Source organism: Nocardiopsis kunsanensis DSM 44524, from assembly GCF_000340965.1.
Taxonomy (GTDB): Bacteria; Actinomycetota; Actinomycetes; order Streptosporangiales; family Streptosporangiaceae; genus Nocardiopsis; species Nocardiopsis kunsanensis.
In genome coordinates this window covers 57,672-114,626 of sequence record NZ_ANAY01000016.1, presented here as the reverse complement: position 1 = coordinate 114,626, position 56,955 = coordinate 57,672, and the positions used below count along the sequence as shown (strand labels likewise).

Sequence of the window (56,955 nt, the reverse complement as noted above, 5' to 3'; positions counted from 1 at the left end):
CGCGCTCGCGGACCTGTGCAGCATCTTCGGCCACGTGTGCGGTGAGGGCCTGATCGACGAGCTCGGCAACGGCAGGTTCGCCCGTTCCCTGTTCGAGAAGGCCTGTTCACACCGGGACCTGAGGGTGTCGCAGGAGATCGGGGAGTCGGCCACCGCCGCCGACCTGACCCGCCTGACCAGTGAGGACGTCCGTCTGGCCTATGGTGAGGCCACACAAGGGGCCTGATAGGTGTTACCGGCGGTAATCCCATCGAGGAGCCGGTATGACGTGCGTGCTATGGTCCTCCCCTTGACTCCTCCCCACGCCTGAAGGCGGAGGATTCCAACCACCTACCGGTGGTTCGGGGCTTGCGCCCCGTCACGGGTCGCCCCGTGGCCTTCCTGCTTTGTCGCCGACCGCCCCGTCCGGGAGGGCTCCCGTTGAGGTCTCACACCGGCTCCACAGGCAGATGCCGCCAGCCCGGCGGCCCGGATGTTGATCGCCGCGTTCACGTCGCGGTCATGGGTAACGCCACAGGAACAGGTCCACTCGCGCACGTCCAGCGCCAGCGTCTCCTGAAGGGTCCCGCAGGCCGAGCACAGCTTGGAGAAGGGGAAGAACCGGTCGATGGTGACCAGCTCCCGCCCGTACCAGGCCGCCTTGTACTCCAGCATCGACCGGAACTGGGTCCAGGCCGCATCCGAGATGGCGCGGGCGAGTTTCCTGTTCTTGACCATGGTGCGCACGGTCAGGTCCTCGATCACGACCACTTGGTTCTCGCGGACGAGTCGGGTCGAGAGCTCGTGCAGGAAGTCCTTCCTGCGGTCGGCGATGCGGGCGTACACGCGGGCGGCTTTGGTACGGGCCTTGTCCCGGTTCGCGCTGCCCTTGGCCTTGCGGGAGAGCTCCCGTTGGGCCTTGGCCAGCTTGGCCCGGTCACGCCGCTCATGCTTCGGGTTGGCGACCTTCTCCCCGGTGGACAGGGTCACCAGCGAGGTCAAGCCCGTATCCACCCCCACCGCCTGGTCCGAGGCCGGAAGGCGGGTAATGGTGTCCTCGCACAGGATCGACACGTGCCATCGGTCCGCACGGTCCCGGGACACCGTCACCGTCGACGGTTGGGCTCCTTCGGGCAGGGGCCGCGACCACACGATGTCCAACGGCTCGGCCATCTTCGCCAGAGTGATCTGCCCGTCGCTGTAGGCGAACCCCGACCGGGAGTACTCCGCCGAGGCCTTCGACTTCTTCCGGGACTTGAACCGCGGGTACTCGGCCCGCTGGTCGAAGAAGTTGCGGAACGCCGTCTGCAGGTGCCGCAACCCTTGCTGGAGCGGAACGCTGGAGACCTCGTTGAGGAACGCGGGATCGGGGTCCTTCTTCCACGCGGTGAGCGCGGCCGAAGCCTCGTTGTAGTTGATCCGCCGCTGTTCGGTGAACCATGCCGCCGTGCGGTGGGCCAGAGCCCTGTTGTAGACCAGGCGCACACACCCGAAGGTGCGCGACAGCTCCGCTGCCTGCGCATCCGTGGGGTAGAAGCGGTACTTGAACGCCCGCTTCGCCGTCGACCTGGCCATGCTCACGTTCTATCCGACGTTCTTGTCAGCCCTAACCAGGAAGGAGAGGGGCGTTTCCTTCCCCGCCTGAAGGCGGGGGACTCCACGCCCAGCAATCAGATGACGAGCGCTACATCCCCGAACCCCCAGACACCGGTCACCCAGGCGTTGATCCTTGCCGGGGGCCAGGCGACCCGCTTGCGTCCCTACACCGACACCCGCCCCAAGGCCATGGTCGAGGTGGCCGGGCGCCCGATCATCGACTACCAGCTCGAGTGGCTCGCCGACCACGGTGTGGAGCAGGTCGTGGTCTCCTGCGGTTACAAGGCCGAGGTGCTGCGCGAACACCTGTCGGCCCGTACCGGCGGACCCGAGATCTCCCTCCTGGTCGAGGACGAGCCGCTGGGAAGGGGCGGGGCCCTGCGCTACGCGGCCACCGGCCTGAGAGACCAGAACGCCCCCTACTTCGCTCTCAACGGCGACGTGCTCACCTGGTTCCCCCTCTCGGAGCTGACCGAGCACCACCGGGCCAAGGGCGGCCTGGCCACCCTGGCCCTGGCCCGGTTCCGCACCACGTGGGGCATCGTCGACGTCGACGCCGACGACCGCATCGAGGGGTTCACCCAGAGTCCGCTGCTACCGGTGTGGATCAACGCCGGCGTGTACCTGTTCGAGCCCGGCATCACACCGCTGCTGCCGACCAAGGGCGACCACGAGTCCTCGACCTTCCCGGACCTGGCGGAGAAGGGCGAGCTCACCGCTTACCGTATCGACGGTTTCTGGCGGGGCGTGGACACCGCCAAGGACGTCAAGGAGGCGGGCGGGGAGATCTCCGCCCTCCGTGAGCAGGGATGATCCCGGCAGCGTTCCGTTCCCCCGTGACCCGGTGACGGGGGACGGATATGGTCTTGCCCGTGAACAGAGACGGTTTCCTCCTCCCCAGCGCCCCGAACTTCCGAGACCTCGGCGGTCACCGGACCGAGAGCGGGCGCACCGTCCGCCCGGGACTGCTGTTCCGCTCCGACGCCCTGCACTCGATCTCTGCTGAGGACCTGTCCACCTTCAACGGGCTGGGCATCCGCCAGTTGCTCGACCTGCGCACCTCCCACGAACGCGAGAACCTGCCCGACATCGTGCCCGAGGGCGCCGAGTACGCAGTCGTGAGCGTCCAGGACCCGGAGAAGGCCGGAGCCAACTTCTCCCGGACCCTCACCGACCCGGAGGCCGCACAGGCCATGTTCGGCAACGGGGGCGCCACACGGTTCATGGACGAGGTCTACCGTGACCTCGTCAACGACACCGAGGCCCTGGACGGCTACCGCGACCTGGTCGAGCGCGCGGCCAAGGGTCCCACGTCACTGGTCTTCCACTGCAGCGCCGGCAAGGACCGCACCGGGTGGGGCGCGGCACTGCTGCTCACGCTGCTGGGTGTGGAACGCCGGGCCGTCATCGGTGACTACATGGAGAGCAACACCCGCCAGGCCAACACCGAGAAGTGGATGCGGCTGCTGTCGGACCACAGCGGGCTGGAATGGGAGGACGTCGTTCCCATGACACGGGTGCGTGCCGAGTACCTGAACATCGCCTTCGAACAGGTCGATGCTGCTTACGGTTCCTTCGACGCCTACGTGACCGAGGGGCTGCGTGTGAGCGGGACGACCCTGGAGGCCCTGCGCGAGCGCATGCTGGTGTGAGACCCCGGCCACGCTGCCGGTCAGAGGGAGTCCAGCCTGCGCCGTAGCTCGCTCTCGCTCGTGGCCGCCCCGAGTACTTCGTCCAACTCCCGGAGCACGGTGGTACGGGCCAGCCCCCGGTCGAGCAGGCGGCGGGCGGCCGCCCACAGGTTGGGAGGCCGCCCGTGCCAGAGCCGCACCGCCAACCGTTCGAGCCGGTCCAGCTCGCGCTCGCGGACGGGATCGTGTCCGGTCACCGGCCGGTACCAATGGTCCCGCCCGCTGGAATGGCGGCCGTTGTGCGGGGTCGTGGCGTCGTACTCGCCGAAGTGGTCCAGCCGCAACAGGGCGCGGCGTCCCTGCGAGGTGTCGAGGTCGAACTCATCCGGGGCCCAGGCCACGATCTCGCTGGCCATGAGCGGGAACGCGAACATGCGCCGGGCCAGCGCCGCGAAGTCGCCGTCGGGCAGCAGCCGGCGCACCGCTTCCTGACGCAGGCCCAACGGCCGGGCCGGGTCCCGGTAGGTGCGGGCGAAAGCGGCGGTGGAGTCCCACACCGCGTCGAGGGTCGCGGCGACCGCGACCTCCGGCAGCCCGTCGCGCGAGCCGGCCCACCGCACCCACGCGGCCAGTACGTGCGGCATGGCCTCCTGTTCCTCGGGCAGAAGTACCACCCGTCCGGGCAGCCAGTGCAACAGGAAGGACTCGACCTTGCGCGGGCTCACCCGGAGGGGCCGTCCGCTGTCGATGTCGCACCCGTGGGTGATGATGTGGTCGGTGCAGCGGCTCGCGGCGTAGGAGTCGGACAGCTCGGCCGCCTCGTCGGAGGCCAGGAACCTGGCAGCCAGCATGGCGCGCCGGTCGCGCCGCCAGACCGGAACGGGCGGAGGCGCCTCCCGGGAGGGCTCGGGCAGGTGTCGCACCCGTGAGTTGGCCAGGGCGAAGTGGGTGGCCAGCGAGCCCCCGGTCAGGTCCGAGGCGGTCAACCCCACGGCCTGGGGGACCGGGGCTTCCGAACGGTCGGCACCGGAGACCACCTGCTCGGTGCGGCGCAGGGCCCGCTCCAACACGGCGCGGGCGGCGGCCGGATCAAGGTCCTCGAACCGGGCGAAGCCGTCGGACCGGGCACGCTCGCGGCACTTCTCGAGCAGGGTCTCGACCTTCGTGGTGATCCAGGCGTCCCGCAGCACTCCACCACCGTTGTGGTCCTGGACCAGGATCAGCGCGTGCTCGGCCTCGGAGGAGGCGCTGCCCGGCCCGCTCTCCCGGCCGAAGACCAGGACCACCTCGTCGATGTCGCCGAACCGGTCACCGTTGACGTGGGCCGACAGCGGCCTCACCCATCCCAGCTGGGTGGCCCACCGGGGCACGGTCAGACCCCGGTCGCGCAGTGCGATGACCCCCTGTTCGGCCAGGGCGCGCTGGGTCCCGCTGGTGCCCAGCGCACTCACCGCAGCGAGGATCCCCAGTCCGGCGGGGTGGGCGGAGGCGGTGGCACGTGTGATGAGGCCCTCGCCGAGAAGGCGTTCGACGTCCACGCCGGGTAGACGCTCGCCCCACCAGCTGCCGAGCATCTCGCTGAAAGCGATCTCGGCGTCCAGCGGGTGGCGTACGGCCAACAGGGTTCTGGCCGCACGCAGCATTTCGTCGAAGACGGCGGTGGGGACGGGGTCGGGGCCTGCGGGTGAGGGAGGCGTTGGGGAGGGCACCACCAGAGGGTATGCCAGAGATTACGATGTGGTGTCGCCGCTGGCCGGAACTGTGGACGGCCGCGGGCGGTGACCCGTCCCGGCACAGGTCGAGGGCACGCAGACCGAGGTGGATCGGCGTGCCCTTCGTGTCCGGTGTCGTCTCAGTGCGGCCCCGGGACCGTGTGGGGGCCGGTGAGCAGGGTGTCGGCCGACGGTGCGTCCCGGTCCGGCTGCGAGGGGGTCACCATGGCTTCCAGGTGCTCGCGCGCCACTCGTTCCACCAGGTGCGGGGTGACCGCGATCCCCAGGTGTTCGGCGCATTTCCAGGCGTCGCTGACGCAGCGCTCCACCCGTCGGTGGGGCAGCGCGCTGTACTCGTCGTGGAGCCGTGCTGAGATCCGGCTCAGATCCTGGACCGGGAAGGTCTGGAGCATTCTCGCTCACACCCCTAGCTGAAGATGGTCTGGACGGTGACCTTCACCCATTTCACTTGTTCTCGAACGACTGTCAACCCCCGATGCCGCTCGTGCCTGATAAAACCTCGGACACCGGAGGTTTACCCGGTGCTCCCCGTCCTCGCAGGTCAGCGATGCAGAATGGGCAATTCGGGCATATAACGGATCAGTTTCGGAGTGTTCGTCACAAAGTCCGACGGAGTGTGGGGAGCGGGAAAGCGCAGGAGAACACACGGTCCCGGAACGAGCCCGTCACCACCATCAGACCGTTCGGTGGTTTACCCTTTACGTTCCGCCTTCGTGGTCCTGTCGGGGCGGCGACGGCCGTTGCGTGAGGATCCGTGTGTCTTATGCTTGTGCCGTGACAGCGGCCGAGAGGAGTCATGGAGCGTGACTCCCGAAGGTCGTGGAACCCCCCGAGCGCACTTCGGTTCCGCGCCTTCCACGACATCGGTCGTGGACGCCCCCAGACCGACAGGGGCCACGCGGTCCAGACAGAAACCCCCACGAAACACCGTTGGGGAATCCAAGGGTTCCGGAGGTGTCGAGTAAGTGAGCGCCGAGACATCGATTCCGCCACCGCGGATCGACCAGGCGGAACTTCCCGATGCGGTGACGTCCCTGTTGACGGATTCCCCCATCGGTTTCGCGCTCCTCGGCCCGGACGACATGTTCGGCACCATCAACAAGCGCATGGCCGGACTGCTGGGGCGCACGCCTGCCCAGTGCCTGGGCCGGGAGCCCGGCACCCTGCTCGAGGAGGACGGGGAAACCGGCCGCGCCGCTGCCTACCGTGAGTCCCTGGCCTCGGTACGCGAGAGCGGCCAGGCGGTGCGCGATCGCCACCACACCGGTGAGGACCAGGTGTGGGAACTGACCTGGTTCCCCGTCACCGACCCCGCCTCCGGCGACCACCACGTCGCCCTCCTCGCGGCACGCAACCACGACGGTGTCGGCCGCGAGGAGCAGCGCCTGCGTGCCTTGCTCGAAGCCGGTAACCAGATCGTGTGGACCGCAGGCCCGGGAGGGGAGTTCCGTGAGGACTGCCCCAAGTGGCGGGCCATCACCGGCCAGGCACCCGAGGCCTTCATGGGGCACGGCTGGCTCGACGCCCTCCACCCCGACGACCGCTCACGGGTCGAACGCGCATGGGGCGACGCCGTCCTCGACGTGACCCCGTTCGACGCCATGTTCCGCCTGCGTACCCGCTCGGGCGGCTACGACCACTTCCGGGCCCGGGCCCACCCGATCATGGACGGCCCCGAGACCGCCGAATGGGTCGGAACCCTCGTCGACATCACCACCGAGCGCGAGGCCCTCGAACTGCGCCAACGCCTCAACCAGCAGTTGAGCGAGGCCGCGATGCGTACGGCCCGTCTGCAGAAGGCCACCTCCGACCTGGCCGAGGCACTGACCGCCGACGAGGTCGTACACGCCATGAGCGACATCGGCCGTTCCGGTGTGGGCGCACACCACACCTCCGTGGTCCTGCTGGACCGCGACCACTCCGGTCTGCGGGTCATGGCCGCCGGACAGGGCCACGACCTGCCCCGGCGCACGTTCCCCCTCCACCACCCCGACGTGGCCGCCCACGCGGTCGCCCGGGGGCACGCGGTACTGGTGGACTGCCCGGCCGACCTGCGTGCGCTCCTGGGGGAGGCCCCCGAGGTGGAGGAACTGGTCGGCTCCACCCCCGAACGCGCCTGGGCCGCCCTGCCGATGATGGTCGGCGGGCGCGCCATCGGTGCCCTGCGTTTCGCCTTCACCGACCCGCGGGAGATCGGTGAGGAGGAACGTGTCTTCCTGGAGGCCCTGGCCGGCCAGTGCGCCCTCGCGATCGGCCGGGCCATGCTCTACGAACGCGAGCACGGGACCGCCGAGGAGCTCCAACGCAGCCTGCTGCCCGAGGAGCTCCCCGAGGTGGAGGGCGTCAACCTGACCGCCTTCTACCGGTCCGGTTCCCAACACGTGCAGGTGGGCGGTGACTGGTACGACGCCTTCCCCCTGCCGGACGGACGTGTCGCCGGGGTCCTCGGCGACGTCATGGGCAAGGGCATCCCGGCGGCCGCCGGGATGAGCCGGATCCGCAACGCCCTGCGCGCCCTGGCCTTCTCCATGCCCGAACCAGCGGACGTGCTGACCGGGTTGGACCGCATGTTCGAGGCCACAGAGGGAATGGACCAGGTGACAACACTGGTCTACTTCGTGCTCGACCCGGTGACGGGTCAGCTCGACCTCAGCAACGCCGGCCACCTGCCGCCGTTGCTGGTCGGCAATGCGGGCCCTTCTTTGCTGGAGACCGTTCCCGACACACCGCTGGGGATCAGCTCGGAGCGAGGCCACCACAAATTCTTCGTGCAACCCGGTAACACCGTGGCCCTGTACTCCGATGGACTGGTCGAGAACCGCAAACGCTCCGCCGATGCCGGGTTGGACGAGCTCGTCCACGTGGCCTCGGAGGCGCCGCCGGAGGTCGTGGGCGACCCACAGCAGATGCTGGAGTACCTTGTGGAGAGCATGCTCGAAGGGTATGAGCAGGACGACGACGTCACGCTGCTCGCTGTTCAGCTTCCGGTGATCGATTCGGCGCCGGAGCGGTAGACCGTACGAACAAGTCCAATGTCTTGCTTACAGTGAAGAGGCCGTTCCATCCCGCGACGCGGGGATGAAGCTCGGCTTCCCCGCCCCGTGGGGGATCCCAGGCCGCAGGTGGGAGAGGGTGACGCGCCCGGTTCCGGCCAGGCGGGCCACCGGGTCCGAAGTCTCGCCACACGTCCGTTCGAGAGGTGTTTGTGTCATCTGCCAGTTCGACTCGCTCGAAGCAGTCCGAGTCACTGCAAGAGCCCGTCATTCAGCAGCTGATCGAGCGTGGGCGGTCCCAGGGCTTCCTTGAGCCCGAGGACGTGCGCCGTGCCTTCGAAGAGGCCGAAATCCCCATGTCCCAGGCGCAGTCCGTGCTCCGCAGCCTCGCCAAGGAGGGCGTGACGGTCCTCGTTCCCGAGTCGGCTTCTTCGCGGCGCAAGTCCTCCTCGCGGCGCAAGTCCTCCTCCGGGACGCGCTCGGCCGCCAAGCCCGCCGCGGCCAAGCCTGCTGCCGCCAAGCCCGCACGTGCGGCTGCTGCGCAGGAGCAGCCCGAGACGGTCACGGCTGTGGTGGACTCGTCCGACAAGGACCAGGCCGAGGAGAAGCAGGCCCCCGCCAAGAAGGCGGAAGCCAAGAAGCCCGCGGCCAAGAAGACGGCGGCGGCCAAGACCACCGCCAAGTCGACCTCCAAGAAGACCTCGGCGAAGAAGAGCACTGCGGCCGACACCGCCAAGAAGTCGGGCAAGAAGGACCTCGAACTCGCCCCTGCCGGAGAGTTCGCCGACGACGAGATGGACGACCTCGAGCACACCGGCGCCGAGCTGGAGCTGGTCGAGGACCCGGCCGAGACCGAGAAGAAACCGGCCAAGCCCGAGGCCGTGGGTGCGCCGACCAAACCCACCAGCGAGGACGATTCCTTCGTCCTCTACGAGGACGACGACGACGCCCCCGCCGCCCAGGTGGTCGCGGCCGGTGCGACCGCAGACCCGGTCAAGGACTACCTGAAGCAGATCGGTAAAGTGCCGCTGCTCAACGCGGAGCAGGAGGTCGAGCTCGCCAAGCGCATCGAGGCCGGCCTGTTCGCGGAGGAGAAGCTCTCCGAGGAGAACGACGCCCTCACCTTCGAACTGCGCGACGAGCTGGACTGGATCGCCGAGGACGGCGGACGTGCCAAGAGGCACCTGCTCGAGGCCAACCTGCGCCTGGTCGTCTCGCTGGCCAAGCGTTACACCGGCCGCGGCATGCTGTTCCTGGACCTCATCCAGGAGGGCAACCTCGGGCTGATCCGCGCGGTGGAGAAGTTCGACTACACCAAGGGTTTCAAGTTCTCCACCTACGCCACGTGGTGGATCCGCCAGGCCATCACCCGCGCCATGGCCGACCAGGCCCGCACCATCCGTATCCCGGTGCACATGGTCGAGGTCATCAACAAGCTTGCGCGTGTGCAACGCCAGATGCTCCAGGACCTGGGCCGTGAGCCCACCCCGGAGGAGCTGGCCAAGGAACTCGACATGACCCCGGAGAAGGTCGTCGAGGTGCAGAAGTACGGTCGCGAGCCGATCTCCCTGCACACTCCGCTGGGCGAGGACGGAGACAGCGAGTTCGGTGACCTCATCGAGGACTCCGAGGCGATTCAGCCGGGTGAGGCGGTCAGCTTCACCCTGTTGCAGGAGCAGCTCCACTCTGTGCTCGACACCCTCTCCGAGCGTGAGGCCGGCGTCGTTTCGATGCGCTTCGGTCTCACCGACGGCCAACCCAAGACTTTAGACGAGATCGGCAAGGTCTACGGGGTCACCCGCGAGCGTATCCGGCAGATCGAGAGCAAGACGATGTCGAAGCTCCGTCACCCGTCGCGTTCGCAGGTGCTCCGTGACTACCTGGACTAGGTCGCGTCCCAGGTAGCGAGTCAGACCGAAGAGACCGGGTCCGATGCGCCGCCCCGACCCCTCGGGGCGGCGCATCTTCGCGTCGAGTGCGGTCCCGTCCGTGCGCGGGTGTGGCGATCAGTCAGCGTTGATCTCCGCGATCTGTGTACGGCACCCGTGTTCACCAAGGCGTGTTCCATCCGACGGGATCATGCTGCCGTAGGTGCTGTAGGTGTGGCATAAAGTTGCGATACTGGGCCGTATCGTGACAGAGGGTGAAGACACGTGTGCGCTTCCGGGGGAAGTGCTTGAAGTGTTCCGCGTGGCGCATGCACCATGGGGTCATGATCGTTGCGTTCTCCGTAGCCCCGGAAGGTAGTACCGAGTCTCTTGCGCCTGCTGTGGCCCGAGCGGTCCGGGTGGTGCGCGAGAGCGGCCTTCCCAATGAGACCTCGGCCATGTTCACCACCGTCGAGGGCGAGTGGGACGAGGTCATGGACGTGGTCAGGCGTGCCACCGAGGCCGCAGGCCGGGATTCCTCCCGGATCTCGCTCACCATCAAGGCCGACATCCGCGAGGGTGTCAGCGACGCCCTGAACGGCAAGGTCGACGCGGTCGAGCGGGAGCTCGGCAACAAGTAACCCGCACGTCCCGAACGCCGGGAGCTCAGTCGCGCACGACGACGTCGAGCCGTCCCTGGCCGAGCTCCACTGTGTGCCCCAGATCGCGCAGCGCGTCGGCGAGCTCTTCCGGGGTGCGCGCCTCCACCCCCTCCAACAGGAGTGAGCGGGTGATGTCGCCACGGGTGGCCTTGGCCATGTGGCTGACCACCGACCGTTCGGCCTGTCCGTCCACCACACGTTCGCGCAGGACCCGCACCGGCAGCGCCGCCTCGTTCTTGTAGGCGGACGCGTAGGCCGAGGAACGGCAGTCCACCAGCAGGTGCCCCTCGGTGAACTCGTCCAGGTCCTTCTTGGCGGCCCGGCGCCAGTAAGCACCCAGCCCGCCCAGCGGCGGCAGTTTGCTCCCGATGGACAGCCGGTAGGGCGGCAGCTGGTCGGCCGGGCCCACCGCACCCCACAGGCCGGAGAAGATGAGCAGTCGGTCGGTGCGGGGCAGGCCGGCCGGGGCCAGGCGGTCGTAGAGGACCCCGGTGTAGAGCTGATCGGCCCGCAGAGTCGGCGCCGTCTCCAGTGACAGGTTGCGTTTGAGCGCGTCCGTCTGCGCGGGGGAGAGCCCCAGGACCCGTCGGGCTTCCTCCTCGGCCCCCGAACACACCTCCGTCAGAGCCGCCATGACCTCCTGGCGTGCGGCGGTCAGGCCGGGAAGGGTCAACGAGGCCAGGTCGAGCGGGGGACCGTCGCCGTCGGCGGCCTTGCCCTCCGAGGGCGGTAGGAGGACGAGCATGCGGGACTCCAGACGAGGGCGGGGTGGAAGAACGCACCCATGGTAAGCCCCGGTACCATCGCGGCTTCCCGAAGGTGAGGAGACCGGCATGCACGAGTGGGCGCGGCGGGTGGCCGCCGACTGGCCCGCGCTGGAGGCGGTCGAACGCGGCGGATGGCGGCTGGGGCGGAGCGACGGTGTCACCAAACGGGCCAACTGCGCACTCGTCCTGGAGCCCGGGGCCGATGTCGACGTGGTCACCGACTTCTATCGCGGATGCCTGCTCACCCCCTGCGTTCAGGTCTGGCCGGGGGAGGAGGAGACCGACGCACGGCTGGAGCGGGCCGGGTACCGGATGGTCGAGCCCACTCTCGTGCTCGGGCGCGGTCTCGCGGAACGCCCCGCAGGGCCCGGTACCACGGGGATCGGGACCCGCCCCGCTGCGCAGTGGTCTGCCCTGACCGCCGGTTCCGAGCATCAGGTCCGTGGGATCGAACGCGTCCTGGGGCGGGTCGCGGCCGGGTACGGGGTCGCCCCGGACGGAGAAGGGCGTGGCTGTGTGGTGGTGGACGGGGAATCCGCGGCGATATGTGCCATGGTCACCGCTGCCGGGTCCCGAGGCCGGGGTGTGGGGCGTGGAGTGCTCGAGGACCTGCTCGCCTGGGCCCACGACAGAGGCGCCCGCAGCGCTTACCTGTGTGTGGTCGAGGGCAACGGCCCGGCGATCGGGCTGTACGAGGGTTTCGGGTTCGTGCCGGTGAGCCGTTACCACAACCGTGTCCTGGGCTGAGAGGTGTTCCCGGACCGCGTGGAGACGGTGTGGAGGCCCCCGGAACAGTCGTAGGCGGCGGCCCCGGGGGACCGCCGCCTACGCAAGCTTGTTCTGTTGTGCCGTACCGGCCGCGGGGAAGGCCCCGCGACCGTGCCGTGGCTAACGCTCGTCCGTGGCGTTGTTGCTCTCGTGGAGCTTGTCCGTCTCGTCCTGGATGTCCGAGGCGATCTTTCGGATCGAGTCGTCGTGCTTGCGCATGTGGTGAGCGCAGAACAACAGCTCGCCGCCGGAGTTCAGCAGTACCCGGACATACGCCTGTGCACCACAGCGGTCGCAACGGTCAGCAGCCGTCAGCGGCTGGGTGGGGGCAAGGGTTCCAGTCACTTCGCCATCCTCAATACTCGGCGTTAGTCACCTCTGACAACATCTAACCCGGCGCGGACGTTCCCAACCGGATCCCCTGTACGCCGACAGCGGAATCAGTCGGGATGATTCCGTTCCGTCCTCTTCCGGGGCAATGTCACCGCGCGTCGACGCTTGCCAACGGTGTACCCCTTGTGGTGGTCACGCATCCTTGTGGCGGTTCCGCATACTCCGGGCAACGGGGGTCTCCCGCTCACTGCCACCGATTGCATGCACGAGGAGGTGGTAGTCTCGCGCGAGGTAGGACCCGCCGACCGCGCGGAACACTCGATACCGCCGCGCACCCAGCGGTGGACGCACACCGCCGGCCACTTCCGTCCCCTCCCGTCCGACGACCGTGTGAGGGATCACCAGCCCTCGGCGCGGCCCACCCCCCGTTCAGTCAGTGCGGCGCGGTACAAAGGGCACGCACCGCTACTGGAGCCCGATGGCCCTCAAGACGCAGGAGATGTCCGAGTGACTGCCTTGACCGCAGCCGTCCATGACCCCGAGGACTATTCCGCCCGGCACCTGTCGGTCCTCGAAGGTCTTGAAGCGGTGCGCAAACGGCCGGGCATGTACATCGGATCCACCGACAGCCGCGGCCTCACCCACTGCATGTGGGAGATCATCGACAACTCCGTCGACGAGGCCCTGGGCAACTACTGTTCCCGCGTCGATGTCGTCCTCCACGCCGACGGTTCCGTCTCCGTGGCCGACGACGGACGCGGGATCCCGGTGGACGTCGAACCCAAGTCCGGCCTCTCCGGTGTCGAGCTCGTCATGACCAAGCTCCACGCGGGTGGCAAGTTCGGCTCCGGTTCCTACAACGCCTCCGGCGGGCTCCACGGTGTCGGCGCCTCCGTGGTCAACGCCCTCTCGTCCCGCCTCGACGTCGAGGTCGACCGTCAGGGCCGCACCCACGCGCTCAGCTTCCGCCGAGGCATCGCCGGCCGTTTCGCCGGAGAGGGGCCCGACGCCGAGTTCACCCCGGACTCCGGGCTGGAGCAGGTACGCAAGGTCTCCCAGAAGACCACCGGTACCCGCATCCGTTTCTGGCCCGACAACCAGATCTTCCTCAAGGAAGCCGACATCGCGCGCGAGTCCCTGATGGACCGCGCACGGCAGACCGCTTTCCTCATCCCCGGACTCACCATCGCCGTGCGCGACGAGCGCACCGAGGGCGAGCCCCACTACGAGGAGGAGTTCCGCTTCGACGGCGGGATCAGCGAGTTCTGCACCTACCTGGCGACCGACGAGGCCGTCAGCGACGTGCTGCGGGTCCAGGGCAGCGGCACCTTCAACGAGACCGTGCCGGTGCTGGACGAGGAAGGGCACATGGTGCCCACCGACGTCGAACGCCGACTCGACGTCGACATCGCCCTGCGCTGGGGTACCGGCTACGACACCACGGTGCGTTCCTTCGTCAACGTGATCGCCACCCCCAAGGGCGGCACCCACCTCAACGGGTTCGAACGCGCCCTGGTGCGGGTGATCAACGACCAGCTGCGCGCCAGCAAACTCCTCAAGAACAGCGACGACCCCGTCATCAAGGACGACACCCAGGAGGGCCTGACCGCGGTCGTGACCGTGCGCCTTCCCGAACCGCAGTTCGAGGGTCAGACCAAGGAGATCCTGGGCACCTCCGCCGCGACGCGCATCGTCTCCCAGATCATGGGCTCGCACCTCAAGGAGTGGCTGGCCTCCACCAAGCGTGCGGACAAGGTCAAGGCCCGCAACGTCCTGGAGAAGGTCGTGGGCGCCGCCAAGGCCCGCCTGGCCGCCCGCCAGCAGCGCGAGACCCAGCGCCGCAAGAACGCCCTGGAGAGTTCGGCGCTCCCGGCCAAACTCGTGGACTGTCGCAGCGAGGGCCTGGAGCACAGCGAACTCTTCATCGTCGAGGGGGACTCCGCCCTCGGTACTGCCAAACTGGCACGCGACTCGGAGTTCCAGGCGCTGCTGCCGATCCGGGGCAAGATCCTCAACGTGCAGAAGTCCTCTGTCGCGGACATGCTCAAGAACGCCGAGTGCGCCGCCATCCTGCAGGTGATCGGCGCCGGTTCCGGGCGTACGTTCGACATCGACGCAGCGCGCTACGGCCGCATCATCCTCATGGCCGACGCCGACGTCGACGGCGCCCACATCCGGTGCCTGCTGCTCACCCTCATCTACCGCTACATGCGCCCCATGTTGGAGGCCGGGCGGGTCTACGCGGCCGTGCCGCCGCTGCACCGCATCGAGATCACCAACACCAAGCGCAAACGTGGGGCCAAGAAGGAAGACCGCTACATCTACACCTACTCCGACGCCGAGCTGCAGCGCACCCTGCTCGATCTCGAGAAGCGCGGCATCTCCTGGAAGGAACCGGTGCAGCGGTACAAGGGGTTGGGTGAGATGGATGCCGACCAGCTCGCCGAGACCACCATGGACCCGAGCCACCGCACGCTGCGCCGGATCCGGGTGGAGCAGGCCGAGGAGGCCGCGTCGGTGTTCAACCTGCTCATGGGTAACGAGGTGGCCCCGCGCCGCCGGTTCATCCAGGACGGCGCGCAAGAGCTCGATGCCGCACGCATCGACGCCTGAGGCACCGGCAACGCCAGGAGCCGGACACCTCGGCTGTTTCCGGCGGTGGCCGCAACACCCCGGCCTCCCGGGGTGCGGCCACCGTTCCTGTCGCGGGGGCGCGCCGCTCAGGCGCGGGGAGGCTCCCACACACCGTCCGACAACAGCCGTTCGATCGCCGTGCGGTAAGGGGCCGGGTCCATGCCGCGCTCCTTCACCCACGTGTCGTCGTAGTAGCTGTGCTGGTAACGCTCGCCGCCGTCGCAGATGAGTGTGACCACACTGCCCTTGCGGCCCTCGCGGAGCATACGGGCGATCAGGTGCCACACACCCCACAGGTTCGTTCCGGTCGAGCCGCCCGCCGACAGCCCCGTACGGTCGTGCAGGTCCCGCATGGCCGCGATGCTGGCGGCGTCGGGCACCGGCATCATCAGGTCGATCACCGAGGGGACGAAGCTCGGTTCCATGCGGGGCCGGCCGATCCCCTCGATACCCGAGGGCATGCCGGTCGCGTAGTCGGAGGCTCCCGTCACCCATCCGGGGAAGAACGCCGAGTTCTCCGGGTCGACCACCGCGAGGCGGGTGCCCAGGCGACGGTAACGCAAGTAGCGGCCGATGGTCGCCGAGGTGCCCCCGGTCCCGGCCCCCACGACGACCCACTCCGGGCAGGGGTAGCGTTCCAGTGCCAGTTGCTCGAAGATCGACTCGGCGATGTTGTTGTTGCCCCGCCAGTCCGTGGCGCGTTCGGCGTGCGTGAACTGGTCCATGTAGTGCCCGCCGGTCTCGGTGGCCAGACGCTCGGCCTCGGTGTACATCGCCGAGGGAGCGTCGACGAAGTGGCAGCGGCCGCCGTACCTCTCGATGAGCGCGATCTTCTCCGGGCTCGTACTGCGCGGGATGACCGTGACGAACTCCAGCCCGATCAACTGCGCGAAGTAGGCCTCCGAGACGGCGGTCGACCCGGAGCTGGCCTCCACGATCGTCGTGCTCTCGGTGATCCACCCGTTGGCCACCCCGTACAGGAACAGGGACCGCGCGAGACGGTGTTTGAGGCTGCCTGTGGGATGGACCGACTCGTCCTTGAGGTAGAGGTCGATGCCCCATTCCTCCGGGAGGGGGAAGGTGTGCAGGTGGGTATCGGCCGAGCGGTTGGCGTCGGCCATCACCTTGCGCACGGCTTCGTCGGCCCACCGGCGCGTGGCGTGGGTGTCGCGTTCGACCCATGCGGGGTCGTCGCCGGGTCCGGGGACGTGCGGTGGAGGTGAGATCATGGCAGCCACCATAGCCGGGCCGCGCCGGGGAGACCTCGGCGCGGCCGCGTGCAGCATCAGTCCAGGCTGCCCCCGGACATCACCGAGTACATCCTGCGGTAGGGGGCCGCCTCCTCATGGCGGTTCTGCCTCTCGAGAGTGCGTGCCAGAGCGATGTGGGCCCAGTTGTCCACGGGATCGAGCTCGATGAGCCGGCGGAAAACACGTTCGGCCTTGTTGAGTTGGGCCGAACCGAAGTAGGCGCGCCCGAGCAGCTCCATCATGGAACGGTTCTCGGCCCCCTCGGTGGTCACGGGTTCGAGGATCTTGGCCGCGTGGATGGGATCGCCGAGCTCCATGAACATGCGGGCACGGTTGAAGGTGTCGTAAGTGCTGTCAGCCACGGTGCTCCTCTCGACGACGCGGAGTCGTCCGGAAGGAACGACAACCGCCCGGAGGGCGTCGGCATTCCCGGGCCCACCAGGGACCTACCCGCCTGCGCGGTCCGCAGCGCCTACACCGTGGTTGTGCTGTCCTTCCAGGCCCGTGCGGTCCCTCAGAGGCCGGTGGGGGCCACGCGGCCGGTGTCCACGTCGTAGACCGCGCCGGTGACGGGCAGGTCCTTGGGCAGCAGCGGATGGTGGCGGATGCGTTCGAGGTCGTGGCGGAGCGCGCCCAGCTGGTCGTTGTCGGTGTGGAACTCCAGACTCCGGGTGTCCACGCCGTACTGCTCCTCGATGAGGTCGTGCACCATGTCGTCGTTCTCCACGGAGGCCATCCTGCAGCGGGTGTGCGGCAGCACCAGTACCCGGTCCACGCCGAGCAGGTACACGGCCAGGACCAGCGTGCGCAGGGTGTCGTCCGTGACGCGGGCGCCCGCGTTGCGCAGGATCTTGGCGTCACCGGGCTTCATGCCCAACATGTCCAGGGGTTCGATCCGCGAGTCCATACACGTGACCAGAGCCAGGCCGCGTTTTGCCACGGGCTGCAGCCCGTTCAGGGAGAAGTTCGCGGCGTACTCGACGTTGGCCGAGAACACGTCGGAGAAAGCGGAGGGGACCCCTTCGGGTGCGCTCATTCTCGATGCCCTTCCTCGTCGTTGTCGTCGGTGTGCACGGCCGTGCACACCACGGGGCGCCGTGCGGCCGTGCACAGGCGTACGGATCCCTGCGCACGGCACGCTACGGCACGTCACCGGCCCGGTGCGGGCCGGTGGCCGCGCCGCATGGTCAGGAGGGCGGGTTTTCCACGGACACGATCCCGGAGTCGGTCTGGCCCGACCCCGCAGAGGTCACAAGACTCCTCATCGCCTCCCCGGACCCGTCCCGGCGGTCGTTCGGGTCGGGCAGGCGCACAGGCTTGCCGTCGGCGCGGGAAGCACGTTCCGGGGTGCGGCCGATCCACCCGAACAACAAGGTGTCCTCGCCCTTGAGGTAACGGTGACAGCGCACACCGCCGGTCGCCCGGCCCTTGCTGGGGTAGGACTCGAACGGGGTGACCTTGGCCGAGCCGCCGTCGGTACCGTCCAACGTCTGTGACGAACCGGAGACCGTCACCACCACCGAGTCCTGCGGGCTCGGCACGGACCCGAACCACAGTACCCGGGCGTCCTCGGTCAACCGGATCCCGGCCACACCGCCGGCAGGACGGCCCTGGGGCCGCACCGCCGATGCGGAGAAACGTAGCAGCTGCGCCTCCGAGGTGATGAAGGCGAGGTCCTCCTCACCGGTGGACAACTGGGTGGCGCCCACGACCCGGTCCTCGTCCTTGAGTGCGATGACCTCGAAGTCGTCCTTGTTCGGCGGCTGGTCCGGGGCGACCCGCTTGACCACACCGCCGCGTGTGCCCAGCACGAACCCGGGGCCGTCAGTGTGCACACCCACCACCGAAACCACACGTTCGTCCTCCTCCAGCTGGACGAACTCCTCGACGGGAAGGCCGGAGGCCAACGGCGGTTCCTCCTCGGCCGAGTCGGGCACTTCGGGTAGTTCCACCACCGGCAACCGGATCAACCGTCCGAGATCGGTGACAAGACCGATCTCCGAACGCGAAGTGGTCGGCAGCGACGTGGCGACCGAGTCGTGCTTGGTGCGGATGCCCTCGTAGGCGGACGGAAGGGTCGCGCCCTTGCTGCGGCCGATGGTGCCGTCGGTGCCCATGAGTACGTGGCAGGGTTGGTCGGCCATCTCCAGAGGGATCGCCGCGGACCGGGCCTGGCCGTCGTTCTCGCGCAGCTGCGTGCGGCGGGGGGTGGCGTACTCCTTGGTGACGGCGTTGAGCTCCTTGGCGACCACGCGCCGCAGCTTCTTGTCCGACTCCAGGATCGAGGTGAGCTCCTCGATCTCCTTGTTCAACTTGTCGCGCTCGGTCTCCAGCTCCAGCCGGTCGAAGCGCGTCAGGCGGCGCAGCGGGGTGTCGAGGATGTAGCGGGCCTGCACCTCGGAGAGGTCGTAGGCGCCCTTGAGCGCCTCACGCGCCCCGGCCGTGTCGTCGGCCTCGCGGATCAGGGAGATCACACGGTCGATGTCGAGCAGCGCGACCATGAGCCCGTCGACCAGGTGCAGGCGCTCGCGGCGCTTCTCCCGCCGGTGTTCGCTGCGGCGGCGCACCACGTCGAGCCGGTGGTCGGCGTAGACCTGCAGCAGCTCGCGCAGGCCCAGGGTGCGGGGCCGACCGTCGACGAGCGCGACGTTGTTGATCCCGAAGGACTCCTCCATCGCTGTCAGGCGGTACAGCTCCTCGAGAACGGCCTCGGGGTTGAAACCGTTCTTGAGCTCCACGACCAGGCGCAGCCCCTGGTTGCGGTCGGTGAGGTCCTTGAGGTCGGAGATGCCCTGGAGCTTCTTGGCCTGCACCAGCTCCTTGATGCGGCTGATGACCTTCTCCGGGCCCACGTTGTAGGGCAGCTCGGTCACGACCAGGCCGGTGCGGCGGGCCGAGACCTTCTCGATGGAGACGGTCGCACGCGTCTTGAAGCTGCCGCGGCCGCGGGCGTAGGCGTCGCGGACCCCGTCCAGACCCACGATGGTGCCACCGGTGGGCAGGTCCGGGCCCGGGACGAACTCCATGAGCTCCTCGAGGGTCGCGTCGGGGTGCAGCACCAGGTGCCGAGCGGCCGCGATGACCTCGCCCAGGTTGTGGGGGGCCATGTTGGTGGCCATGCCGACGGCGATCCCGGAGGAGCCGTTGACCAGCAGGTTCGGGAAAGCCGCGGGAAGAACCTCGGGCTCGGTCTCCTGCCCGTCGTAGTTGGGCTGGAAGTCGACGACGTTCTCGTCTATACCCTCGACCAGCAGCTGTGTGGGACGGGCCATGCGCGCCTCGGTGTAGCGCATGGCGGCGGGGGCGTCGTCGCCGCCGAGGGAGCCGAAGTTTCCGTGGCCGTCCACCAACGGCACACGCATCGCGAAGGACTGGCTGAGCCGGACCAGGGCGTCGTAGATCGCGGAGTCGCCGTGCGGGTGCAGGCGCCCCATGACGTCACCGACGACGCGGGCGCACTTGACGTGGCCGCGGTCCGGCCGCAGTCCCATCTCGTTCATCTGGTAGAGGATGCGCCGCTGCACCGGTTTCATGCCGTCGCGGGCGTCTGGCAGTGCGCGTTGGTAGATGACCGAGTACGCGTACTCCAGGAAGCTGCCGCGCATCTCCTCGGAGACGTCGATGTCGATGATCTTCTCGGCGAGATCCTCGGGGGGACGGGAAGTAGTACGGGCCATGAACGTCATTCTGTCCTGTTCCGAGGAGTGGAACGTACGCGGGAGCCCGGTCCGGCCGGTGTGAGTCGCGTGACTGCGGGGCTTTTTCCGGTATGGGCGGTGGCCCTCGTTCCGTGAGCGGACCGGGACGAGAACCACCCCCGCACACCTGGGGGATGTGCTCCGGGGCGGGTTCTCAGCCGCCAAGGGGAACGGACACCGGTTTCCTTTCGCTCATGACCGTGCGTGCTGGGTACACAGCAACATGTGATCCCTGACGGCAGAGTGTTCAGCCACCGCCGACGAAGGGCAATGCCGGGAAAGGAAAGAGTGGCGGTCCGGTCACCCCCGAGTGTCCTGCCGGTCCGTACCGTTGTGCCCGCTGCCTGCCTGGCCCGGGGCCGATCGTGTGGCGCTCCTCATCGGACCTGTGGACAGCCGGTCACGGGCCCGCTGCTCTGGTAACAAGGAACGCATGAGGACCCCCACGCACGACGGCACCCACGACACCCCGGCGGCCCCGGACGGAGCCGCACTGCGCGAGCGCGCCGAGCAGCACCTGCGTGCCCTGGCCGGGGACGGCGCACGGTTGCGGGAGGACCAGTGGAGGGCCGTCCACGCCCTGGTCGCCCACCAGCGCCGGGCCCTTGTCGTGCAGCGCACCGGGTGGGGCAAGTCCGCCGTGTACTTCGTCGCCACCGCCCTGCGCCGGGGCGCGGGAGCCGGTCCGACCGTCATCGTCTCCCCGTTGTTGGCGCTCATGCGCAACCAGATCGCCGCCGCTGAACGCGCCGGCATCCGGGCCCGGACCATCAACAGCTCCAACACCACGGACTGGGAGTCCACCTACGCCGACGTCGGGGCCGGACTCGTCGACGTCCTGCTCATCAGCCCCGAGCGCCTCAACAACCCCGAGTTCCGCGACCGGGCCCTGCCCGAGCTCGCCGCCGGTGCCGGCCTGGTCGTGATCGACGAGGCGCACTGCGTCTCCGACTGGGGCCACGACTTCCGCCCCGACTACCGGCGGATCCGCCAGCTCCTGCACGAACTGCCCGACGGCATCCCCGTGCTCGCCACCACCGCCACCGCCAACGAACGGGTCACCCACGATGTCGCCGAACAACTGCGCTCGGGGGACGAACACCAGGAGACCCTCGTCCTGCGCGGCCCCCTCGAACGCGAGAGCCTGAGCCTGGCCGTCGCCGAACTGCCCGACCCCACCGCCCGCCTCGGATGGCTGGCCGAGAACCTCCCCCGCATCGAGGGTTCCGGGATCATCTACACCCTCACCGTCGACGCGGCCCTGGAGACCGCCCGGTTCCTGTCCGAACAGGGCATGGCCGTGCGTGCCTACACCGGCCGGACCGAGCCCGAGGAGCGACGCGAGGCCGAGGACGCCCTCCTGTCCAACGAGGTCAAGGCCCTGGTCGCCACCAGCGCTCTGGGGATGGGTTTCGACAAGCCCGACCTCGGTTTCGTGGTCCACCTGGGTGCGCCACAGTCACCCATCTCCTACTACCAGCAGGTCGGACGCGCCGGCCGCGGGCTCGACCGGGCCCACGCCGTGCTGTTGCCCGGGCGTGAGGACACCCGGATCTGGGACTACTTCGCGAGCCTGTCCTTCCCGCCCGAGCAGACCGTCCGCCAGACCCTGGACGTGCTCGGACAAGCCGGCGAACCCCTCTCCATCAGCCGGCTGGAGACCCGCGTCGACCTGCGCCGCTCCCGTCTGGAACAGATGCTCAAGGTCCTCGACGTCGACGGGGCCGTGGAGCGCGTGCGCGGCGGCTGGGTCCGGACCGGGAAACCCTGGACCTACGACGCGGAGCGCTACGCCGCCGTGGCGGCCGCCCGCGAACACGAACGCCGGGCCATGCTCGACTACATCGCCGCCACCGAGTGCCGCATGGAGTTCCTGCGCACACAGCTCGACGACCCCGAGGCACGCCCCTGCGGGCGCTGCGACGTGTGCACCGGCCAGTACTGGCCCACCGAGGTCGACCCCGACCGGCGCAGCGCCGCTGCCGGGGTGCTCGACCGTCCCGGTACACCCATCAGTGTGCGCCGTCAGTGGCCCACCGGGATGAAGACGCTCGACGTCCCGCTCAGCGGACGGGTGCCCGAGGGCGAACGCCACGAGGAAGGTCGCGCCCTGGCCCGCATCACCGACATCGGATGGGGGACCGAACTGCGCCGCCTCCTGGCAGCCGACGCCCCGGACGAACCCGTGAACGAACGGGTACTGCAAGGGCTGGTGCGTGTCCTGGCCGACTGGGACTGGGCCCACCGCCCCGTGGCCGTGGCCGCGATGCCGTCCGTGACCCGGCCGGTCCTCATCACCGACCTGGCCGCACGGATCGCCCGCCTCGGCCGGATGCAGCCCCTCGGCTCCCTGGAGTACAGCAGTGCCACCGGGCCGGGGGAGCGCCGGCACAACAGTGCCCTGCGCCTGGCCCAGGTGCACGCTGCCCTGCGCCTCGGGCCCGGGACGGCCGAACGGGCGTCGCGGTCGGAGGGCCCGGTGCTGCTCGTGGACGACTACGTCGACACGGGGTGGAGCCTGACCGTGGCCGCCTCTCTGCTGCGCCGCGCCGGTGCTCCGGCGGTTCTGCCCCTCACGCTCGCCGGTAACGGCGGGTGAGCCAGCACGGGGAAGCGGACCGGGGAGGGCCGGTGGGTGTGGTCCGTGCCCCGCTCTTCCACCCAGCCCTTCCCACACGCAGGACGGTGCGCGCCCGTACGGGCGCGCGAGAGCGCGGCCCCCGCGGGACCGCCTCGTACCGGCACGGCCGAGGGCCGTGTGCAACACGGCGGGAGCCCCCGGGGGAAGGGGCACGCCGGGTGTCAGCGGATGCGCTGACCGCGCGGGGCGCTGCGCCGTACCGGCTCGGTCTCGCCCAGGTCGGGGCGGGCACCCGGCTGGTGCAGGGCACGAGCTGCCAGGCGCTGGGCGCGTCCGAGCGCCTCTTTGGGGTGGCGTCCCAGGAGCCACGCGGGCAGAAACCCGGCCATGAACGCGTCCCCGGCACCGACCGAACCCGGGGAGGGCTCCACCGGCTCGGCCGGGACCCGTACACAGCCCTCGCGGGTCTTGGACGCCCACAGGCCGCCCTCGTCACCCAGCTTGAGTACCACGTTCGGGAACCACGCCGTCAGTACTTTGGCGGCGTCCTCGGGCTCCTCGCGGCCGGTGAGTACCTTGGCCTGGTCCATGTTGGCGAAGAGCAGCCGCACACCCTGCGTCCACTCCAGGAACTCCTCGGCCCCGGTCCGCTTGAGCGGCGCGTGCGAGCCGCTGTCCACCGAGATCGACATCCCGGTCTCCTGCGCCGTGCGCAGCGCGACACGGGCCGCACGGCGGGAGTCCTCGTTGATGAGCGTGTAGCCGGACACGTGCAGGTGCCCGTCCGGGGCGAAAACGTCGCGGGGCAGATCCTCGGGTTGCAGACGGGCATTGGCGCCGGGGTCACTGAGCATCGTGCGGTCGCCCCGGTGTGTGATCATCACCACACACGTGCCGGTGGGGCGCTCCGGGTCCATTACCATGCGCGAGTCGAGCCCGTATCCCATGAGCTCCATCTCGCGGGTGCGGCCGGTGATGTCGGAGCCGCGTCGGCCTACGAAGGTCGTGTCGGTGCCCTCCACAGCGAGCCACGAGGCGATGTTGGCGCCCGAGCCTCCGCCGTACATGACCACGGATGCAGGGGTGTCGCTGCCGCGGGCCAACGGGTGGAACGCGCGCGCGACTGCATCGGTCATGAGATCACCGATTACGACCACTCGTGTCATTTCGCCAGCCACCGCCGAGGGTTATGAGAATCTGTGCCCGAACGACGTTAACAGGTGAACTGTCAGCTACGTGTAACGAAGTGACAGCGCCCCGGACACGCCGTGTCCAGGGGATGATCGGCCCGTAGCGGGAGGAACCGCGGCCCTGTGACGATCGCCGGGAAAACCGTTACCCTGCGTGATCAGTCCGGTGTTCTTGTACCCGTCCCGAAGGCTTTCCCCAGTTTCGGCCGAATTTCGTCTAGTCTCGCAGGCGTGCAGTCCTACCCGAACCACTGGGAAGCCGACGTCGTGTTGACCGACGGCGGCACCGCGCACATGCGCCCCATCACCCCTGAAGACGCCGACCTGCTGCGCGAGTTCCACGCCCGGCTCTCGCCGGAGACGATCTACTACAGGTTCTTCGCGCCCTACCCGAAACTGTCCGACCGGGACGTCGACCGGTTCACCAACGTCGACTACGAGGACCGCGTCGGGCTGGTGGCCACCATCTCCGACTCACTCGTGGCGGTGGTGCGCTACGACAAGATCGCCCCGGAAGAGGCCGAGGTCGCCTTCGTGGTGGAGGACGCCCACCAGGGCCGCGGCCTCGCCTCGGTCCTGCTCGAACACATCGGCGCAGCCGCGCGCGAGAGGGGCGTGCGCCGCTTCATCGCCGACGTCCTGCCCGAGAACCGCAGGATGGTCAACGTCTTCCGCGAAGCCGGGTACACCGCCCAGCAGACCTTCGACGAAGGCGTCATCCGCCTCACGCTGGACCTGCAGCCCACCGACAACTCCAAGGAAGTCATGCAGGCCCGCGAACAGCGAGCCGAATCGCGCTCGATCGCCCGCCTGCTCTACCCGGAGTCCGTCGCCGTGATCGGTGCAAGTCGCACCGCCCACACCATCGGCCAGAGCTCCCTGCGCAACCTGCTCGGCGGCGACTTCCAGGGCCCCGTCTACCCCGTCCACCCCGAAGCCAAGGCCGTGGCCGGCGTGCGTGCCTACCCCACGGTCAGCGACATCCCCGACGACGTCGACCTGGCCGTGGTCGCCGTACGCGCCGATTCGGTCCTGCCCATCGTGGAGGAGTGCGCGGAGAAGGGCGTGCACGGGCTCGTCGTGGTCAGCTCCGGCTTCGGTGAGATCGGCGCGGAGGGGCGTGCCCGCCAGGACGAACTGGTGCGCACGGCCCGAGCCGCCGGCATGCGTGTGGTCGGACCCAACTGTCTCGGGATCGCCAACAGCGACCCCGAGGTGTCCCTGAACGCCACCCTCTCGCCCGACCTGCCGCCCAGCGGCCCCATCGGTTTCTTCTCCCAGTCGGGAGCTCTGGGCCGCGCGATCCTGCAGAGTGTGGCCGAACGCGGCATGGGCCTGTCGACCTTCGTCTCGGCCGGCAACCGTGCCGACGTGTCCGGCAACGACCTCATGCAGTACTGGCAGGAGGACCCCACCACCGGGGTCGTGCTCCAGTACCTGGAGTCGCTGGGCAACCCGCGGAAGTTCACCCGTCTGGCCCGGCGCCTGGCCAAGCAGAAACCCCTCGTGGCCGTACGCAGCGGCGGTTCCGCCCAGGCGACCCCCACCGGCCACGCCGCCGGCGGGCTCTCCCTGCCCGACTACGCCGTCACGTCCCTGTTCCAGCAGGCCGGTGTGGTGCGCGTCGACGACATCACCCAGATGTTCGACGCCGCCCAGGTCTTCGCCTACCAGCCGCTCCCCGAAGGGGCACGCGTGGGCATCATCGGCAACTCCGACTCACTGGAGCTGCTGGTCAAGGACGCAGCCGTACGCCAGGGCCTCAAACCGCACGAGCCCGTCAACCTGGGCCCCCAGGCCACCGCGAAGGACTTCGACCTCGCTCTGGAAGCGGCGCTGTCCTCACCCGAGGTCGATTCCGTCGTGGTCGTGTTCATCCCCGCCCTGCACCCCATCTCCGACGACGTTGCACGGGTGCTACGGGCCCGCGCCCAGGGGGCGGACAAACCAATCGTCACCACCTACCTGGCACGGCAGGGCCTCCCCGAGGAACTGCGCCACGTCGGTGACAGCGGAGAGACCCTCAAGGGGTCCGTGCCGTCCTACCCCGCGCCCGAGGACGCCGTCCGCGCACTGTCCCTGGCCACGCGCTACGCCCAGTGGCGCAACCGCAAACCCGGACGCCACCCGGAACTGCCCGACATCGACCGCGCCCGCGCACGCGCGGTCATCACCCGTGCCCTGGACAAGGGCACCCCGCAAGAGGAGGACGTGGCCTGGTTCGGGGGTGAACGCCGCTACGACGAGGAGACCGCGATCCCGGGCCAGGACGCCCGCGACCTCCTCGCCAGCTACGGTATCGCCGTCTATCCCGACATCACCGTCTCCTCCGCCGACGAGGCCGTCGTCGCCGCCGGGCAGCTCGGGTACCCCGCGGTGGTCAAGGCCGACGCCCCCGACCTGCGGGTACGCGCCGGGGGCACCTTCGTGCGGGCCGACCTGCGCACCCCCGAGGACGTGCGCAGCGCCTACAACTCGCTGGCGGACCGCTTCAGTGGCGAGGCCGAACTCGTCGTGCAGCGTATGGCTGCGCCCGGCGTGCCCACGGTGATCCGGGCCGGGGACAACCAGTCCTTCGGGTCGGTGGTCTCCTTCGGGCTGGCCGACGTGACCGCTGAACTCCTCGACGACCGGGCCTTCCGCCTGGCCCCGCTCAGCGACATGGACGCCGCCGACCTCATCCACGCGGTGCGTGCGGCGCCCCTGCTGTTCGGGCTTCCGGCCGGCTCGACCTCCTTGGCCGAACAACCCAACGTCGAAGCGCTGGAGGAGCTGCTGATCCGGGTCTCGCGCCTGGTGGAGGCCTTCCCCGAGATCGGCTACATCGACCTCGACCCGGTACTGGTCAACGCCACCGGCGCCCACGTGCTCGGTGCGCGCGCGTGGTTGCGGGAGGCCCCCGAGGTCCGCCCCGACGTCGGGCCGCGTCGTCTGCGCGGGGTGACCTTCTGACCATGTGGCCTGGGCTTTTCCGATCCCGGTCGCAAAATGTCGGCGGTAGGGGGCAGGATGGGAGTATGAGGAAAACACGAGCCGTCTCCGCGGACTGGCGTTCGGAGATCGAACGGAGCGGGTACTATCCCGCGCTGGTCATCGACGCGGCCGCCGATGCCCTGGGTGAGGAGGGTGCCGAGGCGTTCGTCGTACACCACGAAGCGACCTTCGATCCGGCCATGGAGATGCGTCGGCACATCACCGTGATGCTGCTGACCGCCACCCGGCTCGTGGTCTGCCACACCGACGAGCACCCTCCGGCCGAGCCCGGAGGCACCTCGCACGCCTCCACCACGACCGACAGCATCCAGCTCGGCAACGTCCAGTCGGTGGGCCTGACCCGCGTCGTGCCCAACCCGGCCCAGTACACACCCGGCAGTCTGCCCAGCGAGCTCGTGCTCAGCGTCAACCTGTCGGTGAACTGGGGCGCGGTCGCCCACATCGACCTCGAACCGGCCGCCTGCGCCGACGAGAGCTGCGAGCTCGACCACGGCTACACCGGTGCCGTCACCGCCGAACCCCTCACCCTGCGGGTGAGCGAGGCGGCCGACGGGCCCGACGCCGTGCGTTCCATGATGGGTTTCGCCGACGCACTCTCGGCCGCGACCGGGGGCCGCTGACCGGCGTGCTGCGAGGGCACCGCCACCACCGCGGGTGGGGCGGTGCCCTCTCCGTGTCCGGGGCCCGGGCAGCGGGTGCCCGCGACCCGTGACCTAACGTGTGGGGTGTCACGTAACACACGAGTCCTCACGTCCCCACCGACGTGGACGGCCCCCGGAAAGGTCGACTGCGATGACGCAGCAGCAGCCCCCCGCCGGCGACACCCCGCTGGTGACGCTCACCGTCGAACGAGCCGTCGCCACCGTCACCCTCGACTCCCCGCGCAACCGCAACGCGCTCTCCGCACGCCTGCGGACGGAGCTGTCCCGGGCCCTGGCCGATGCCATGGCCGACGACGAGGTCCGCGCCGTCGTGCTCACCGCCACCGGGCCGGTCTTCTGCGCCGGGGCCGACCTCAAGGAGATCGGTGCCGCCCTGGCGGGAGAGGAGGTCGAACCGGCCCCCGAGCTCCCGGAGATCTTCGAGCAGATCATGGACGGGCCCAAGCCGGTGGTGGCGGTGCTCAACGGTGTGGCGCGCGCCGGCGGCATCGGCCTGGTGGCTGCGGCCGACATCGCCCTCGCGCCGAAGAGCGCCACCTTCGCCTTCACCGAGGTGCGCATCGGCGCGGTCCCGGCGATCATCTCGGTCCCGGTGTCGGCCCGGATGCATGCGCGCCGGCTCAGCTACTACTTCCTCACCGGAGAGACGTTCGACGCCGAAACCGCGGCCGAGGCCGGGCTCATCACCCAGGCGGTGCCCCACGGGGAGATGGCGGAGGCGTCGGAGCGTGTCCTGGAGGGCCTGCGCGTGGCCGCGCCCGCCGCGCTGTCCCGCACCAAACAGCTGCTCGACGAGGTCGGGGGCGGCACCGAGTCCGTTCCGGACCGCCGCGCCGAGGCCTTCGCCCGCATGGGTGAGCTGTCCGCGGAGTTCTTCGCCGGTGAGGAGGCGGCCGAGGGCCGATCCGCGTTCTTCGAGAAGCGTTCGCCCTCCTGGTCGCGCTGACCCGACCACACTCCCGGGTCCGCGTCCCGACTCGGGAACGCGGAGCGGGACGCCCGCTCCGCCCCCGGGACCGGCCCGCCCCGAGCGGCAGCCACGGGTACCGGGTGACCTGCGCAGGGCATCGGCGCTGCGCGTTTCCCGTACCGGAACCCCGGGGTGGGGTTTGTACGAGTCCGGGGCCGGGCCACAATAGTCGGGTGAGCTACTCCGGAGATACCAGGGTCGGCGGCCCCGCCGACCTGCGAGAACTACCGCACCTGACGATCCACAAACTGGCCGTCGGACCGATGGACAACAACGCCTACCTGCTGCGTTGCCGTGCCACCGGCGAGGCGGTGCTCATCGATGCGGCAGCAGAGGCGGACCGCCTGCTCGAGCTGGTCGGTGAGGACGGACTGGCGCGGGTGATCACCACCCACCGCCACCAGGACCACTGGCAGGCCCTGGCCGAGGTCGTCGGCCAGACCGGCGCCCGCACCGTGGCCCACCCCGACGACGCCGACGAACTGCCCGTGTCCGTGGACGAGCCCGCCGTGGACGGCACACGTGTCCGCGTCGGGGAATGCTCGATCTCCGTCGTGCACCTGCGCGGGCACACCCCCGGCTCGATCGCACTGCGCTACGACGACCCCGAGGGGCGCACCCACCTGTTCACGGGGGACAGCCTCTTCCCGGGCGGTGTGGGCCGCACGTGGTCCGACGAGGACTTCCGCCGCCTCCTCGGCGACGTGGAGGAGCGCGTCTTCGGGGCCATGGACGACGACACGTGGGTCTACCCCGGCCATGGCCGCGACACCACCCTCGGCGCCGAGCGCCCCAGCCTCGGGGAGTGGCACGAGCGCGGCTGGTAGAGACTCACCCGCCGTAGCAGCAGAACCCCGCATGCCCGAGGTGGAGCGCGACCGCCTCGGGCACAGGCGTCCCGGCCGCCAGAGCCCGGTGGAACCGCCGCATGGCCGTACCCGTCTGCGCGTCGCGTACCGGGACGGGGCTGGCCACCACAGCACGGGCACCCCGGGCCAACAACGCCCCCACGAACCCCAACGGCGGGCCGGCACGGCGCCCGAAGGCACGCCCGTTCCAGCACGTGGCCAACGTGACCACCGACGGAACCCGCTCGATCCCGGCCAGATCGCAGGCCAGCAGCGGAGCCCCCTCCAACTCCACCGACGCAAGCATCGCCGCCCGCTTCGGCACGTGCCCGTGCCCGGCCAGATGCACCAGGTCGGAGTGCTCCATCCCCTCCAGCACCGCCTCCGGCCGGGCCCGCTCCCCGGACAGGACCCGCGCCTGCGGGTACAGGCGGGCCAGCGCGTCCACCTCGGCCACGGCGCCGGGAAGGGTGGGGCCCGACGCGAGCAGCACACGGTCCGGGGACGGCACCTCGGAGGGCCGCTCCAACCATGCCCGTGCCGAGGCCACCAGGGACAGCGGACGCCCGCACAGTGCCGGAAGGGCGCCCCAGGGAGGTTCTCCCAGGAAGGGGTCCCACGACAGGACCAGGGGCCGGTCGCCGATCCTCGCGAGTACCGGGCCCAGCAGGGACCTGCCCGCTTCGTCCGCGGCCCGCGCGAACCCGGGGCCGCCCGGGGCGCAGGCGGCGAAACGTGCGGCCCGGGCCGACAGGTCCGCGGCCGAGCCCAAGGGGAAGGCCTCGACACCTTCCTCCGAGGCCACCAATGCCCAGGCCCGGTCGTCGATCTGTACGTACCGTACGTAGGCCCGACCTCCGAGACGGCCCCGCAGCGTGTCCGTGACCGGACACCACGGCTCCGTACCGTCCCGGGTGGAGGGGGCCGCCTCCGGGGGAGACAGGGCCCGGCGCAGATGCGGGGCGTAGAACGAACGCCACCGGGCCTGTTCCCACTCCCGTGCCCGGGCTTCCGCCCCGGCTGCTCCCGAGTGTGCGTGCGAGGACCTGTAGGCGTCGGTGTGTTCCCGGTCGGCCGCCGCGGTCGGCCCCGGAACGAGGGGTGTCCTCGAGGCCCGTGTCAGTTCGGCCCACTCCAGAGCCGTCTCCGCGGCGCCCGTCGACAAGGCCTGCGCCAGCCCCGCACGCACGGTGTGCGGCGGGTGCGCGTTCGAAACGGGTACGGGACACCCCCGGCGACGGCGGCGGGGCGAGCGCCGTCCGGCCCGGTACACCAGACGTTCGGCGAACCGGTACCACAATGACCCGCGCCCGTGCAGCTGCCGTACCTGCAGGCCGACGGCGCGGGCGTGCGCCGGATCGCCCTCCAGCAGGCGGAGTGTGGCCTCACGTAGCTGTGCTGTGGGACCCGCGCCCGCACTGTCGTCCAGAGCCTCCACGGCCTCCTCCACGAGGCCCTCGGTCAGCAGGGCCTCGGCCATGTCCACGTGCAGGGCCTCGCGCCGGTCCTCGGGCATGCTGGGCAGCAGATCGTGGAAGAGCCCGATGGCGGCCGCGCTGTCGCCCCGGTGCAGGGCGAGACAGCCCAGGTTCTGACGGACGATGAGGTCCAGGACCGCCAACCCGTGCTCGTCCGCCCGGGAGCGTGCCTCCTGCAGGTGGTCCCGCGCGGCAGTGAAGTTCCCGCACAGGCTCTGGGCCAGCCCCAGGTTGGCCAGGGTTCCGGGGAGCACCGTGGAGACCCGGGAGAGCGGGTGGCGGCGTAGGAGGTACTGGGTCTCGTCGAGCAGGGCGACGGTGTCCTCGAAACGTCCGCTGCGGGCCAGTTGCACACCTTCCCCCACCTGTCTGAGCAGTGTGTGTCCGGTGCGCAGAGCGGCCGAGGAGGTGAGCGGGGGTGAGTTCGGTGCCACGGAGGACGCCTCTTTCCACGGTGGGGGCCGGGACGGTCCCCAGTGTGGCCAGCTCCTTCGCGGTGTGGGGAGGGTTCGGGAGGAGACGGTGCACGGAGCGATGGGCGAACCGGATCGAACCCGGACAAGAGAGCGCACGCGTCCGTGTTTTCTGTGTGTCCCGGGAGCCGGGTTCAGAACATCCGCTTCTGTGCGGGGAGACAACCACGGGTGTCAGGGGACCGGAGTGCGGGGCGGTGTTGGAGGGACGGCCCTGAGGGGGGAGCAGGGGGAAGGCCAGGCGGAGCCGGGAGGGCGTACCGGTGCGTGGCCCCGGAGGGAGGGGGAAGCGCTCTCAGGTGCCGGGGCCTACGGCCCGAGTCGGGAACCGGGCCGAGCACGGCGGGTCAGACCGTGAACCAGTCCGTCACGACCGAGGTCTCGTCCCGGGACCGCACCACCAGACTCACCGGCCCCGGTGCGAGCTCCACCACCCCGAAGGAGCCGTCCAGGGCCACCCGCCGGTCGTAGGCGTGGCCGGGACGGCGTACCTGGACGCGGGACCCGGCCGGCTCCCCGACGACCAGCCCGGACAGCGAACGTGTGCCTCCCCTGTCACGCACCCACAGGTCGATGCTGAGGCTGTCGTGGTCGAAACGCATGTGGGTGAGCAGGTCCGGCCCGTGAGCACGCACGGGCTCGGGGTCGGGGCAGCGCTCGGCGGTGAGCCGTGCCTGCCCGCGCCGGTCGTCGGAGCGGTCGAAGGCTGCCAGAGCGGAGGCCCGCCCACGCAGGTCCCCGGTGTGTGCGACACGGTGGTTCAACGGTGCTCCCTCAGCAGTCGGTGGAGCCGGCGTTTGAGGCGCCGCCGCTCCACGGGCGTGGTCTCGTGCGCGGGGGCCTGGCCCAGGTAGTAGCGGGCGGCGCGCCGGTCGGCGGGGTCGGTGAGGCCGCCCACGGCGCGGTGCAGAGCTTCGTGGAGCTCCTTGCGCAGGTAGAGCGTCTCCGGATCGTGCTCGTGGCTCGATGCCTCCTCTCCCGGGGCCCGCGCGGCCAGGACCTGTGGATCCACGGGTTGCAGGTGCCGGATCTGCCGGCGCTGCCGGCCACAGAGGGAACGTGTGACACGGCGCAGCCAATGGCGCAGATGGTGTGGTGAATGCAGGTGGGGCAGGTGCTGATTGAGAGTCAGCCACACCGTCTGCACGGCGTCCTCCCGGTCGGGGGAACCCAGCCGGTAGGAGGTCGCGATGGCGTTGACCATGGGTAGGTGCCGGTCGACGATGGCCTCCCAGGCACGGGCGTCGCCCTTCCGGGCCCGGGCGACCAGGGCTGCGTCGTCCTCGTCCGTTCTGGCCGGAATCGGCAACCCGGGTGGGGTTTCGCCCTCGACTGTGGTCGAAAGTATCGTTTTCTGTGACTCGTTCGTGCCGTGGTTGCCCTCACCCGGCTGGTCTGGCACAACCGCCCCCACTATGATCGGACTGCCTGCCGCTCCGAGGCTCACGCTAACCGCTGGGAGCCCCGGTGACGGGGGGAACGCAGGAAAACGACCAGCGTGACCGCTGGTTCTCCGGATGCCCTTACGGCACAATGGGGCAAACGCATCAAGGCGGGTATGCAACCTTCTCGTGGTACGAGGGCGTCGGGGAAGCGCACTCGTTCGTAACAGGAGGTTCGGTGTCCGCACGTGGCGTCATGTACGTCCACTCCGCGCCCGCGGCGCTGTGCCCACACGTCGAGTGGGCGGTCGCGGGTGTCGTCGGTGTGCCCGTCAAACTCGATTGGGTCGCTCAACCCGCGGCCCCAGGAAACCACCGGGCCGAACTCAACTGGCAGGGCAGGCCCGGGACGGCCGGGGAGATCGCTTCGGCCCTCAACACGTGGCAGCGGCTGCGGTTCGAGGTGACCGAGGAGGGCTCACCCGACTGCGACGGTGTTCGCTACAGCTATACGCCGTCGCTGGGCATGTTCGCCTCCATCATGAGCGCCGCCGGCGAGGTCCTGGTGCCCGAGGGGCGCCTGCGCGCGGCCACCGAACAGGCCGCCGCCGGAGGAGCGGACCTGATCGCACAGCTGGAGCTGCTCACCGGCAAGGCTTGGGACGAGGAGCTCGAACCCTTCCGGTACGCAGGCGACGGCGCCCCCGTACGCTGGCTGCACGCCGTCGGCTGACACCGCTCGTACCGTTCCCCGCGGCAGGTCCGCCCCTCTGGGCCCACGCGCCCCGCAGCGGGGACCGCCCCCAGGGCTTTCAGGTATGCTCCTGGCCCGGAACCAGCGCCGACACCAGCAGCAGGGCCGCCCAGATCGCCAACGGCACCACCGGCCAGAAGGGGAACAGAGCACCGCCCACGACACTCGTGATCCCCCACAGGCCGGTGAGGACCAGTGCGGCGCCGCCCCAGGCACGCCACTCGTCGTTCCACTCCCGCAGCGGCACCGCCCACGAACCGAGGTCGCCGCCGCGCCGTGTGCCGTTGAAACGGGGGCGCCGACCGGAGAACGTGGGACGCGGCAGGTCGGCGGTCAGCCGCCCGAGCTCACCCACGCGCACGGCCATCAGCGCCGAATCGACGCGGCGGTCGTACTCCTCACGGTCCAGGCGGCCCTCGGCGAAAGCGCGGGCGAGGCGTTCGACGGTGAGGTCACGCTCGCCGTCGGAGGCACGGATCTGCTTCAGCGGCAGACGTTGGTCCTGCAACTTCCCACCCCCACAGGCGCGAGTCGTGGCCCACACGATACGCTTCACCTTTTGCCGCGGAAAGGCCCTGTGGACGCGACTTGTGTGCGCCGGGCCAGGATTCGGCGAAGCCGGCCCGGAGGCGGTTCAGCCCGCCGACCAGTGCGCGGCCCGACGCCCCGTGGAAGGGTCGGCGGCACCCACCAGCCCGGTGTGCTCCCACGGCCCGCGGAAGGTGAAACCGGTCCCGTCCAACCGGGTCAGATGGCCGCCCACCTCCGACAACAGCAGCGCCGGCGCGGCCACGTCCCAGTCACGTACCGGCACGTCCTTGACGAACAGGTGCGCGGTGCCCTCGGCGATCAGGCACAACTTCAGGGAGATGCTCCCGCTCTCCAGGTACGCGTCGTAACCGAAGTGCTCGTACACCCGCAACGCCACACCGCGCGGTTCCGGCGTGTTGTCGGTGAGCACACCTGCCCCCGGTGGCCAGGCGCCCAGAGGCGGCAGGCGCCGGCCGTCACGGTGCGCACCCCGGCCCCGCACCGCCGTGTAGAGCGTGTCGCTGTCGGGTGCGTACACCGCTGCGACCTCGGGCCGCTCGCCGATGACCAGCGCTGCCTGGGTGACGTAGCCGGAGAACCCGTGGATGTAGCTGGCGGTGCCGTCGACGGGGTCGATGAGCCAGTAACGGGAGGGACGGTGCCGGGGCAGGCCCGCGGGGTCCTCCTCACTCAGGACCGGGATGGTCGGATCGATCGCCGCGAGCCGGTCACTCAACGCCCGGTGCGCCATCGCGTCGGCCCGGGCCTTGAACTGGCTGCCCTCCCAGACCCCGTTCAGGTTCGCCGGATCGGCGCGCCAGGTGCGCAGCAACGCCCCGACCCCGGTGACGGCGCCGGCCACGGCCTCGGCCAGGGGATGGGTCTGCGGGGCGCTCACCGTGCACGCACCGGGGACCGGTGCTCGTCCGGCGCGTCCTCGTGCGAGGGCCGGGCGGGCGCCGCAGCGGGTGGTGCGGGCGAGATGCCGTGCGAGGTGAACTGGGACTCGCTCAGGAACTCGTCGGTCCAGCGCCGCACCATGGCCACCCCCTCGTGCCAGTCGTCGGTGAGCGGCGGACCCCCGAGTACCGCCTGGCTCAACAGCCCGGCGATCTCGTCGACCCCCGCAGCCCTGGTCAGGGCCGCCGTGGACGAGAACCGGGGGTTGATCTCGAACACCCGTGGACGCCCGTGGCCGTCCAAGCACAACTGCACGTTGAAGGGGCCGTCGGCGCGCAGGTTCTCCTGGATCGCGCGGCAGGCCTCCTCCACCGCTTCGTTGCGGCGGGTCACCGCGTATTTGGTGACGCCCTGCTTGAGTACGACCTCCTTGGGCACCACGGCCTGGGCCCGTCCGTCGCGCCAGGCGACCACGGAGACGGTGTACTCGGGTCCGGTGACCCGCTCCTGCACGATGAGCTCCTCGGTGCCGTACCCGCCCTCGGCCACGGCCCGCGCCATGTCCTGTGCGGAACCGACGAAGGACACCCCGCGGCTGCCGCGTCCGCTGCGGGGTTTGACCACCAGCCCTCCGGGTGCGGTGTCGGCGGCCTGTGCGGGCCATTCGGACATCGGCCAGGTGCGCGGCACGCCGATCCCGGCCGTGTCGAGCTCGCGCATGAGGACGTACTTGTCCAGGCAGGTGCGTACGAATTCCGGGCGGGGCAGCAGCACCGTGGTGGCGGGGCCGTCGAGCGTGCCGACCCCGAGGAGCTCCTCGTCGACCAGGGGGATGACCGCCACGGCCCGCTCCTCCGCGCACAACTGCCGCAGGCGGGGCAGGAACGCCTCGCTGTCGCCCGGGGGAACCAGGCAGCCCCGGTCGGCCAGGTACAGACCGGGGGCAGCGGGGTCGACGTCGGTGGCCACCACACGGAACCCGCAGGAGCGCAGGTGGAGGATGGTGCCGGGTGTGGGGGCCGAGCCGGCGGTGGTCACCACGACGGTCGGTTTCGTCGTTGTCTGGTCTGGCACCGATGCACCCCTCAAGGCTGTCCGGGAGTCAGGGCGGCTGGTCAGACCACAGAGAGTAACGCCGAAAGGCCGGGTGGACGGCGGATTGGCCGGTTCCGGCTGTGTCGTCGTCGAACGTGAACCTTTTCGGCTGCTCGCGCGTGTACACCAGCGCCCCCGGGAGAGAGGCGGGGCGGGCAGCGGCCGGGAGACCGCTGCCCGCCCCGGGGCGTCCCGCGCGGCGCGGGGAGGCCGGCTACTGCTCGTAGACCGGGACGATGGTGGCCCGGGCCAGTGTGTGCGAGAACAGGTTGAAGCCGAGGAAGGCCGGGCTGGCCGATTCGTCGACCTCGAGGCGGGGCACGTCCACCGCGTGCACGACGAACATGTAGCGGTGCGGGCCGTGTCCGGGCGGCGGCCCGGCACCGATGTAACGGTTGCTTCCCGCGTCGTTGCGCAGGGTAACCGCACCCTCGGCCGGCTCCGAGCCCTCACCCGCGCCGGTGGCCAGCTCGGTGACGCTGACGGGGATGTTGGCGACCGCCCAGTGCCAGAAACCGCTGGCGGTGGGCGCGTCGGGGTCGAAACAGGTGACGACGAAGCTGTGGGTGTCCTCCGGGAACCCGCTCCAGGACAGCTGCGGCGAGACGTCCTCACCGCCGGCGCCCATGATCCCGCTGACCTGTGCCTTGGGCAGGGTCCGGCCCTCGTCCACGTCGGTGCTCGTGACGGTGAACGACGGGACCTCCGGCAGGAAGTCGTATGGGGAGGGTGGCGTGGCCACTGGCTGGGCCTCCTTCGCTCGCTTCGGGTGTGTCTTCGGTTACGAACATACGCCCCGGCGGGCGTTGTTTCACATCTGACGGAGGGCGCGTGGGGGAGTGGGCCGTGACCGATGGGGAAAAGTCAAGGGGTGTCCACAAACCGACCGGGCGGTATGATGTCTGGGGACACCGATCCGCAGGGAGACGCCATGACCACCCCCCGTTGGGGTATGACCGTTCCACTCGAAGGACTGTCCCTCCTCGAACAGAAGAACCTCTTCCAGCGCATGCCCGACCTCGGCTACACCGACGTGTGGTCGGCCGAGGCCAACGGCACCGACGCCTTCACCCCGCTCGCGCTCGCGAGCGAGTGGGCGCCGCAACTGCGCCTGGGCACCGCGATCGTGCCCGTCTACACACGCGGACCCGCGACCCTGGCCATGAGCGCCGCCACCCTCGCCGCAGCCGCACCCGGCCGGTTCGCGCTCGGGGTCGGTACCTCCTCCAACGTCATCGTCGAACGATGGAACTCCATCCCCTTCGAAGAACCCTACAAACGCATGCGCGATACCGTGCGTTTCCTGCGCACCGCACTGACCGGGGAGAAGGTCAAGGCCGACTACGACACCTTCTCCGTCCAGGGCTTCACCCTCTCCACCCCGCCCGAGCAGAGCCCGCCGATCCTCGTCGCCGCGCTGCGCCAGGGCATGCTGCGCCTGGCCGGCCGCGAGGGCGACGGCGCCATCATCAACTGGCTCTCCGCACAGGACGTGGGCACCGTCGCCCCGCACGTACGCCAGTTCGGGGAGGACAAGGAGATCGTCGCGCGGATCTTCGTCGCGCCCGACACCGACGCAGAGACCGCACGCGCCATCGGACGCCGGGCCATCGCGGCCTACCTCAACGTGCCCGTCTACCGGGCCTTCCACGAGTGGTTGGGCCGCGAGGAGCTCGGACCCATGTGGAAGAAGTGGGAGGAGGGCGACCGCAAGGGCGCCCTGGCCGCCATCCCCGACTCCGTCGTCGACGACCTCCTCGTGCACGGGCCCGCCGAGTACTGCCGGGAACGGGTACGCGCCTACACCGACAACGGTGTGAGCACCCCCGTCCTGGCACCCCTCACCCCGCCCGGCACCGACCCCGCCGCCGTCGTGCGCGCCCTCGCGCCCGCGTAGGGGCGCAGAGGTTCCGGTCGCGCGGGTGCCCGCTTCCGGACGCGGAGCCCGTGCGCCCGCTCGGCCCGTGCGGCACCTGCCTCGGCCCAGGACCGAGGCAGGTGCCGCACACGGCCGGGGACAGCGGTCAGTCTTCCTCCAGGGGACCGAGCAGACGCCGGGCCCGTAGGACCAGTTCCAGTTCGAAACGTTCGGTCGGATCACGCAGACGCTCGCCGAACAACCCCTCCAACTGGCGCATCCGGTAGCGCACCGTCTGCGGATGGATCCGCAACCGTTCCGCGGCCTCGTTCGCGTTGAACCCGGACTCCAGCCACGCCAACAACGTGTCCGCCATCCGTGCGCGCTGGTGCGCGCGCAGAGGCGACATCGGGGCGAGACGGGAACGCGCCATGGCACCGACCAGGCCCCTGTCGCGCGAGAGCAACAGCTCCGGCAGATGGTCGTCCCAACGCACCACGTCGCCGCCGGGCACGAGCCCGCTAACGACCAGCTCGGCCAGGTCTCTGGCCCGCCCCAACGACTCGGGTGCACGGTCCAAGGGAACGCTCGGGCCCAGTACGACACCGAACCCGCGGAAGATCCGCTCCAGCGCGCGGGGGGCGCCCGGGCCCCTCCGGGTCGGGCACGACGGCGCGCGGTTCGGCCCGATCCAGATCCACCAGGACCTCACCCGGTAGCATCGGCGCCACCTCGGCGGGACCCTCCCGGTGCAGCAGCGCCACCGCTACACGCTCGGGCACCTGCCACCGTGCCGCACGGGCCAGACCGCCGAGAGCCCGGGCGTCGTACTCGATGCCCGTCTCGCCCAGGAGTACACGCGAGAGCCGGGCCCGGCGCCGGCGCAGGGCATCCACTCCGGCGCCGCGTACACGCGCGTGCCCCTGCGTCGCCGCGGTCGAGATCTCCTCCTGGAACACGAAGATCGCCTCGCCGATCGGCCCCATGTACCTGTGTGTATGCGGGCCGGCGTCGGACATCTGCCGCCAGGCCACCGCCGCGGTCGTGCGCATGGCCGTGTGCAGGCACTCCAGGGTGCGTCCGGAGCGGGCCTCGTGTTCACCGAACGCACGGAACTGCGTCGCCACCTCTTCGGGCCCGCCCCCGGCGTCCCCGGGGCTCTCCACGCGTTCCAGGAAGGTCCCGAGCGCGGCGGCCAGCATCGTGCTGAGCTGGTCGGATTCCTCAGTCTCCAGGGGCGCACCGAAGCTCTCCGCCCGCCGGCGGATACCGTCGAGCGCTTCCTCGACCATTCCGGGCACCAGTGCGCGCAGGGGCGGGACCACGTCGGGGGGGATCTGCGCGAACGGGTCGGTCCGTGGGCTCTCCCGCAGCGGACGTGTCATCTTCACCTCCGGCGCGGACGCGCGGCCGCGCCGCCCGTGGCACGCCCGCGCGTGCTCCTTCGCGCCAGAAAGTCCTGTTGTACTGCCCGGTCGCGGTTGCGAGTGTTGCGGGCCACGCTCCATCCCACCAGAGGTCGACGGAGGGAACAACCCCGGTCCCGTGGCCCCCCGCCACCGTGGAACTCTGCCCGAGGGCCGCACACACCCTCCTGTCCGCACAAGTAGTCACCGCTTCGATGAGTGCGGTAACAATGTTTCTCCCCCGTCTTTCCCCCGCTCCATGAAAGGCACATCATCCCCATGCGAAACCTCATCCCCATGAGAGGCACCCTTGTTGCTGTCCCCGCGCTGGCCCTCGGTCTGGCCCTGAGCGCATGCGGAGGCGACGACGGTGCCGAGACCGCCCCCGAGGAAGGCGGCACGGCCTCGGCCGAGCAGACGGCAGAGGACTTCGTCCAGGCCGTGCACGACCGCGACGGCGAGGCCGGATGCGCGCTGCTCGACGAACCCGCCCAGGACCTCGTCGCCCAGACCCAGGAAGCCGACGACTGCGCGACCGCCTTTCCGGACTACGCCGAATCCCTACCCGGCCCCGACGGCCTCGAGGCCGGCGAGGCCGAGATGAACAGCGACCTGGACGGCGAGACCGAGATCGTCAGCGTCGCGATGGTCTTCTCCGGCGGTGAGGAAGCCGGCAGTCTGGAGCTGCGCGCGGACGACGAAGGCGTCTGGACCGCGACCCGTGTCCCGGGCACCACCCTCGGCGGGGCCTGACCCCGCACCCGTAGGGGCGGGACCGACAGGTTCCGGCCCTACGGCCCCGAGCCCTCGCTCCCGGAAACGGCTCCGGGAAGGAGAAGGACAGGAACGCGGTACTTGCGGCTACAGCAGGGGCCTTCGCCGCGACGGCTCGGGACCGAAGTCCCCTTGTGGCCGGGGAGCGCTCTTCTGATCCGACCGCACACCCCACCCGGGAGGCCCACATGCCGTCCAGGCTTTCGAGCCGTTGTCCCGCCCTGCCCTGCGGGCCCGCGTACCCGAGTACACGCCGAAGAAGGGACCTGCGGTGACCCCGAGTCGGCTCTGGGCGTTCTCGGCAGTGGCCCGTTCCGGCTCGGCCGAGAAGGCCGCACACGATCTCGGTGTCTCCGAGGCCGCCGTGTCCCTGCAGGTGGGTAGGATCCGCACATTCTTCGGCGACCCCCTGTTCTCCCCGAGCGCTGCCGGACTCGTCTTCACCCCCGGAGGCCTGCGCCTGGCCGGCCGCGCCGCTGACATGCTGGAACTGCACGACCGCACTCTCAGCGAGGTCACCCGGGCCCGCGGTGGAGAACGCCTCCTGCGGGTGGCCGCCTCCAGCCTGTTCGACGACTACACCGCTCTGGGCCTCATCGAGTAGTTCGTGGGCCGAGTCGACAACCTCAACGCCGAACTCAGCGTGCACGACCCCGAAGAACTGCCTGCCCTCCTGCGGAGCCGGTCCGTCGACGTCGTCGTCGGGTCCGCGCTCGGGTCCCGTCCCGGGACAGGACCTGCGATCACCGGACGGACCATCCTCGACTTCGAGATGGTCACCGTGCCGGCGCCCGGCCACCCCCTGGCCCGGCGCCGGATCGACGAAGGCTGTATGCGTGAACACACGTGGCCCCTGGGCCCCTCGGCCAAGGCACGGTACGGGACCGTGCCGTCGACCCTGCGCCGTTTCAGGATCCCCGCCCACCGGCAGAGGGTCTTCCAGAGCCACGCCGCCGCCCTGGACCGTGTCCGACAGGGCGAGGGCGTCGGGCTCGCGCGCGGTTTCGCCGTCTCCCGTGACCTGGCGTCCGGGTCGCTGGTCACCCCCCCCCGAGCAGACCGCCCGCGCGCACCGGGGATTCCTGGACTGCCGCGCCCCTGAGGGAGGATGAGCTACCCGGGTTGGCCGACGAGTTCGTCCGCTTCGCCGCCACCGCCCGTGCCACACAGACGATGCTGCGGGGCACGGGAGTCCCAGTGGGCCACTTCCGGCCCTCGGTGCACGTCACCCTCTGGAGCTGGCGGCCAGGGTCTGCCGCTTCAGCGGCCCCTGAGGATCGCAGATATCCTTCAACGGACCGCCCCTCCATTAAAGTTTCATCCCTCGTCCTTTGATGAACGCGATTCGTGGGGCGTCCGTCCCCTGTGGAAAAGCACTTGTTACGAGGAGAAAGCCGTGTCCCCTGTTCAGGTCATCCGCACGCTGGCCACCGCTTCGGTCGCCGGTGGACTGGCCCTCGGGCTGATACCCAGCGGGCCGTGTGGGGCGGGTTGGTGGACCCCGGGCAGCGTTGACGGCTCCTTCGGGTGGTTCGCCGCGGGGGAGGCGCCCAGGATGGGGGCCGGAGGAACATGCGAGACCGCTATGGCGCCGGTGGGATCGTGGGCGATCGCGTTGATCGTGGTCGGGGCGACCCTGCTGGCTGGGGTGTGGAGCTGTGCTCAGGACGGCCCGAAGGAGTAGCCGATCCGCCCTCTGCGTCTCCGCAGAACTGACGTAGGGATCGGTCCCGGTGACCCGGGACGGCGGCCCGCGGCTGCGGCCGACCACCGTCCCGGGGCCACGGGTGTCAATCGTTGCCGAAGAGGGCCTCTTGTACGTCGTCGGGGCCCCGAACCGGTCCGGTCCCGCGCCCGAGATCTCCTCCACCAGGGTGTTGTCCGCACCGCTCTCCTGCGCCAGTGAGGTCAGGCCCCACGGCTCGCGGGGTACTGGCCCCCTTGAGCGCCTTCTGCAGGTCGACCGGGTTCAGCTCGGCCATGGTCTCCTCCCGCCCTGTGTCGTTGCACGGGGCTCCGGACGGACCCCGACCACCCGGTCGGACCGGCGAGAACACCCTGAGCAGGACGAAGAGGCAGACACGCCGCCGGACACTGCGAGTGCGCACGGGCGCGCAGCTTCCGGATCAGAGCTCGTCGCGGCTGAAGAGGAAGAACCCGTACTGGGTCTCGTGGTCCCGCCACTGCGACCTCAGGCTGAAACCGTGCGCCCCCACGTCACGGACCAACCGCTCGCCGTTGAACTTCACCGAATAGCCGACGTTGACGAAGTGGCCGCGCGGTACGTGCAGTGTGAGCCCGAGCCCCGGTATCGGTACCGTCCGGTCGTCCCGGGCACGAAGAATCCCCTCCACGGTCGATGTGGCCGCGTTGTAATGAGCCTCCGGGACGAAGTCGTCGAGCACGAAACCGGCACCGTAGCGACGGTTGAGCTGGGTGAGGTAGTTGAGCCGGAAGTCGGCGAAGGCCGAGTACCCGGGGGGATCGTTGTAACAGGCCTCCAGGGCCTCGCGGCTCTTGTCCAGATCGGCGGAGAGCAGGAAGCGCTCGCCCGGGCGCAGACTGCGGGCGATTTCGTCGAGCAACCCGTCACGCTCCTCACGCGTGGTGTTGCCGAAACTGCTGCCGAGGAAGGCGACCGCGAGCGGATCACCGGGGTAGGTACGGAGCCACTCCAGACCCGCCTCGTACCGTCCCCACAGCCCGGTGACCTCCAGACCGTCCATCTGCGCGGACAACATGGCACCACTGGATTCCAGCATGCTCCGATCGACGTCGATCGGAAGGTAGGTGGTCGCACGTAGACGCACACAACTCTCCAGCAGCAGCGCGGTCTTCTTCGCGCTCCCGCTACCCAGCTCCGCGAGCCGACCGCAGCCGAGCTGCTCGGCCAGGTCCGAGGAGTAGCGCTCCAGCAGGCCCCGCTCCACACGGGTCAGGTAGTACGTGGGCAACTCGGTGATCTGCTCGAACAGCTCGGAACCGACCGGGTCGTAGCCGAGCCAGGGCGGCAGCCGGGGCGGCGTCTGCAGGAGGCAGGCGCGCACGACCTCCTCCTCCGCAACCGTGCCGTCCCTGTCGTCGAGCGGCACGACGCCCACCCGCACCGCAGGTTCGGACGGGGTCATGGCTGCCCCGCGTACGAGGGCTCGCGGAAGCTCGAGGCACCGCGGTTCCAGTGGTGCAACAGGTACTCCTCCAACCGGCCGGCGAGGAACGTGCTGCTGCGGATCCCGAACACGAGATCGGGCGCCAACCCGGGTTCGTCCTTCAGCAGCGGCGCGATCACCTCGCGCCGAACGAGCTGCTCGTGCACCGCATCGGCCTCCACATGCTCGGCGTAGAACCGGACGGCGTCCGGACCGCAGCCCAGTCTCCGCATGGCCTTGACCAGCCGGTCCGAGCCGGGGGAGGAGGTGATCTCGATGGTGGCGAACTGCCCGATCAGCGCCGCACGCAAGGCACGGTGCAGCCCGCACAGCGACATGAAATTGACCTCGGCCAGCATTTCCGCGGGAGCAGAGCCGAGATAGGCACCGTAGGCGTCGGAGAGACCGAGTCCGGCCATCATGTCGGCGAAGAGCTTGGAGTGTGTGCGTTCGGGGTCCCCCGCGCCGTACTCGTCGTGCTGCACCGTCACCAGGGCAGCTTTGGACGGGCCGTCCAGGCGCGGGATGACGAAGGACTGCGGGTCGGCCTCCTTCAAGTGGTAGAGCGAACGGTGCGCGACGTACTCACGCAGCTGCCACAGCTTCCCGTGCTGGCGCAGGTGGTGGGAAACGCCGAACGCGTCGACGTGCTCGACGAGGAGCGCGTCGAGCTCGGCCTCCACGTCCGTACCGGAGGGCACGTCGTCCCTGAGCGCGTCGAGGAAGATCCTTTCCAGCTCGCCGCGGACCGCGAGCACTTCCGGATCCCATTCGCGGTCCGTGCCGACGTCCTGGAAACCGCGGTAGTGGAGCTCGTAACAGCAGTAGAGCGCCAGCTGGAGGTCCTCCCCGTACGGCGAGGACCCGTCCGCGCCCGAGAATCCGTGCCGATCCCCGCGCAGCGCGGACAGAACCGCCTCGGAGACCGGTCCACGGGGGGCGGGAAGCACCGGCGCCCCCGACAACATCGCGGTCACGGCTCCTCCTTCTTTCTCTCCTTGCCACGTACACGTCGACGGTGGCTGGTGTCGCAGAACGGGCGGCGCCGGCTGCGTCCGCACACGCACAGCGCGGTCACCGCCCGATCGCTCCGTACACGCGTTCCATCGGGCATCTCCACATCGACCGGGCCGTGGACGAGGATCGGGCCTTCCCCGGTGACGACGACCCGGCGACGCTCCTCAGCCATGGCGCGCCTCGATGACCACGAGTTCCTCCTCGACCTGGTCGGGACCGAGCAGCCCGCGGGTGCGCAGTTCCGGGACCCGTGCCCGCAGGACCGGACCGAACGGGATGCGGGCCCGCGCGACCGTCTCGGCCACCAGCCCGGCCTCCTCGCACCGGTCCAGCGTGGCTTGCTCACCGGCGATCCCGGACTGCACGACCAGGAGCGTCCCGTCCTCGTCGAGTGCCGAGGGCGCCCCCGCGCAGATACGGTCCAACAGCACCCGGCCGTCCGGACCCGCGTCCCAGCACCTGGCCATCCGGTGGCGGGACGGCGGCCTATCGGCGGTGGGCACGTAAGGCGGGTTGGCGAGCACGAGGTCGAAGCGGTGCGGGTTCACGGGGGAGAACAGGTCACCGCGGCGGACCGTCGCCGGGATCCCGTGCAGGCGGCTGTTGAGCCAACTGGTCAGGACCGAACGCCGCGACAGGTCGATGGCGGTGAGATCGGCCGCGCCGGCACGGAAGGCCTCGATACCCAGCGCCCCGGTACCCGAACCGATGTCGAGGACGGAGCGGCCCTCGACCAGGCCGCGCCGGCCCCGTCGACGCAGTACCTGACGGAGCAGCGAGGTGTCCTCCTGGGCTCGGTAGACGCCCGGCGGTCGCACTAGCAGCATGGCCTGTCCGCTACCCGGCCTCCGACTCGACCAATCGTGCCTGCCGCAGCGTCGCCGCCATACCTCCGGCGAGGGGTCCGGCGCCGTTGCGTGCGGGTCGGCCCACACCACCCGGTGCGCGCCAGCGCAGCCAGGCTATCCGCAGCTATTCGCTCCGGGGCCCGCTGTCCCAGTCGTCGGAGAGCACGAGCGGATGGACGTCAGTCAGAAGCGGGGGTCCCGCATCGAGAGAGGTGGTGTCGAGCGCCCCGGACCGACCTGTTTCGTTACCTCGGATGCCAGTGGCGGGACCACATCACCATTCGCATGTTCTCGAAATCCAGCGCTTTCAGGCCGCTTCGCCGGATGCTCCAGAACGGGCACGCAGTGAAATCCGGATCGAGAGGAATCACGTACTCGGCCGGGCCAGGAGCGCCCACTTCTCGTCGCCTTCGTCCGAGGGGCCGTCGAGAAAAGGGGATACTGAGGTGAGTGGGTGTCTCCGCCCAGGAGAAGGTTGGGCTTCGAGATGAGCCCTTCCTGATCGTGGTCTTGCAGAGATGCTCTTCGTAGAGCTGTTCCGTATCCGGGCCGACGTTGCGGACCGCGCCGTCGATGCTCGTCTGTGGACTCCAGGTCCGTCTCGCGGTAGCGGTAGGTCGAGTGCGCCCTGGGCAAGGCTGTGCAGTCGACCTGGCCGTACTCATCGTGGACGGCAAGAGCGCGCGGAGCTCACGTACGCGCCAGAGCCAGGAAGGGCACCTGCCGGCCGCAATGACCCCGCCGGCCAGGTGGCCGCCCAAGCGCCCATCGTGGACACCCAGGGCTCGCGCGGTCACGGTCCGAGGTGCCTGGGCGGATCCGTGCGTACACCTACTTCGGGGATTTTGCGTCCCGCGCCTCGTGCATCCACGCCAACGGCGTCCTCTCAAGAGCGAGTTTCGCCAACCGCTGAGCCGAAGACGTCTTCAGCGCTGCGAACGAGGTGTCGATCCACGCCTGGGTGTCCGTGCCCTGCTCCCGGTACTCCACGGCCTGAAGAAGGCATTCGAGCTTGTCGGCATCCCGCGCGCATACAGCTTCAGCTGACTCTCGGGCCTCGTACTCCGACTCTGTTCCTCCGATCAACCGCGCCAACCCCTCAGGCATCCCAGCAGTTTGGTCAGCGGTCACCTCGGCGTTGGATGCGGCCTTCAGGTAACGCTTTCCGATGTAGGGGATATCTGTCAGCCGCGATTCCTGCGTGTCATGGAACAACGCGAGGAACGCCGAGCGTTGCGGGTCGGCCCCTTCCAGCTCAGCCACGACCGCAGCAACGATCGCTGCCCGGTGCGAGTGGTCCGCGATCGACTCCGGGGCAGCGACACCGGCGACCACCCAGCCGGTACGCCGGTACCGCTTGAGTAGGCCTGCCTCGTACAGGTAGTCCAGTGCCCGCACGTCCTGCTCATCAGCCATGAAGGGCCCTTTCTAGCGTCGTTGGATCATTCGAAGAGCGTAGAGGACTTCCTCGAGCTCACGACGCGACTGTGGTGAGACAACGCCTTCCTCCAGCATCCGGGGCACCGAAGAAGCCAGGTCATCGGCGACCTTTGTGTCAAGCAGCGCGGGTTTGCGGATGATCAACGACCACAGGGTGTGGCACACAACGTCCACGTAGGGGTTGGTGGGGATGAGACGGCCCTTGAGGTGTTTGATGAGCCGGTCGCCGTGCCAGGAGTCGAGGTGGAGCTCGATCATGAACGTATCCGCGAGCTGGGGCTCCGGGATCTCGCCGAGCCAGTACGCCCAGTAGTTGAGATTGGCGATCTCGCAGGCGTCCGTGGAGATGTGCACATCGATGAACTGCGGGAGCGCCTCCTCATCGCCGGTACGGGCCAGGGTGTGCGCGCCCGAGCGGACGACGGCCCACGAGGGGCTCCATTCCACCTCGTTGCCCAGGCGTCGCTGTTCCGCGCGCTGCATGACCGCCAGCCACTCGATGGTTTCGCTGGACTTGTCGAACCCGGCAACGTAGTGAGCCTGGCGCCGAAGCAACGCACCCTCCACAGAAGCCTTCGCCGACTGTTCGGCGACGGTCCGGAGGTGATCGACCATGTGTCGGCGTTCGTCCGAGGCGAGGCCGGGCCCGGTTCCTGAAGGACCCCGACGGCGGAGCGGGGCGGCCTCTTGCAAAGCGTGGGGCACCGCACCGGTGAAGGGCCATGCGACCAGCTCCGTGAACGGTCTCGTGATCACCCACGTCGCGAGCGGGTGGTTGTCCAGATCGATGGGTCCGTCCGAGGCGAGTACGTACCCGAGGAAGCGGTCTGCTTGCAGACCGGTGTCGAGCTGCTCGAGCAGCTTTGGTGACGCCCCCAGCCGGTGGAGGAGGTGGCGGAGCTCGAGGTAGGCGTCGGTGGGGACGGCCATCAGTGGACGGCGCCCGGACTCCCAGCCCTGGAGAGTGGATACATCCACCCGGGTTCGCTCGGCGAGCTGTTCCTGTGTGAGGCCGACGGCCTGTCGGATGGTCTTGAGGACGTACCCCGACACCCGCCCTTCACGGTCTGCGTCGGGTCGTGACAACGAACCCTGACTGGCGGTCCGGGTTGAGGGGGCGGTGCGCTTGGCCATGGGGGGCTCCGAGGAGGTTACTCGTACTCCCGGTCCGTGGCAGGTCCGCGGGAGTGGTCCGTAGCGTGAGTTCCACAGTACAGAGCGGCACCTGCACGCGGGAATCTCAAACTTTCTTCCCGGCGTGTGGTTACCCGGCGCATAAGTGATCGGCGCCGATCCGTCAATCAAGAAAGGGCAGAAGCATGGACGCTTCGGTCATTCCCGTCCCTCTCGACACGGACGAGTCCGTCATCGACCTCGGCGACGCCGCCGACCTGACCCTCGGCGAGGGCAGCGCCCGCAACGAGAACAAGCGCAACCCGTACAACTGACCCCCTGGAGGGCGCTCGTCCGTCGGGGCGGGCGCCCTCGCCCCCTCAGGAAGGCGGAGAGCATGTGGTTCGGAGGGACCACCGGCCCCCAAATGCACGTCCGGCCGGCCGGTGCACAGCCCGTTACGGACCTCCCGTCGCTGTGGCTGAGTCCGGAATACCCCGATCCCCACATGGTCATTCCCTATCGGGACCGTGGCAGCGGCTTGATAGTGATCGGCATGTGTGGGGCTGATGTTCATCAGGTTCAGCGAGCGGTAGCCCACGGGGTTCCCAACGACGTTGCTTGGAGGTGGGCGGGAAGTTACATCGTCGCCGAGGTCACTCCGGACGGCGTCACGCTGTGGACCGACCTGGGCGCCACACCGCTCTACACACGCCGCACGGCACACGGGCTCATCTGGAGTTCGAGCGCGCGGATGCTCGCGTCGCTCCACGGGGACCCAGAGATCAGCCTCACCCACATGGCAGCCAGGGTGGCCGGTGACCAGTTCCACGGGTCTTGCTTCGAGCACGTGGACCCGCTCGCCTTCGGCCACAGGGTGCGTCTGTCCGGTAGGAACGTAGAACAGCGCCCAGTCTGGCGGCCGGCCGCGACTGACGGCGTTGATCACGGTCGCCGTCTCCGCTCGGCGTTGGAAAGCGCAGTGAGCGTACGTATCGAGTCGGGGAAGCACCCAAGCACGGACTTCTCCGGCGGCTTCGACTCCACGGCGCTGGGACTCGTCGCTGCTGCCCGCCTCGCACTCGAGGGGCGGCACATCACCGGAGTCACCTTGCACCCGGAGGGAGTGTTCCAGGGCGGAGATCTCGATTACGCACGCGAGTCCATTCCGCACCAGGGGTTACGCCACCGGTGGATGCCGATACGCCGCGAGCATCTGCCGTACACCGACCTCGACCTGGTACCGGCAACCGACGAACCCGCGCCCTCCACCGTCTCCTACGCCCACTTCTCAGCACAGCTGGTCTGGCTCGCGGAACAGGGATCGGACATGCACATGACCGGTGACGGTGGTGACGGCCTCCTCCTCACCCCGCCCAGTCACATCGCGTACCTCATGCGACACAAGAAGCCGTGGGCAGCGCTGGGAGAAGCTGCTCGTTGGGCGCAGATCCGACGCACTTCAATCTGGGACGCCTTGCAGAACGCACGTTCAACGCCACAGGTACGTACTCCGTTCGACCTGGAGAGCCCCACTAAGTAAGGAAAAGAGGATCTGATGCAGAACCCTATCCCCTCCCCGCGGCCCTCTAGCGATCCGCTGTACCGCAGCCTCCCGCACCGGCCTGCCCTGGTGGGCCCCGCGTGCACGGTGTGCGATCACCCCTCCTGCCGTCGGCGCCGCGCTCAGCGCCTGCCCCGTCTGGGTGGGCACCGCTCCGAGTACTCCCGCGAACATGCCCAGGCCGCGCAGGTCCAGCGCCAGTATCGGCACCTCATCATCTGGTGGGGCGAAAACACCCAATCGTTCTGGGTCGCCACCCCTGCCGGGCTGGAGGAGGCCCCCGACGTCGACGCCCTGCTGCTGAAGCTGTGGCCGCACACCGATCCGCCCGCCTTCCGCCTGTGGACCGAGAAGGCGGCCGACAGCCGGGTCCCGGCCCTGACCTGAGTACCGCCTGTCGGTGCGATCCCGCCCACCATCGGATCCGAGGGAACACGTCCTGTGGTGGGCGGGGAAGGCCGTGTCGGCGATGGGACGGTTATAGTTCGTGGCGCAAGGGCGCCACATGTGCGCGGACACAACGGCCGTGACCCGCTCCGCATGTACGCGGAGGTCCGGCAGCGTCGATCCGGGCGCAAGACGAGACGGAACGCTGGGAGCTATGGACAAGCGTTTGTTGAGACTCCAAGTGCAGAACTTCCGCAGTCTGCGTGATGTCAGTGTTCCGCTCGGCCCACTCACCGTGCTGGTCGGACCCAACGGAGCGGGCAAGACCAACGTGTTGGACGTCTTCCGCTTCCTGGCCGACATCATCCAGACCGATATCGAGCCCGCACTCGCAGCACGCAATGGTTTCGAGAACACGGCGTTTCGCGGCGGTACCCGGACTCCGGGGTTCATCCGGATCCGTATCGAAGCGACCTGGACCAAGCACAGCAGCTCCAACGCACTCGACGAGTACGAACTCGAGATCAAACGACGCAAGAGAGAGGGCGAATTCGCTCTTTCCCGGCAGGAGAGCTTCCAGTTCAAACGGGTCAAGGGACGCGGGCGGCGCATCACCATCCAGGGAAAGGAAGCCCGTGTCGAGGACACACGGCGAGGCCAGAACGAAGACGTACACTCGATCGGTCTACAGAAGTTCAGCAGTGGCCTGTCCACCTTGCCGCGGTTGAGTGATGACGCCGGCGGCAGTGAGGTCGCCACCCTCGCCGAAGGGCTGGCCTCGTTCCGTGTGTTCGACGTGGATGTGTCCTCGGCCCGTTTTCCCTCGCGTGTCCCCTCTCATGCACCCAGGGGAGCCACGCTCGAGGCAGATGCCTCGAACCTCGCTTTTTTCCTGTTCACCCTCAGTAGGAACGACCCGGACTCGTGGCAGCGTCTGGTCGACGACGCGAGAGAGGTTCTGCCGCACCTCGACGGAATCGACTTCGAGTTCCCTTCTGGTGCCGGGCGCGAAATCATCGTGGTTCTCCGGGAGACCGGCCTCCGGGTACCCACCGAATTGGCGGATGCCTCGTTCGGAACGATCCGGCTCCTCGGACTCCTCGCGCTTCTGTACGACTCGAACCCTCCCGCGCTGACTTGTATCGAGGAGATCGACCACGGGCTCCACCCCCAAGCGTTGGAATTGCTCGTGGAACGCATTCGTGAAGCGAGCGAACGCACCCAGTTCCTCATCGCGACCCACTCGCCGGCCCTCGCCGACAGACTCAGGCCGGAGGAACTCGTCGTCTGTGAACGCGACAGTGACGGGGCGTCCCGGATACCAGCGGTCACCCAAGAGCGGCTGGAAGCCATCGTGGAGCGGAGCGAGGACCTTCCCCTGGGCGAGCTGTGGTTCTCCGGAGCTCTGGGCGGTGATCTGTGAGTGGTCGGCACCAATCACGACGTAAGGGCCGAGACCGCTCCGTCGTGGTGATCGCGGGTGAGGACAGCAACGACCGGGAAAGTCTGAAGACCCTCCTTGAGGAGAAACATCCTGCTCTGCGCGGCAGTATCGTGCAGATCCGCGATACCGTCCGCCTCCACAAGGCCACAGGGGAGAACCTCGCCAAGAGGGTCCGCTCGATCATCAACAAGGCCAAGGGTGTCGCTGAGAAACAGGGGCCGGGAACCCGAGTGGCTTGTCTCTACGTGCACGAGGACTTCGATGCCGTCGACGGTCCGGCCTACGTGGAAGCCCACCGGCGGGTGGAGCAGGAGATCCATCATCAGACGGACAACGGACACTATGTCCTGGCGGTCGCCGAGATGGAAGCGTGGATGCTGCTCTTTCCGGAGGCGCTGCCCACAGTGGTGAAGACGTGGAAGCTCCCCACCAAGTACGTGGGCAGGGACACCGGTCGTTTTGCCGACCCCAAGGGCCTCCTCATGCGTGAGGTCTCCAAGGCCAAGGGGCGTCGGTACACCGAATCCGATGCGCCCGCCGTCTTTCGTGCCGTCGTCGACGGCAGACACCTGGGTGCGGTCCAGGGCAGCAACAGCTCCTGGACACGGTTCTGGCACGACGTCGAGCTCTGCGGTCGGGAACACCTTCGAGGGTGAGGGGGCCGTCCAGCCCCAGTCCGTCGGCTGCGGACACGAGGGGTGCCCGGGTCCCGGCCCTGACCTGACGGCACACCGCCCCGGGCGGCACAGCGAAGCGACCGTCTCTCTACGCCCGGGGACGATCGTGTTGAAACAGGGATGAAGCCGGTGAAATCACCGGGAAGCCTCGCGTCGCCCGCGCGGGCCCGGCGAGGCCGTGTCGGCCACCGCCGCGATCACGTCCCGCAGGGCGGCGAAACTGTGCGCGGGCAGGAACTCGTCGCAGTGGGGCAGCGCCGCCGCCATACCTGCGGCGCGGGGCTCGAAGCCCGGCGCCGCCGCACGCGGGTTGGCCCACACCACCCGGTGCGCGCGCCGGCGCAACCGGGCCATGACCGCGGCTATCCGCTCCGGGGACCCGCTGTCCCAGCCGTCGGAGAGCACGAGCACGACCGCGCCCCGCACCGACGCCCCGTGGCGGGAGGTGAGGAGTTCGTGCACGCTCGCGGCGATCCGGGTCCCGCCGAACCGGTCGGCCACGGTCTCGCCGGCGCGTTCCAACGCCGCGTCCACATCGCTGTGCGCCAGGACCGGGGTGAGACGGGTCAGGCGGGTGGCGAAGGCGAAGGCCTCCGCCCGGGCGGAGGAGCGCACGAGTGCGCGCATGAGGTGCATGCGGGCGGCGGACTGCGTGCGCACCGACTCGCTCACGTCGCACAGCACCACGAGCCTCCTGGGCCGGCGGACCCGCTCCTCCTGGACGAGTTCCCACTCGGTGCGCCGGGCCCGCGCGAGGGTGGCACGCAGGGCAACACGGTCCCCGCAGCGACCGGGACGCCGGCGCCGGGGCCGCCGCCGCGGCATGCGGGGCAGACTCTCGGCGAGCCACGCGCCGATCTGCGCCACCTGGTCCTCGGACAGGGTCTCGAAGGGTTCGCCGGCCAACGCCTCACGCTCGGTGGCCGACAGTGCCACGTGGGCCGGGGACGAGGGCTCCGACGGGGCGGCCGGTGTGGCCCAGGGCAGGGGCGCGCGGCCGCGCCCCCGCACGGCCCGGCCCTCGCCTGCCTCGCCGGTGCCAGGGGCGACCGTGGTGCCACGGCCCGCGCCCTCGGACGCGGACCGGGCACGGTGCCTGGTACGGACCGAGGACGGGGCCCGCCGGGGCTCCTGGACGGGGCCGCGTCGCCGAAGACCTCCTCGAAGACCGCGTCGAAGGCGGGCAGCCCGTCGACGCGCCGCACCAGGCAGACACGGGCGCTCCAGTGCAGGCGCCCAGTCGTGCGCGGGGTGTGCGAGGCCAGAGCCCGGGAGAGGAACTGGGCCGCGGAGAGGTCGACCCGCACACCGCGTTCCCGGAGCCGTCCGGTCAATGCCGCGGCGAAGACGGCCCGGTCCACACCCGCGAGCAGGGGCACGGAACGCTCATCCCCCGATGGCGTAACCGATGGCCACACCCGCCACCAACGCAACCAGCACCGTGAGCATCGGCCACACGCCCTTGAAACCCGTACCGGAGACCGCCCTCGGTTCCGCGGGTCCGGCCTCGGGGGCGTCGATATTCCGGGACCGCGGAGCCCCCTCGTCCGAGGAGCCGCCGTAAGCCGGGACCACACCGTCGGAACCCTCGGCGGCACCACCGGACAGAGGGCCGCTGCCGGACATCTGCCCCCCTCCCGACATGTGGGAACCCCCGGCCATGTGGCCGCCGCCCGACATGTGCTCGCCTCCGGACATGTGGGAGCCTCCGTCCCCACGTCCGGACCCCTCGTCCGACTTGTCGTTCATCCCGTCCGCCTCCATGGTGTCGAGTTCGTCCTCCACCCCTAGGAACTGCCCCAGCAGACGCTCCGAAACATCCTGGACCGTGCCGTCCCCACCCGCGCGCCTTTTCCGTGAGCGGGGGATGCACACGTTCGTTGCGGAAGCATCGGCCGGGTCTTCGGGGACGTCCGATGCACGCGGTGCCGCCCCCGGCGGTCAGTGGGAGCCGGCCCCGTCGGCGATGAGCCCGGCGGATTCGATCACGGCCCGACCGAAGGGTTCCGGGGTGTCGGGCTCGAGTGCCGACAGGTCCACGCTCGCCCCGCGATACGTGTCCGGTACCGAACTGGCGGTGGGCGGAGGGACGACCTCGGTCGGGCCCTACCACCGGGTCCTCTCCGAGCTTCGTGAACGCGAGGGCTGAACCGGTACGGGGGTCTTCCGTGCACGTTCGTCCGACCGATATGAGGCATAGGATCGGTCGGGACGGCGAAATGGGCACGAGGGGGAGAACCACATGACACGGGAAGTACTGGTCGTCATCGGTGCAGGGGACATGGGGATGGCCACGGTCCGCAGGGTCGGCTCAGGCTCCCACGTACTCCTCGCCGACCTCGACGAAGGCATCCTCGCCGAGACCCGCACACGCCTGCACGGCGAAGGGTACGAAGTCACCCCCCACGGCGTCGACGTCGCCTCCCCCGAATCCGTCGACGCCCTCGCCCGCGCCGCCGCCGGACTCGGCCCCGTCACCCGCATCGTCCACACCGCCGGGCTCTCCCCCAACCAGGGCTCGGTACAGCGTGTCCTCGCAGTGGACCTCGTCGGCGTCGCCCTGGTCCTGGAAGCTTTCCGGGACGTCATCGCGCCCGGAGGCGCCGGGGTCGTCGTGGCCAGCATGGTCGGCAGCCTCTACGCCGGGCAGCTCACCGACGGAGAAGCCAGGGAACTGGCCACCACACCCGCCGAGGAATTGGCCGACCTGCCCTCCGCCTCCACCGACCGGCTCGCCGAAGGCCACACCGCCTACGGGTACGCCAAGCGCGGCAACCAACTCCGGGTGCAGGCCGAGGCCCTGAAGTGGGGCGCGCGCGGGGCCCGCCTCAACTCCGTCAGCCCCGGCGTCGTCTCCACCCGCATGAGCAGGCCTGAACTCGAGGACCCCCAGGGGCCGGCGCGCGCGATGGTCGACGGGGCCGCCGTACCGCGCCTGGGCACCGCCGACGACGTCGCCGCCGTGGTGGCCTTCCTGCTCGGGCCCGAAGCCGGCTACGTCTCGGGCACCGACGTCCTCGTCGACGGAGGCGTGGTCGCCTCCATCAAGGCGGGGTCGGCGTAAGAACCCGCCAGAGCGCGCAGCACCTGCGAACATCCCGCGTCGACGGTGAGCGCGGCCAGGTCGTCACACCTGGTCGCGCCCCGGTTCAGGATCACCACGGGCTTGCCCTGCTGGGCGGCCCGCTTGACGAAACGGCGCCCGGAGAAGACCGTCAACGACGAACCCGCGACCAGGAGCCCCGCTGCTTCCTCCACCAGGGCGTAGACCTCCTCGACCCGCGGCTTGGGCACGTTCTCCCCGAAATAGACGATGTCGGGCTTGAGTATGCCCCCACACCCGGTGCAGTCAGCGACCAGGAAACCCTCGGTGGAGGACAACGCCGCGTCGGCGTCCGGGGCGAGCTCGATGTCCTCCACCGTCACCGAGAAATCCGGGTTCAGCTCCGCCAACCGCACGTCGAGGCTGCTGCGCGCCGTGATCTCACGGCACCCGAGGCAGATCACCCGGTCGTAGCGCCCGTGCAGGTCGACGACGCGGCGGCTGCCAGCGGCCTCGTGCAGGGTGTCGACGTTCTGGGTCACCACCGCCGAGACGAACCCGGCCGCCTCGAGGTCCGCGAGCGCACGGTGCCCGTCGTTGCACTCGGTACGTTCCATGTGCCGCCAACCCACATGGTTGCGGGCCCAGTAGTGGCGGCGGAAGGCGGCATCTCCCACGAACTGTTGGTAGGTCATCGGGTTGCGTGGCGGGGAGCCGGGGCCGCGGTAGTCCGGGATCCCGGAGTCGGTGGACACCCCCGCCCCGGTCAGCGCGAGTACGGGACCGTCGCCGAGGATGGCGCGCACGCGCTCGGCGGTGGCCGTCGGGTCGTCGGCGTGGAGCGTTTCGGTCACGATTCGAGGGTACGTGCCCGTGCCGACCGCGCATGGGTGGGCTAAGAGGGGGAGAGCAGCACCTCCGAGACCACACGCCCGTCGGCAGCGGTCACGGTGAAGGTCCACCCGCCGACCGTCACACTCGCGCCGGGCCCCGAAGGGATCTCACCCAGCAGGAGCAGCACCAGGCCGGCGACCGTGATGTAGGCGCCCGCGGGCCGCTCGGTCAGCTCCACCCCCAGGTCCGGCAGGTCGTGGACAGGATAGGTACCGGGAAGGCGCAGCGTGCCGTTCGGTAGGCGCGACGGGCCCGGTTCGCGGTCGGTCTCGTCGTAGATCTCGCCGACCACCTCCTCCAGGAGGTCCTCCAACGAGACGATCCCGGCGACGTCGCCGTTCTCGCTGATGACCACCGCCATCTGCCGGCGCTGCGCGGTCAGTCGGCGCAGTGCCCGCGACACCGAAAGCGAGTCCGGCAGCAACAAGGGCTCGCGCAAGCTCTCCCACACCCAGCCCGTGGCTCCGACCAGGTCCGCCCAGTGTGTGATGCCCACGACCTCGTCCATTCCGTCGGCGCTGACCACCGGAGCGCGCGAGTGCCCGCGCTCGGCCAGCATCCGCAACGCCTGATCGACGCTGGCCCCGGAGGGCACCGTGTCCATCTCCCTGCGCGGAACGAGCACGTGCCGCAGCCTCCGGTCACCGATGTCGAAGGCCCCGGACAGGATCGTGCGCTGCTCGGGGCTGATGTCGCGCTGGTCGGAGATCATCTCCCGGAGTTCCTCCTCGGAGACCTCCTCCCGGCTCGCGTTCGGGTCCACACCCGCGAGCCGCACCACCAGGTCCGTGGACACCCCCAGCAGCCACACCGCAGGGCGTGACAGGGCCGCGATCAGGTCCAGGGGCCGTGCCACCAGCCTCGCCCACCCCTCGGCGCGCTGCATGGCGATGCGTTTGGGGGCGAGTTCGCCCAGGACCAGGGTCATGAAACTCAACAGAACCGTCACACCCACGACCGCGACCGGTGCGGCGTACTGCCCCAGGAAGCCCAACGGCTCGATCAGGGGCTGGGCCAGCGCCACCGCTGCGGTCGCCGAGGCCAGGAACCCGGCGAGAGTGATACCGATCTGGATCGTGGCGAGGAACCGGTTGGGGTCACGGGCCAGGCGCACAGCCGCCCGGCCGCCGGGACCGCTCTCCGCCAGCTGCTTGAGTTGGCCCTCCCGTAACGTGATCAGGGCGATCTCGCTGCCGGCGAAGAGTGCGTTCAGTACGACCAGGACCAGTACGAGGACGATCTGCGTCTCGTAGCCCCCCATCGGTGACCCCCGAGATCGTGTCCGGGTTCGAACGCCAGGGGTCATCCCCCGATTCCCGCCAGTCACACTTTCCTCAGGTTGAGTCCTTCAGGACGCCGAATCCCTGTGTTGTCGGACACCCTCCGCATGAGTGGGCGCTCCTCGGGGAGGGCTGGGACGCAAGGCAGCACGAACGGAGGAGATCTTCCGGATGAGTATCAGCGGGATCATCAGCGCACTAGTCGTGGGTCTGATCATCGGCGCTCTGGGCCGCTTGGCAGTCCCGGGCAAGCAGCACCTGCCGATCTGGCTGACGATCGTGATCGGTATC

General features: G+C 69.6%; 54 protein-coding genes and 1 pseudogene (2 of these 55 running past the window's edge). 26 read left to right on the top strand and 29 right to left on the bottom strand.

The features are described from left to right. On the top strand, positions 1 to 226 hold the end of the coding sequence (locus D456_RS0112895; protein WP_026115815.1) for an AAA family ATPase. Its footprint begins 2,258 nt before the window's first position; only the last 226 of its 2,484 coding nucleotides appear in the window; its start codon lies beyond the left edge, outside the window; the stop codon is at positions 224 to 226. 104 nt (positions 227 to 330) lie between these two features. On the opposite strand, the gene D456_RS0112890 is transcribed toward D456_RS0112895, so the two are convergent. Further along, entirely contained in the window at positions 331 to 1,554 is a 1,224-nt protein-coding gene (locus D456_RS0112890) for an RNA-guided endonuclease InsQ/TnpB family protein (RefSeq protein ID WP_017576595.1), read from the bottom strand. Between the two features lie 99 nt (positions 1,555 to 1,653). On the opposite strand from D456_RS0112890, the gene D456_RS0112885 reads away from it, so the two are divergent. Both D456_RS0112885 and D456_RS0112880 read left to right on the top strand, forming a co-directional pair. Continuing rightward, on the top strand, positions 1,654 to 2,388 hold the full coding sequence (locus tag D456_RS0112885; protein WP_026115814.1) for a nucleotidyltransferase family protein: 735 nt from the start codon (positions 1,654 to 1,656) through the stop codon (positions 2,386 to 2,388). A gap of 47 nt (positions 2,389 to 2,435) precedes the next feature. Continuing rightward, positions 2,436 to 3,227, top strand: a complete 792-nt coding sequence (locus D456_RS0112880) for a tyrosine-protein phosphatase (RefSeq protein ID WP_017576593.1) — start codon at positions 2,436 to 2,438, stop codon at positions 3,225 to 3,227. Between the two features lie 20 nt (positions 3,228 to 3,247). On the opposite strand, the gene D456_RS0112875 is transcribed toward D456_RS0112880, so the two are convergent. Together D456_RS0112875 and D456_RS0112870 are read right to left on the bottom strand one after the other, a co-directional pair. After that, on the bottom strand, positions 3,248 to 4,849 hold the full coding sequence (locus D456_RS0112875; protein ID WP_017576592.1) for a hypothetical protein: 1,602 nt from the start codon (positions 4,847 to 4,849) through the stop codon (positions 3,248 to 3,250). A 209-nt stretch (positions 4,850 to 5,058) separates the two neighbouring features. Then, the gene (locus tag D456_RS0112870; RefSeq protein ID WP_017576591.1) at positions 5,059 to 5,331 is read right to left on the bottom strand and encodes a hypothetical protein; all 273 of its coding nucleotides are present in this window, start codon (positions 5,329 to 5,331) and stop codon (positions 5,059 to 5,061) included. Positions 5,332 to 5,904: 573 nt separating this feature from the next. Here D456_RS0112870 and D456_RS0112865 point away from each other — a divergent pair. From D456_RS0112865 to D456_RS0112855, 3 genes are all read left to right on the top strand, one after another. Then, entirely contained in the window at positions 5,905 to 7,953 is a 2,049-nt protein-coding gene (locus D456_RS0112865) for a SpoIIE family protein phosphatase (RefSeq protein ID WP_017576590.1), read from the top strand. Positions 7,954 to 8,201: 248 nt separating this feature from the next. Further along, positions 8,202 to 9,821 (top strand): RNA polymerase sigma factor, encoded by a 1,620-nt coding sequence (locus tag D456_RS0112860; protein ID WP_449289279.1) that lies wholly within the window; start codon positions 8,202 to 8,204, stop codon positions 9,819 to 9,821. Between the two features lie 323 nt (positions 9,822 to 10,144). Continuing rightward, on the top strand, positions 10,145 to 10,441 hold the full coding sequence (locus D456_RS0112855; RefSeq protein ID WP_026115813.1) for an MTH1187 family thiamine-binding protein: 297 nt from the start codon (positions 10,145 to 10,147) through the stop codon (positions 10,439 to 10,441). A gap of 25 nt (positions 10,442 to 10,466) precedes the next feature. Here D456_RS0112855 and yaaA read toward each other — a convergent pair whose 3' ends face one another. Further along, entirely contained in the window at positions 10,467 to 11,207 is a 741-nt protein-coding gene (gene yaaA / locus D456_RS0112850; RefSeq protein ID WP_017576587.1) for a peroxide stress protein YaaA, read from the bottom strand. An 88-nt stretch (positions 11,208 to 11,295) separates the two neighbouring features. Between yaaA and D456_RS0112845 the strand changes: the two genes are divergently transcribed. After that, the gene (locus tag D456_RS0112845; protein ID WP_017576586.1) at positions 11,296 to 11,976 is read left to right on the top strand and encodes a GNAT family N-acetyltransferase; all 681 of its coding nucleotides are present in this window, start codon (positions 11,296 to 11,298) and stop codon (positions 11,974 to 11,976) included. A 141-nt stretch (positions 11,977 to 12,117) separates the two neighbouring features. Here D456_RS0112845 and D456_RS0112840 read toward each other — a convergent pair whose 3' ends face one another. Then, on the bottom strand, positions 12,118 to 12,342 hold the full coding sequence (locus D456_RS0112840; protein ID WP_026115812.1) for a DUF7455 domain-containing protein: 225 nt from the start codon (positions 12,340 to 12,342) through the stop codon (positions 12,118 to 12,120). Positions 12,343 to 12,837: 495 nt separating this feature from the next. Here D456_RS0112840 and D456_RS0112835 point away from each other — a divergent pair, with 495 nt between their 5' ends. Next, positions 12,838 to 14,943 (top strand): DNA gyrase/topoisomerase IV subunit B, encoded by a 2,106-nt coding sequence (locus D456_RS0112835; protein ID WP_017576584.1) that lies wholly within the window; start codon positions 12,838 to 12,840, stop codon positions 14,941 to 14,943. Between the two features lie 107 nt (positions 14,944 to 15,050). Here the strand turns inward: D456_RS0112835 and D456_RS0112830 are convergent, their stop codons facing one another. The 4 genes from D456_RS0112830 to D456_RS0112815 all read right to left on the bottom strand — a co-directional run bounded on the left by D456_RS0112830 (position 15,051) and on the right by D456_RS0112815 (position 19,891). Then, positions 15,051 to 16,193 carry a PLP-dependent cysteine synthase family protein gene (locus D456_RS0112830; protein WP_086002087.1) on the bottom strand — a complete coding sequence of 381 codons (1,143 nt, stop codon included), beginning with the start codon at positions 16,191 to 16,193 and terminating at the stop codon, positions 15,051 to 15,053. A gap of 56 nt (positions 16,194 to 16,249) precedes the next feature. Then, positions 16,250 to 16,576 (bottom strand): tetratricopeptide repeat protein, encoded by a 327-nt coding sequence (locus D456_RS0112825; protein ID WP_017576582.1) that lies wholly within the window; start codon positions 16,574 to 16,576, stop codon positions 16,250 to 16,252. A 152-nt stretch (positions 16,577 to 16,728) separates the two neighbouring features. Next, complete coding sequence (locus D456_RS0112820) at positions 16,729 to 17,250, bottom strand: beta-class carbonic anhydrase (protein WP_017576581.1); 522 nt, start codon at positions 17,248 to 17,250, stop codon at positions 16,729 to 16,731. Positions 17,251 to 17,401: 151 nt separating this feature from the next. After that, on the bottom strand, positions 17,402 to 19,891 hold the full coding sequence (locus D456_RS0112815) for a DNA gyrase/topoisomerase IV subunit A (protein ID WP_026115810.1): 2,490 nt from the start codon (positions 19,889 to 19,891) through the stop codon (positions 17,402 to 17,404). Positions 19,892 to 20,345: 454 nt separating this feature from the next. Here D456_RS0112815 and D456_RS0112810 point away from each other — a divergent pair, with 454 nt between their 5' ends. Beyond that, positions 20,346 to 22,511: a RecQ family ATP-dependent DNA helicase gene (locus tag D456_RS0112810; protein WP_017576579.1), complete on the top strand. Its 2,166-nt coding sequence runs from the start codon at positions 20,346 to 20,348 to the stop codon at positions 22,509 to 22,511. A gap of 203 nt (positions 22,512 to 22,714) precedes the next feature. On the opposite strand, the gene D456_RS0112805 is transcribed toward D456_RS0112810, so the two are convergent. Then, complete coding sequence (locus D456_RS0112805; RefSeq protein WP_026115809.1) at positions 22,715 to 23,650, bottom strand: carbohydrate kinase family protein; 936 nt, start codon at positions 23,648 to 23,650, stop codon at positions 22,715 to 22,717. Positions 23,651 to 23,914: 264 nt separating this feature from the next. Between D456_RS0112805 and D456_RS0112800 the strand changes: the two genes are divergently transcribed. The 4 genes from D456_RS0112800 (at position 23,915) to D456_RS0112785 (ending at position 29,136) form a co-directional block, all read left to right on the top strand. Then, positions 23,915 to 26,635: a bifunctional acetate--CoA ligase family protein/GNAT family N-acetyltransferase gene (locus D456_RS0112800; protein WP_017576577.1), complete on the top strand. Its 2,721-nt coding sequence runs from the start codon at positions 23,915 to 23,917 to the stop codon at positions 26,633 to 26,635. Positions 26,636 to 26,700: 65 nt separating this feature from the next. Continuing rightward, on the top strand, positions 26,701 to 27,297 hold the full coding sequence (locus D456_RS0112795; RefSeq protein ID WP_017576576.1) for a DUF5998 family protein: 597 nt from the start codon (positions 26,701 to 26,703) through the stop codon (positions 27,295 to 27,297). A gap of 172 nt (positions 27,298 to 27,469) precedes the next feature. Then, positions 27,470 to 28,285 (top strand): enoyl-CoA hydratase-related protein, encoded by an 816-nt coding sequence (locus D456_RS0112790; protein ID WP_017576575.1) that lies wholly within the window; start codon positions 27,470 to 27,472, stop codon positions 28,283 to 28,285. A 197-nt stretch (positions 28,286 to 28,482) separates the two neighbouring features. Beyond that, positions 28,483 to 29,136 carry an MBL fold metallo-hydrolase gene (locus D456_RS0112785; RefSeq protein WP_017576574.1) on the top strand — a complete coding sequence of 218 codons (654 nt, stop codon included), beginning with the start codon at positions 28,483 to 28,485 and terminating at the stop codon, positions 29,134 to 29,136. A gap of 4 nt (positions 29,137 to 29,140) precedes the next feature. Here D456_RS0112785 and D456_RS0112780 read toward each other — a convergent pair whose 3' ends face one another. From D456_RS0112780 to D456_RS0112770, 3 genes are all read right to left on the bottom strand, one after another. Beyond that, entirely contained in the window at positions 29,141 to 31,069 is a 1,929-nt protein-coding gene (locus tag D456_RS0112780) for a CHAT domain-containing protein (RefSeq protein ID WP_017576573.1), read from the bottom strand. Positions 31,070 to 31,455: 386 nt separating this feature from the next. Then, entirely contained in the window at positions 31,456 to 31,872 is a 417-nt protein-coding gene (locus D456_RS0112775; protein WP_017576572.1) for a hypothetical protein, read from the bottom strand. Continuing rightward, positions 31,869 to 32,417, bottom strand: a complete 549-nt coding sequence (locus D456_RS0112770; RefSeq protein ID WP_017576571.1) for an RNA polymerase sigma factor — start codon at positions 32,415 to 32,417, stop codon at positions 31,869 to 31,871. The genes D456_RS0112775 and D456_RS0112770 overlap by 4 nt, the downstream gene beginning before the upstream one ends. Positions 32,418 to 32,728: 311 nt before the next feature. Here D456_RS0112770 and D456_RS0112765 point away from each other — a divergent pair, with 311 nt between their 5' ends. Continuing rightward, on the top strand, positions 32,729 to 33,223 hold the full coding sequence (locus tag D456_RS0112765; RefSeq protein WP_017576570.1) for a DUF3145 domain-containing protein: 495 nt from the start codon (positions 32,729 to 32,731) through the stop codon (positions 33,221 to 33,223). Positions 33,224 to 33,302: 79 nt separating this feature from the next. Here the strand turns inward: D456_RS0112765 and D456_RS0112760 are convergent, their stop codons facing one another. From D456_RS0112760 to D456_RS0112745, 4 genes are all read right to left on the bottom strand, one after another. After that, the gene (locus D456_RS0112760) at positions 33,303 to 33,752 is read right to left on the bottom strand and encodes a DUF1707 SHOCT-like domain-containing protein (protein WP_017576569.1); all 450 of its coding nucleotides are present in this window, start codon (positions 33,750 to 33,752) and stop codon (positions 33,303 to 33,305) included. A 126-nt stretch (positions 33,753 to 33,878) separates the two neighbouring features. Next, a complete protein-coding gene (locus tag D456_RS0112755) occupies positions 33,879 to 34,673 on the bottom strand; it encodes an inositol monophosphatase family protein (RefSeq protein WP_017576568.1) in 795 nt (264 codons plus the stop codon). Next, entirely contained in the window at positions 34,670 to 35,716 is a 1,047-nt protein-coding gene (locus tag D456_RS24120) for an ATP-grasp domain-containing protein (protein WP_017576567.1), read from the bottom strand. Before D456_RS24120 ends, D456_RS0112755 begins: the two co-directional genes overlap by 4 nt. Before the next feature lie 268 nt (positions 35,717 to 35,984). Next, on the bottom strand, positions 35,985 to 36,512 hold the full coding sequence (locus tag D456_RS0112745; RefSeq protein WP_017576566.1) for a YbhB/YbcL family Raf kinase inhibitor-like protein: 528 nt from the start codon (positions 36,510 to 36,512) through the stop codon (positions 35,985 to 35,987). 189 nt (positions 36,513 to 36,701) lie between these two features. Between D456_RS0112745 and D456_RS0112740 the strand changes: the two genes are divergently transcribed. Further along, positions 36,702 to 37,667 (top strand): LLM class F420-dependent oxidoreductase, encoded by a 966-nt coding sequence (locus D456_RS0112740; protein ID WP_017576565.1) that lies wholly within the window; start codon positions 36,702 to 36,704, stop codon positions 37,665 to 37,667. Positions 37,668 to 37,794: 127 nt separating this feature from the next. On the opposite strand, the pseudogene D456_RS24115 reads toward D456_RS0112740, so the two are convergent. Further along, a pseudogene (locus D456_RS24115) lies at positions 37,795 to 39,013 on the bottom strand (PucR family transcriptional regulator). 318 nt (positions 39,014 to 39,331) lie between these two features. On the opposite strand from D456_RS24115, the gene D456_RS0112730 reads away from it, so the two are divergent. From D456_RS0112730 to D456_RS0112720, 4 genes are all read left to right on the top strand, one after another. Beyond that, positions 39,332 to 39,787 carry a hypothetical protein gene (locus tag D456_RS0112730; RefSeq protein WP_026115808.1) on the top strand — a complete coding sequence of 152 codons (456 nt, stop codon included), beginning with the start codon at positions 39,332 to 39,334 and terminating at the stop codon, positions 39,785 to 39,787. Between the two features lie 292 nt (positions 39,788 to 40,079). Then, positions 40,080 to 40,412: a LysR family transcriptional regulator gene (locus tag D456_RS27265; protein WP_204366777.1), complete on the top strand. Its 333-nt coding sequence runs from the start codon at positions 40,080 to 40,082 to the stop codon at positions 40,410 to 40,412. Between the two features lie 3 nt (positions 40,413 to 40,415). Continuing rightward, a complete protein-coding gene (locus tag D456_RS27260) occupies positions 40,416 to 40,910 on the top strand; it encodes a substrate-binding domain-containing protein (RefSeq protein WP_017576562.1) in 495 nt (164 codons plus the stop codon). 294 nt (positions 40,911 to 41,204) lie between these two features. Then, positions 41,205 to 41,492 carry a hypothetical protein gene (locus tag D456_RS0112720; RefSeq protein ID WP_017576561.1) on the top strand — a complete coding sequence of 96 codons (288 nt, stop codon included), beginning with the start codon at positions 41,205 to 41,207 and terminating at the stop codon, positions 41,490 to 41,492. A gap of 106 nt (positions 41,493 to 41,598) precedes the next feature. Here D456_RS0112720 and D456_RS26590 read toward each other — a convergent pair whose 3' ends face one another. The 7 genes from D456_RS26590 to D456_RS0112690 all read right to left on the bottom strand — a co-directional run bounded on the left by D456_RS26590 (position 41,599) and on the right by D456_RS0112690 (position 47,348). Then, positions 41,599 to 41,790: a hypothetical protein gene (locus D456_RS26590; protein WP_230480046.1), complete on the bottom strand. Its 192-nt coding sequence runs from the start codon at positions 41,788 to 41,790 to the stop codon at positions 41,599 to 41,601. A gap of 144 nt (positions 41,791 to 41,934) precedes the next feature. Then, complete coding sequence (locus tag D456_RS0112715; protein ID WP_017576560.1) at positions 41,935 to 42,936, bottom strand: L-histidine N(alpha)-methyltransferase; 1,002 nt, start codon at positions 42,934 to 42,936, stop codon at positions 41,935 to 41,937. After that, on the bottom strand, positions 42,933 to 43,925 hold the full coding sequence (locus tag D456_RS0112710) for an iron-containing redox enzyme family protein (protein WP_040699240.1): 993 nt from the start codon (positions 43,923 to 43,925) through the stop codon (positions 42,933 to 42,935). The genes D456_RS0112715 and D456_RS0112710 overlap by 4 nt, the downstream gene beginning before the upstream one ends. Before the next feature lie 5 nt (positions 43,926 to 43,930). Beyond that, entirely contained in the window at positions 43,931 to 44,146 is a 216-nt protein-coding gene (locus D456_RS0112705) for a CDGSH iron-sulfur domain-containing protein (protein WP_017576558.1), read from the bottom strand. Next, positions 44,139 to 44,801, bottom strand: coding sequence for a HemK2/MTQ2 family protein methyltransferase (locus D456_RS0112700; protein ID WP_193373832.1), 663 nt, complete (start codon positions 44,799 to 44,801; stop codon positions 44,139 to 44,141). Before D456_RS0112700 ends, D456_RS0112705 begins: the two co-directional genes overlap by 8 nt. An 852-nt stretch (positions 44,802 to 45,653) precedes the next feature. Beyond that, positions 45,654 to 46,238 (bottom strand): HD domain-containing protein, encoded by a 585-nt coding sequence (locus tag D456_RS0112695; protein ID WP_017576556.1) that lies wholly within the window; start codon positions 46,236 to 46,238, stop codon positions 45,654 to 45,656. A 12-nt stretch (positions 46,239 to 46,250) separates the two neighbouring features. Beyond that, entirely contained in the window at positions 46,251 to 47,348 is a 1,098-nt protein-coding gene (locus D456_RS0112690) for a helix-turn-helix domain-containing protein (RefSeq protein WP_239643825.1), read from the bottom strand. Positions 47,349 to 47,581: 233 nt separating this feature from the next. On the opposite strand from D456_RS0112690, the gene D456_RS26580 reads away from it, so the two are divergent. The 5 genes from D456_RS26580 to D456_RS0112665 all read left to right on the top strand — a co-directional run bounded on the left by D456_RS26580 (position 47,582) and on the right by D456_RS0112665 (position 51,426). Further along, complete coding sequence (locus D456_RS26580) at positions 47,582 to 47,710, top strand: albusnodin family lasso peptide (protein ID WP_017576554.1); 129 nt, start codon at positions 47,582 to 47,584, stop codon at positions 47,708 to 47,710. Between the two features lie 62 nt (positions 47,711 to 47,772). Then, on the top strand, positions 47,773 to 48,918 hold the full coding sequence (locus D456_RS24105; RefSeq protein WP_017576553.1) for an albusnodin/ikarugamycin family macrolactam cyclase: 1,146 nt from the start codon (positions 47,773 to 47,775) through the stop codon (positions 48,916 to 48,918). A gap of 15 nt (positions 48,919 to 48,933) precedes the next feature. After that, complete coding sequence (locus D456_RS24100; RefSeq protein WP_040699220.1) at positions 48,934 to 49,326, top strand: hypothetical protein; 393 nt, start codon at positions 48,934 to 48,936, stop codon at positions 49,324 to 49,326. Positions 49,327 to 49,540: 214 nt separating this feature from the next. After that, positions 49,541 to 50,749: an AAA family ATPase gene (locus tag D456_RS0112670; protein WP_017576551.1), complete on the top strand. Its 1,209-nt coding sequence runs from the start codon at positions 49,541 to 49,543 to the stop codon at positions 50,747 to 50,749. A gap of 44 nt (positions 50,750 to 50,793) precedes the next feature. Beyond that, the gene (locus D456_RS0112665) at positions 50,794 to 51,426 is read left to right on the top strand and encodes a hypothetical protein (RefSeq protein ID WP_017576550.1); all 633 of its coding nucleotides are present in this window, start codon (positions 50,794 to 50,796) and stop codon (positions 51,424 to 51,426) included. A 156-nt stretch (positions 51,427 to 51,582) separates the two neighbouring features. On the opposite strand, the gene D456_RS25640 is transcribed toward D456_RS0112665, so the two are convergent. Both D456_RS25640 and D456_RS0112655 read right to left on the bottom strand, forming a co-directional pair. After that, positions 51,583 to 52,458, bottom strand: a complete 876-nt coding sequence (locus D456_RS25640; protein WP_204366776.1) for a VWA domain-containing protein — start codon at positions 52,456 to 52,458, stop codon at positions 51,583 to 51,585. A gap of 375 nt (positions 52,459 to 52,833) precedes the next feature. Beyond that, positions 52,834 to 53,196: a hypothetical protein gene (locus D456_RS0112655; RefSeq protein WP_152442557.1), complete on the bottom strand. Its 363-nt coding sequence runs from the start codon at positions 53,194 to 53,196 to the stop codon at positions 52,834 to 52,836. 493 nt (positions 53,197 to 53,689) lie between these two features. Here D456_RS0112655 and D456_RS0112640 point away from each other — a divergent pair, with 493 nt between their 5' ends. Continuing rightward, entirely contained in the window at positions 53,690 to 54,511 is an 822-nt protein-coding gene (locus tag D456_RS0112640; RefSeq protein WP_017576546.1) for an SDR family oxidoreductase, read from the top strand. Here the strand turns inward: D456_RS0112640 and D456_RS0112635 are convergent. Beyond that, entirely contained in the window at positions 54,442 to 55,344 is a 903-nt protein-coding gene (locus D456_RS0112635; RefSeq protein WP_017576545.1) for an NAD-dependent protein deacetylase, read from the bottom strand. The two genes, D456_RS0112640 and D456_RS0112635, sit on opposite strands and share 70 nt — an antisense overlap. Before the next feature lie 41 nt (positions 55,345 to 55,385). After that, positions 55,386 to 56,645 carry a hemolysin family protein gene (locus D456_RS0112630; protein ID WP_017576544.1) on the bottom strand — a complete coding sequence of 420 codons (1,260 nt, stop codon included), beginning with the start codon at positions 56,643 to 56,645 and terminating at the stop codon, positions 55,386 to 55,388. 190 nt (positions 56,646 to 56,835) lie between these two features. Between D456_RS0112630 and D456_RS0112625 the strand changes: the two genes are divergently transcribed. Further along, positions 56,836 to 56,955: the start of a GlsB/YeaQ/YmgE family stress response membrane protein gene (locus D456_RS0112625; protein ID WP_017576543.1), read on the top strand. It continues 129 nt past the right edge of the window; 120 of the gene's 249 nt are visible here — the first part of the coding sequence; its start codon is at positions 56,836 to 56,838; its stop codon lies off the right edge, out of view.

Bases quoted from the DNA above. Each gene is read 5' to 3' on its own strand.
- D456_RS0112695 (WP_017576556.1), bottom strand. From the start codon at position 46,238: ATGGCTGATGAGCAGGACGTGCGGGCACTGGACTACCTGTACGAGGCA.
- D456_RS24100 (WP_040699220.1), top strand. From the start codon at position 48,934: ATGCAGAACCCTATCCCCTCCCCGCGGCCCTCTAGCGATCCGCTGTAC.
- D456_RS0112885 (WP_026115814.1), top strand. From the start codon at position 1,654: ATGACGAGCGCTACATCCCCGAACCCCCAGACACCGGTCACCCAGGCG.
- D456_RS0112870 (WP_017576591.1), bottom strand. From the start codon at position 5,331: ATGCTCCAGACCTTCCCGGTCCAGGATCTGAGCCGGATCTCAGCACGG.
- D456_RS0112890 (WP_017576595.1), bottom strand. From the start codon at position 1,554: ATGGCCAGGTCGACGGCGAAGCGGGCGTTCAAGTACCGCTTCTACCCC.
- D456_RS0112715 (WP_017576560.1), bottom strand. From the start codon at position 42,936: ATGACCCCGTCCGAACCTGCGGTGCGGGTGGGCGTCGTGCCGCTCGAC.
- D456_RS0112855 (WP_026115813.1), top strand. From the start codon at position 10,145: ATGATCGTTGCGTTCTCCGTAGCCCCGGAAGGTAGTACCGAGTCTCTT.
- D456_RS0112820 (WP_017576581.1), bottom strand. From the start codon at position 17,250: ATGAGCGCACCCGAAGGGGTCCCCTCCGCTTTCTCCGACGTGTTCTCG.
- D456_RS0112875 (WP_017576592.1), bottom strand. From the start codon at position 4,849: ATGCTGCGTGCGGCCAGAACCCTGTTGGCCGTACGCCACCCGCTGGAC.
- D456_RS26590 (WP_230480046.1), bottom strand. From the start codon at position 41,790: ATGGCCGAGCTGAACCCGGTCGACCTGCAGAAGGCGCTCAAGGGGGCC.
- D456_RS26580 (WP_017576554.1), top strand. From the start codon at position 47,582: ATGGACGCTTCGGTCATTCCCGTCCCTCTCGACACGGACGAGTCCGTC.
- D456_RS0112880 (WP_017576593.1), top strand. From the start codon at position 2,436: ATGGTCTTGCCCGTGAACAGAGACGGTTTCCTCCTCCCCAGCGCCCCG.
- D456_RS0112810 (WP_017576579.1), top strand. From the start codon at position 20,346: ATGAGGACCCCCACGCACGACGGCACCCACGACACCCCGGCGGCCCCG.
- D456_RS0112670 (WP_017576551.1), top strand. From the start codon at position 49,541: ATGGACAAGCGTTTGTTGAGACTCCAAGTGCAGAACTTCCGCAGTCTG.
- D456_RS0112845 (WP_017576586.1), top strand. From the start codon at position 11,296: ATGCACGAGTGGGCGCGGCGGGTGGCCGCCGACTGGCCCGCGCTGGAG.
- D456_RS0112815 (WP_026115810.1), bottom strand. From the start codon at position 19,891: ATGGCCCGTACTACTTCCCGTCCCCCCGAGGATCTCGCCGAGAAGATC.
- D456_RS0112730 (WP_026115808.1), top strand. From the start codon at position 39,332: ATGAGAGGCACCCTTGTTGCTGTCCCCGCGCTGGCCCTCGGTCTGGCC.
- D456_RS0112740 (WP_017576565.1), top strand. From the start codon at position 36,702: ATGACCACCCCCCGTTGGGGTATGACCGTTCCACTCGAAGGACTGTCC.
- D456_RS0112830 (WP_086002087.1), bottom strand. From the start codon at position 16,193: ATGATCTCACCTCCACCGCACGTCCCCGGACCCGGCGACGACCCCGCA.
- D456_RS0112795 (WP_017576576.1), top strand. From the start codon at position 26,701: ATGAGGAAAACACGAGCCGTCTCCGCGGACTGGCGTTCGGAGATCGAA.
- D456_RS0112640 (WP_017576546.1), top strand. From the start codon at position 53,690: ATGACACGGGAAGTACTGGTCGTCATCGGTGCAGGGGACATGGGGATG.
- D456_RS0112630 (WP_017576544.1), bottom strand. From the start codon at position 56,645: ATGGGGGGCTACGAGACGCAGATCGTCCTCGTACTGGTCCTGGTCGTA.
- D456_RS0112655 (WP_152442557.1), bottom strand. From the start codon at position 53,196: ATGAACGACAAGTCGGACGAGGGGTCCGGACGTGGGGACGGAGGCTCC.
- D456_RS0112700 (WP_193373832.1), bottom strand. From the start codon at position 44,801: ATGCTGCTAGTGCGACCGCCGGGCGTCTACCGAGCCCAGGAGGACACC.
- D456_RS0112790 (WP_017576575.1), top strand. From the start codon at position 27,470: ATGACGCAGCAGCAGCCCCCCGCCGGCGACACCCCGCTGGTGACGCTC.
- D456_RS24105 (WP_017576553.1), top strand. From the start codon at position 47,773: ATGTGGTTCGGAGGGACCACCGGCCCCCAAATGCACGTCCGGCCGGCC.
- D456_RS0112710 (WP_040699240.1), bottom strand. From the start codon at position 43,925: ATGTTGTCGGGGGCGCCGGTGCTTCCCGCCCCCCGTGGACCGGTCTCC.
- D456_RS0112705 (WP_017576558.1), bottom strand. From the start codon at position 44,146: ATGGCTGAGGAGCGTCGCCGGGTCGTCGTCACCGGGGAAGGCCCGATC.
- yaaA (WP_017576587.1), bottom strand. From the start codon at position 11,207: ATGCTCGTCCTCCTACCGCCCTCGGAGGGCAAGGCCGCCGACGGCGAC.